We start from the raw sequence: 55,471 nt of genomic DNA on the forward strand, positions 1-55,471 counted from the left end.
TCCGCAGTGTCCGCCTGGGTGGTCTCGGCGTCGTGGTCCGCCGTGCGCGAGTGTGCGGTGTCGGCGTCGTGGTCCGCCGTGCCCGCCTGGGTCGTCTCGGCGTCGTAGTCGGCCGTGCGGGATTGGTCCGCGTCGTATTCCGTGGTGCGCACGTGCTCGGGTTCGACGTCGACGTCGGTCGTGCGCGCATGGTCGGCGTCATCGGCTGTCGTGCCCGCGCGTCCGGCGTCGGTGACATCCGTCGTGCCTTCGGCGAAACGGCTACCCGACTCGCCTGCGGCCCAGTCGTTTTCGCGGCCCTCCTGCCAGGACGAAGACCGCGCCTCCTGCTCGCTCATCGGGATATCCGCGCTCGGCGTCGCGGAACGGTCGGAATGCACGGTGCGTTCGTATTCGGTGCTCATGACAGCGCTTTCTTGTCGTGCTCGGACTTCTTGTCCTTGTCGTGCTCGGGCTTCTTGTCGTCGGTGGCGCCATTCAGCAAGTCCTGGAACAGGTCCCGGTAGTGCACGATGGCGGTACGACGGTCCTCGGTGGACACCTCGGAACCGGTGGCCCGGGTGGCGATCTCGTGCGCGGCGCGGTAGTGACCGAGCGCTTCCGCGTGCTCCACCGACAGGTCGGCGACCTGCTGGTCGAAATTCTCTGTGGGGTAACCGCGTTGGGCCATCACCGTGGTAAGCAACCGATCGGCGGATTGCAGCGCCTCGGCCGGGTCGTCGATGAACCGCTCCTGCACCTCGACCCACTGCGCGGTGTAGAGCTGTTTCTGCTCCGGGCTCAGCGCGCGCAATTCGAGCTCGGCGTGCCTGCGTTCGCGTTCGGCCAGTTCACGTTCGGCCGCGCGCCGGTCGTCGTGTTCCTCGACCGTCCGGTCGTACTCCGGGCCGAAGCGGCTGCGTAGCCGCTGCCTGCGCACCATCGGCCACACCACCAGGGCGATGACCACCGCCGCCAGTACCACCAGAACGATTACCGTGATCAATACTCCAGACGACACCTGGAACCTCCTCGCCGAGCCTGTCGTATTCGGACAGGTAATGCCTCGCCGCCGAGGTTCCAAACTCTTGATCACGCTTCGATGTCACCCACTGGGATCGCAGCAGGCCCAGCGGTTTCCGCACGGAAGACCCGCACCCTTACTCGGGATCCGCACCGGCTTCGGCAGCCCGCAATCAGTGCGGATCCCGAGAAAGAGTGCGGCGTGTGGTCAGGTACGGCGCAAGGCTTCGACGGGGCAGCTGTCGACGACCAGTTGGACGAGGTCGTGCGCGGTTTCGTCGATGGTGTCGGCAAGGGGGGTGACGATGCCGTCGTCGCCGACGCGGAACAGGGTGGGTGCCAGCGCCTCACACATGCCGTGCCCCTCGCAGCGGGCGCGGTCGGCGACGACACGCATCACCGCAGCCGTTCCAGCCGGATGGGCAGGCCGTCGGCGGGCATCGGTCCGGTGCCCGCGACGAGTGGCACCTGGTAGTCCGGGCGCACCGACCAGCGGTATTGCAGCAACATCTGGTGCAGCACGGCTTTGACGGTCATGCCGCCGAAGTACAGGCCGATGCATTTGTGCGCGCCGCCGCCGAACGGGGCCCAGGCGAGCCGGTGCGATTTGTCCTCGCGGCGGTCGGCGGCGAACCGCTCCGGGTCGAACACGTCGGGGTCGGCCCAGTAGTCGTCGGTGCGCATCATCGGGTAGGCGCCGACCATGACGAGCGTGCCCTGCGGCACGTAGTAGCCGAGAATGTCGGTGTCGGCGATGGTTTCGCGAATCTGCTGTGCCACCGGCGAATACATGCGCAGCGTTTCCTTGAACGCCAGGTCCAGACCGGGTAGTCGGTCGAGGTCGCCGTAGTCGAGGGCAGGCTTGCCGAGCGCTCGGGACTGCTCGCGCAACCGCTCCTGCCACTCCGGGTGGCGGGCGAGTTCGTAGGCGAGCATGGACGCGGCGATCGTGCTGGTGTCGTGCGCGGCCATCATCACGAAGATCATGTGCTCGATCACCTCCTCGTCCGAGAACGCGTGGCCCTCCTCGGTCTCGGCATGGCACAGCACGCTGAACAGATCGGTGCCCGCGCCCGCCCGCTTGGCGGGTAGCTCACGCCGGAAATAGTCGCCGAGAATGCGCCGCCCGCGCACCCCACGCGCCCACACCCCGCCGGGCACATTGGTGCGGATGAGCGCGGTCGCGCCGTGTACGGCGTCCTCGAAAGCCCGTTCCAGCACCACACTTTCGGGCCCGAGCTCGGCACCGGCGAAGACCTCGGTCGCCTGCGCGAGCAGGATCTGCTTGATCGCGTCGAAGACCGGGAAGTGCGGGCCGGGCCGCCACTCGGCGACGCCGCGGGTGATGCGCGGAGTGGTCAGGTCCAGGTAGCCGACCAGCCGGGGCCGGGTGAACGCCTGCTGCATGATCCGGCGATGGAACAGATGCTCGTCGAAGTCCCGCAGCAGCAGGCCACCGCGAAAGAACGGGCCGATCAAGAACTCCCAGCCGCGTTGCGCCGAGAAGACCTTGTTCCGTTCCATCAGCACCGCCTCGATGGCGGCCGGACTGCTCACACCGACCATCTTGCGGCCGAGCACGCCCATCCAGTTCACCGGACCGTACTGCTGAAATCGCTTGCGCGTCAATCCGATCGGGTCACTCAGCGCGTGCAGTGTGTACCCGATCCCCGGCGCGCCGAAATCGCCTGGCATCGGGCGCAATCCGCTCCCAGGTGGTGGTTCGGCCAGCGGCCGCTCGGCCGACGGGTACTGACCGGCGACGCGAGCGCCCCACATCTGCGCGTGTTTCGCAACGCGCGCCCGCAAGCGGCGGACATCCCCTTGCACCTCGGTGACCTTGGGGGAAACCAGAAGACTCATGACGGCCGTCCCTTCGCGACGCTGCGACCCCTCGACCATATCGGAAACACACGTTTCCGTACACAGTTGTTTCCTGACTTGTCTTGTGCAAGGCTGCTTCGGGTGAGCGAGCGAACCCTGCACGCAACGTCCAGGAACGCCGGTGCCGAGTGCCGGCGAGGCCCGGTCGTGAGCGGGCACAGCGAGCGAACCCTCGGTACCCGGGGCGCGACCAGGCCGCAAGTCAGCGAGGTGCAGTCGTGAACGAGCGAGCCATCGGCACAGCACCCCGGGGTGCTACGGAGCCGAGCGTCCGCGAGGCATGGTCGTGACCCGCGTATTCACCGGCACGTACCGCGGCACCTCGACCGCTGAGCGCCGAGAAGATCGGCGCAGGCGGCTACTCGACACCGCTCTCGACATCGTCGGCACCCAGGGCCTGTCCGCGCTGACCGTGCGCGGTCTCTGCGAACAGGCCCGGGTCGGACCGCGCTTCTTCTACGAGGCGTTCCCCGATCTGGATGCCCTCGCATCCGCGATGCTCTTGGAAATCCAAGACGCCGCTCTCGACATCGCCCGCGCAGCCGTCGCCACCACCGAGGGCTCACCTGCGGACAAGATCCGCGCCGGCGTCGCCGCCCTCATCATCGAACTCACCGACGACCCGCGCCGCGCCCAGGTCGTCTTCGCCCAGGCCTACGGCAACGAGGTCTTGATGCGCAGCCGCTTCGACGGCATGCGCCGCGTCGCCGACGTCATCATCGAACAAACCCGCCTGGTGCTCGACCTCCCCGCCGGCCACGACACCGCCGTCGCCGCGACCTCCCAGCTGATCACCGGCGGCGCCGCCGAACTCGTCCTGGTCTGGCTCGACGGCGGTCTCGACGTCGACCGCGCGGGCCTGATCGACCTACTCGCCGATTTCACGATTTCGATGGTCGAGCGCCTGCCCGATGTCGCCCAGCGCTTGTCGACGGGCTCCGAACCCACCACATAACCGCACCGACTCGGCCAGCCGCACACCCTTTTCCTAAGCCGCACACCAGCTATGCCGGGTGTGCGGCTTACGAAAAGGGTGTGCGCCCTCGCCCCACCTTCCTGGGCGTGCCTCCGACGACCTCCGCCTGCTCTTGGCCGTGCCTCAGCTCTTATCGGGGCCGCCTTCGACGATCTCGAAAACGACATCACAGCCAGTCCTCCCGCCGGAACCTTCACCCCGTGGACTGCCATGAACCCTCCGGCCAGGTGGGTGTGGCGCGGGTGGGGATTTCGTACACTGAATCCATGAACGCGTGCAGGCGATTTCTGCGCCCCGGGCCGTCAGTCGGCCACGGGGTCTGCCGCGTGCGTTCGAGCACGTAGTTCCTGTGGCCGTCGTCGGTTCGGGGGTTTTACCGAATTCGACTGGCTACCAAAGGAATTACTCATGCCTGCTTATCTCTCTCCACTCGATCTGTCGCGCGCGCTGACCGTGCGCGACCTCAGCGACGCCACGCAGGGGCCGCACGCCATGCAGGCGCTGCTGGACGCGATGGTGCGCGCCCTGGCCGATGCGTGGGCGTCGCAGGTGCGCGTCGTGCGCAACTCGCCGCTCGTCGCCGTCGTCGACAACTACGACAAGCTCGGCTACGACCCGGCCGACGTCACCCGCGACGCGCGCTACACCCGATACGTCAGCCCGACCACCATGTTGCGGAGTCACACCACGGCCGATATCCCCGCGACCTTGCGGCGCTACGCCGAGGTGTCGGGTGACGTCGACGACCTCATCGTGGTGCCCGGCCTTGTCTACCGCAGGGACGTCGTCGACCGAATCCATGTGGGCGAACCCCATCAGGTCGATCTGTGGCGGCTCCGATCGAGCCCGGACACCGGCGACCACCACGTGCGCGAGATGGTCGCGCACCTGGTGGAGGCAGTACTACCGGGTGCCGAGTGGCGCACCACGCCGGCCCGGCACCCCTACACCGCCCTCGGCAGACAGGTGGACGTGCGCCTCGGCACGGAGTGGCTGGAACTCGCCGAATGCGGGCTCATCGCCGACCATGTGCTGGCCGGTGCCGGGCTCGATCCCGCCCGCTGGTCCGGTACTGCGCTCGGCCTGGGATTGGACCGAGCCCTCATGCTGCGCAAGGGAATTCCCGATATCCGCTACCTCCGATCCGACAACCCGCGCATCGCCGACCAGCTGCAAGACCTGTCCCCATGGCGGCCGGTCTCCACGCTGCCGCCGATCCGCCGCGACCTGTCGGTGGTGATCACCGACGACACCGACGACGAAACCCTCGGCGACACCGTGCGAAAAGTGCTGCACGATCGGGCCGACGACATCGAGTCGGTGCTCGTCACCGCCCGGACACCCTGGGCCGAGCTCTCCGAAAAGGCCAGGGACAGACTCGGCATCGAGCCCGGACAGACGAATGCCGTTGTGCGGCTGGTTCTCCGGCCGTTGGCACGCACGCTCACCGACGAGGAGGCCAACGCACTCCGCAACGAGGTGTACCTCGCCATCCATATCGGCCCCCAACTGGAGCTGGCATGAACGCGCAGCGCCTGACGAATTCCGGCCACATTTCGGGTCTGTCGGCCGACCCCAAGTGCTGCTAGCGTGGAGAAACTCAACGAAATGAAGTAATCGATGAGGCCGGAACCCCTTCTGGGGCATGGGGTTCCGGCCTCGGCAGCTATGCCCCTCTCGGGCGCACATGCCACTCGGCACCTCCCCCGCCCGCACCTCTGCAACCACCGCTGCCCCGCACCTCCCCTCGCGCATTCACCAGCCCCGCCTGCGCCTCTGCCACACCCGGCATTACCCCACGGCGCCGAACCACCGACCCAGCGCCGCTTCCAGCCCTTCCAAGCTGCCCCCATCGGCCGCCCACGCCACGAACCCATCCGGGCGAACCAGCATCCCCGTCAAATCCCCCGGCTCAACCGCCTTCGCCGTGACCACCCGCACCCGCGATGCCCAAGGCCCCACCGCCGCACGCAGTTCCGCAGAATCAGCCAGATCGAACAGAACCGCAGCACCATCGGCGAAGTGCCTGCCGAGCCGGGTCCCATCCGACAACTCGAAGTCCGGTACAGCCGCGCCGACGCGCTCGTGCCCGCCACCCAAGTCGTAACGATGCAGCACGCCGGAGATCTTCTTGAAGATGACAGTCGCCGCGTCCCGCGTGGCCAGCAGTTCCGTCATCACTTCCCGCAGTTTCCTGCTGCGCAGGTCGGTGCGCATCGACGCCACCTGAGCCCGGGTCCAGTCGAGCACCCACGCCCCGATCGGATGCCGTTCGGTGGTGTAGGTGTCGAGCAGGTCCGGCCGCGCCCAGCCGCGCACCACCGCGGCCAGTTTCCAGCCGAGGTTCACCGCGTCACCGATGCCGAGGTTGAGTCCCTGCCCGCCGAACGGTGAATGCACGTGTGCCGCATCGCCTGCCAGCAGCACCCGTCCCTTCCGGTATTCGGTGACCTGACGGGTGTTGTCGGTGAACCGGGTGGCCGAGTGCACGGCGGTGATCTCCACCGGAACACCGGACACGTTGCGCAGACTCGCCTGCAACTCCGCTGCGGTGATCGGTGCATCGCGGTCGGCGGGTGGCCCGTCGAGCTCCACGGTCAGGATCCGGCCCGGCATCGGACCGTGCACGTAGATCCCGGTGTCGGTCGTTGTCCAGCCCGGATTCAGCCCTTCGGCCCCGGTCATCTCGACGATGGCCTGATGCCCGGTCAGCTCCGGGTCGAGGCCGGGGAAGTCGAAACCGGCCAGCTTGCGCACGATGCTGCGCCCACCGTCACAACCGACCAGCCAGCCGGCGCGAACAGTGTTGTCGCCGAGGCGAATCGTGACCCCACTGCCGTCGTCCGCGAAATCGGTGAGCTCGACACCACGCCGCACGATGACACCCAACTCGGCAGCACGTCGCCCGAGGAGTGCCTCGATGCTCTGCTGCGTCACCAGATAGACCTCGGCGGCAGGCCCCAGATCCGCGAACGAGGAATGATCGAAGTCGACAAGGCCGGCCCCGATCATGATGCCCGCGAAATGCCCGAGAAACGGCGGCGCTATCGGCTCATCGGCCGACTCATTGCCTGCCGTGAGGAATTTCGCCATCTGGTCGCGCATCCGCGCACTCTCGGCAACGAGCTCCGGCAGCAACCCACGCCGGTACAACGCCTGCGCGGTAGGAACATTGATCCCACCCGCCTTCATCGTCGGATCGATCTCGTCCAGCCGCTCGACCACCAGCACGTCCACCCCGGCGAGCCGAAGTTCGCACGCCAGCATCAAGCCCACGGGCCCGGCGCCCGCGATCACCACGTCATATGTCTCGTCCATGGATCCGACAGTGCCGCGCGTCGATTGCGCCGCCCTTGCACGGCACTTGCACCGCGTCGAAGGACGGAATCACTTCACCTTGCGCAACAGCCGAATCACCGCCCGATCGACCAACTCCCGCCGCTCGTCGTCGGAATCGGCGCTCCGCGCACGACGCAACGCCGGGGCGATGGTCGATCCGTTCGCCCAGGCGGTCACCACCCGCGGGTCGACGTAGGAGTTACGCGCGACCGTCGGCGTGTTCCCGAGCGCCGCCGCGACGTCCTCCATCACCTTCTTCTCCACCGCTTTACGACCACGTTTCGACTCGGGCCGTTCGGCCGTGGCGAAGTCCGCGGCCGCCAATACCGTTGCCTGCCAGGTGCGTAAGTCCTTGGCACTGCATTCGCAGCACGCGAGTTCCTTGAACCGCAGATTGACGTCGTCGGCGTGCAGTTCGCGATAACCGGTCCCGTTCCGATAGACGAGCAACCGCGACGACTCGGCCGGGCAACGCCGCATGGCCCGAATGGCGTTGGCCACCAACGGTTCCCTGATCCGCACCCGCCGCCGGATGCCACCCTTGGCGGGGTAGTCGAACAGCATCTCGTCACCGGAGAGACGCACCTGCTCGCGTAGCAACGTGGCGACCCCGCGGGTGCCGTTCTCCTCCGCGTACTCCTCGCCACCCACCCGGAACACGCCGCGGTCCAGCAGATCGATCGCCACCGCCTCGGCGCGATGCTTGCTCAGCCCCCGCTCCCCCAGATCCGCCCTGACCTGCCGCCGCACCTCCGGCAGCCGGGCCGCGAGTTCGAGCACCCGGTCGAACTTCTCCTCGTCGCGTTCCCTGCGCCACTGCTCGTGGTACAGGTACTGCCGCCGGCCGGCCGCGTCGATGCCCACCGCCTGCACGTGACCGTTGGCGTGCGGGCAGATCCACACCTTGCGCCACGCGGGCGGGATCACCAGGGTTTTGATCCGGTCGAGGGTTTCCGCGTCGGTCACCGCTTCGCCGTCGGTCGTGGCATAGGAGAAGCCGCGGCCGCGTCCGACTCGGGTCAGGCCGGGGCCGTACACAGTGCTGCGGCGTAGGCGCATCGGAGAATCCTCGGCTGGGGACGGCCGATGGGCGAGGCAGTCGCCTCGCCCATCGGCTGCTGTCGTGCTATCGGTTCAGGTGGCTGCGTTCGCCGCCGAGACGTTTGGCCGCGACCGGTTGGGCCGCCGCACCCTTCTTGCCCGCCTCGCTGGCGCGCTTGGGGTCGTTGTCGAAGCTGCCGCTACTCGCCTTGCCACCCTGGCTGGCGATCTTGCGCTGCTGCTCCGGATCCATGGCGGCGAAACCACGTTGGGCTGCCATGCAATCCCTCCTTGCCTCGAGTACTTGTCGGCGACGGCTGGTTTGCCGTCACTGACGGCCCTACCCGGGGATCTCGGCAGCAAACACTAGGGGGTCGGAATTTCAGTGTTGGGGCACCAGCGCGGGGGTCGGCGCCGGCGCCCGCGCGGCCCGGCGACCCGACACGAAGTACAACGCGACGAGCAGCACGCTGAACCACACATAGGTGTTGCCGATGATGTGTTGCCATGGCGTCCATTGCGTTTCACGATGTTCGCCGTCGGGCAGCCAGTTCTGCGGTCCGTACACGAAGACCGCGGTGATGACGGCGATGGTCACCGACCAGCCGATCGCCTGACGACGCGGCAGCCGGGTGGCGTAACCGATGGTGGCCAGCAATGCCGGGGCGATCCACACCCAGTGGTGCGACCAGGAGATCGGCGAGAGCAGCAGGGTGAACACCGCGTTGATGGCCAGCGCGAGCGGCGGGAAGTCGACCGCGCGCCGCATGGCCGCGACCACGAGCACGAGCAGCGCGGCGCCGAGGATCAGCCACAGCGCGGTGAACGCGGGCTCGGGTACTTGCAACCGGGCCAGCACCGCTTGAATCGACTGATTGGTATGGAATGCCGATCCGCTCAACCCGGACACGTTGCCCATACCGCCGAACCAGTACTTCACCGAGTCGCGCGGCAGCACGGCGAAGCCGATCAGCGTCGCGGCCGCGCCGGTCGCCGCGGCCGTCGCCGCCGACTTGTAGTCCTTGCGCACCAGGAAATACAGCACGAACGCCGCCGGGGTCAGCTTGATGGCCGCGGCGATGCCGATCAGCATGCCGCGCCGCCAGCGCGGTTTGATCGCGAGGCAGTCGGCCGCGACCAACGCCATCAGCAGCAGATTGACCTGACCGAAGCCCAGCGTCGAGTGCACCGGCTCCAGCAGCAGGGCCAGCGGCGTCGCGCACCCGGTCACCATCAGCACCAGCTTGCGCTGATCCGCGCCGGGCCATACCCGCCGCGCGACCAGGTACAGGGTCACCCCGAGCGCGGCCACCGAGGAGACGAAGAAGGTGAACGCGGCCGCGGTCCACGGCAGCAGCGCGAACGGGCTCAGTGCCAGCGCGGCGAACGGCGGATAGATGAACGGCAGTCCGGCGCCGATGGTGGTCTGCGGCAGCTGTCCGTACATGTCGTTGCCGTGCCGTAGCGCGTCCACTCCGAGGCGATAGACCTGCAGGTCGATGAACCCGCCGGTGATCTTGTCGAACGGCCAGGTCGGCAGCAGCAGACAGAACGCGGAGAACGCGATACAGAGCACCGGTGCCAGCCACATCGCGACGCCGAGTCGACGATTCTTGGCTTCCGGCTCAACGTGGGTGGCGACACTACTCATCCGCGGCGACTATACCGACCTATCGCCTCCGGTACACCAGGTGGGAGGGCCTTCGGCGGCCGATGGAGTGAGCTCGACCGAAACGGGTACGTCGACAGCAGTCCCCCAACCGAAGGAGGTCGACCCGATGACCGCGTTGACGGCCGTAGCGCTGGTGTGCAGTTTGAAGAAATCACCCGAATCGTCGAGCACGGAACTGCTGGCCGGGCAGGTGATGGACGAGCTGGAGCGACACGGAGTGGGGGGCCGCGTAGTGCGGGTGGTCGACTACGACGTGCGGCCGGGTGTCACCGCCGACGAGGGCGACGGCGACGTGTGGCCGACGTTGCGCGAGATGATCGCCGCCGCCGACATCCTGCTGATGGCGACGCCGACCTGGGTCGGGCACATGTCCTCGGTGGCGCAGCGCGTGCTGGAGCGATTGGACGCGGAGCTGTCGGAGACCGACGACGCGGGCAGGCCGAGCATGGTCGGCAAGGTCGGCATCGCCGCCGTGGTCGGCAACGAGGACGGCGCGCACAAGATCATCGCGGATCTGTTCCAGGCGCTGAACGACATCGGCTTCACCATTCCCGCACAGGGCGGCACCTATTGGAACGGGCAGGCGATGGGCACGGTCGATTACAAAGACCTGTACCAGGTCCCGGAGTCCGTCGAAAGCACGACCGCCGCGGTCGCCCGCAATGCCGCGCATCTGGCCGGGCTGCTGCGCGCCGAGGCGTATCCGCCCTACGCGCGCGAGTCTCAGGAGGCGTGATGGAGGCCCCGGGTGCCGCCGAGTTCGTTCCCGACACCGCGGACCTGTCGACCCTGCAAGAAGCGTCCTGCCGCTGCCGGGGGTGCGATCTCTACCAGAACGCGACGCAGACCGTCTTCGGCGAAGGCCCCCCGGACGCATCCGTGGTGGTGGTCGGCGAGCAACCGGGCGATCAAGAGGATCGGCAGGGCCATCCGTTCGTCGGCCCCGCCGGACACCTGCTCGACAAAGCGCTCGACGAGGCAGGCATCGACCGGGACACCGTTTATCTCACCAACGCCGTCAAACACTTCAAGTTCGTCGAGCGCGGCAAGCGGCGGATCCATAAAACGCCCGGCCGTACCGAGATCGTCGCCTGCTCGGCCTGGATCAACGCCGAACTGGCGCTCATCCGCCCGCGACTGGTGGTGTGTCTCGGTGCGGTCGCCGCGCAGGCGGTGATCGATCCGGCGTTCAAGGTGAGTCAGCAACGCGGCGAGGTTGTTTCGCGGCCCGAGTATCGGGCGATCGCGACCGTGCACCCCTCGGCGGTGCTGCGTGCGCCGGATCGGGCCGAGGCCTATGCGGCGTTCGTCGATGATCTGAAGAAGGTGCGAGCCGAGATGGGGAAGCGCGCGACCTCGAAATGAGTCGCCGGGGCCTGGTAGGAATGGCGGATGGACGCTGACATGGACCCCAAACTCCTCGAGCTGGCCACCAAGGTGTTCGACTTCGCGCGCCAGGGTGACGCCGCCGCGCTGGCCACGTACGTGGACGCGGGCGTGCCCGCGGACCTGACCAACGAGGCGGGCGACACCCTGCTCATGCTCGCCACCTACCACGGCCATCGCGATGCGGTCGCCGCGCTGCTCGACCGCGACGCCGACCCGACCAAAGCCAACGACAAGGGGCAGACCCCGTTGGCCGGCGCGGTCTTCAAGGGCGAGAACGAGATCGCGCGCTTGCTCCTCGAATCCGGCGCCGACCCGGACCAGGGCTCCCCGTCCGCCCGCGACGCCGCGTTGATGTTCGGCAAGCCCGAACTGCTGGAGCTGTTCGCCGACTACTGACCGTCGGCGGAATTTCGCCGCCCACTTCATGGTTGCTGCCCGTGAAAACGTAACCACTGGAGGCAATGACGTGTCCGATCCCCACAGCCCCGACTCCGAACCGAAGAGCTTCAACCAGCAGGTGATCGATGAGTTCCGCGCCAACGCGGGCAAGGTCGGCGGCATGTTCGAGGGCGCGGCGATGGTGCTGATCACCACCACCGGCGCCAAGTCCGGACGGCGCATCACCACCCCGCTGGTCTACCTGCCCGACGGCGACCGGGTCGTGCTGATCGCCTCCAACGGCGGCAACGACAAGCACCCGGCCTGGTACCACAACCTGCGCGCCGATCCCGACCTCACCGTCGAGATCGGCACCGAACAGTACGCGGCCAAGGCCGAGGTCGTCTCGGGTGCCGAGCGCGACGAGCTCTACGCCAGGATGGTGGAGATCATGCCGGGCTTCGCCGAATACCAGGCCAAGACGTCGCGGGTGATCCCGGTGTTCGCGGTGTACCGCAGCGCGGCTTGAGCGCTACCCGCGCTCGCGCACCGCGCTGACCGCCTTGCGGGCGGCCACCAGCACGGGGTCCCACACCGGGGAGAACGGCGGCGCGTAGCCGAGATCGAGGGCGGTCATCTGTTCGACCGTCATCCGCGCGGTGAGCGCGACGGCAGCGATGTCGACGCGCTTGCCCGCACCCTCGCGGCCGACGATCTGCACGCCGAGCAGGCGGCCGGTGCGCCGCTCGGCCAGCATCTTCACGGTCATCGGCGCGGCATCCGGGTAATAGCCCGCGCGGCTGGTCGATTCGACGGTGACCGTGACGAATTGCAGGCCCGCGGCCCGAGCGTCCTTCTCCCGCAGGCCGGTTCGCGCGACCTCCAGGTCGCAGACCTTGCTGACCGCGGTGCCGACGACGCCGGGGAAGGTCGCGTAGCTCCCGCCCACACCGGCGCCGATGATCTGGCCGTGCTTGTTGGCGTGCGTGCCGAGCGCGATATGGCGTTCGCGACCCGACACCAGATCGAGCACCTCGACGCAATCGCCACCGGCCCAGATGTTTTCGTGACCGCGCACCCGCATGGCCAAGTCGGTGAGCAATCCGCCGTATTCACCCAGTGGCAGACCGGCCGCACGGGCCAGCTCGGTATTCGGCTGCACGCCGATGCCGAGCACCACCACAGCCGCGGGGTATTCGACGCCGTCGGCGACCACCGCGCCGACCCGGCCCTGCTCGTCGGTCCGGATCTCGGTCACCTCGGCATTACTGACCACCTCGATACCCATGCCGCACATGGCATCTCGGACCAGCGCACCCATGTCCGGGTCCATCGTCGACATCGGCTCGGGGCCGCGCTGGACCATCGTGACGTCGTAGCCGCGTTTGATCAGCGCCTCCGCCATCTCCACACCGATATACCCGGCACCGACGACCACCGCGCGCTTGCCCTCGGTGCGTTCGAGCGTGTCGATCAGCGCCTGCCCGTCGTCGAGGGTCTGCACGCCGTGCACGCCGGTCGCGTCTATGCCAGGCAGCGGCGGCCGGCTCGGGCGGGCGCCGGTGGCGATGACGAGTTTGCCGTAGTCCGTCCAGGATTCGGTGCCTGCGTCGATGTCGCGGGCACGCACCCGGCCGCCCGCGACATCGATCGCGGTGACCTCGGTGCGCATCCGCAGATCGATGTCGCGGGCGCGATGCTCCTCGGGGGTGCGGGCGATCAGCGCGTCCCGCTCGCGCACGTCGCCGCCGACCCAGTACGGGATGCCGCACGCGGAGTACGAGGCGAACCGGCCGCGCTCGAATACCACGATCTCCAGTTCGCTCGCGCCCTTCAGCCTGCGTGCCTGCGAGGCCGCCGACATCCCGGCCGCGTCACCACCGATGACCACCAGTCGCTCCATACGGCTCACGCTACGGCCGACCGCCGGTCGCCGAACGCAGGGGTCGCCGCGATTTGCGCGCGGTATTCCGGTTGCCATGCGGTTGACTCGGGTTTACTCCACACTGATCTTCTGGCAAACGCTGTGTGAGGGCAGTGTTTACATCCGGGAGCTGTATATGAGCGAACAACCGTCTCCGTCCGATGATGAACGTCGGCTCGCCGAACTCGGCTACAAACAGGAATTGGCCCGATCCTGGTCCGGATTCTCGAACTTCGCCATCAGTTTCACCATCGTCTCCATCCTGACCGGCGGATTGGCCAGTTACGGAATCGGTTTGGCCAACGGCGGCCCGATCACTATGGCCTGGGGCTGGCCGCTGGTCTCGATCATGGTGCTGTTCGTCGGCATGGCGATGGCGGAATTGGCCTCCGCCTACCCCACCTCCGGCGGCCTGTACTGGTGGGCGTCGCAGCTCGGCGGGCCGGTCTGGGGCTGGTTCACCGGGTGGTTCAACCTGATCGGCCAGATCGCGGTGACCGCGGCCATCGATTACGGCGCGGCGATCTTCACGACCGCGGTGCTCAATGTGATCGGGATCGAGATCGGCACCGACCGCACCGCGATCTTCCTGGTTTTCACGGTGATCCTGGTGCTGCACGCGGTGTTGAACGCGATCGGCCCGCATCTGTCCGCGGTGATCAACAATATCTCCGCCTGGTGGCACGTCGGCGGTGTGGCGATCTTCGTGCTGGTGCTCGCCTTCGGCGCCGAAAACCATCAGAGCGTCGATTTCGTGTTCACCGAGACCATCGACAACAGCGGTGTCGGGTTCGGCGGGGTGGCCTTCAGCTTCCTGCTCGGCCTGTTGCACGCGCAGTACACGTTCACCGGTTACGACGCCTCGGCGCACATGTCCGAGGAGACCCACGACGCCTCCCGGATGGCGGCCAAGGGCATCATCAACACCATCGTGGTGTCCGCGATCGCCGGCTATCTGCTCATCATGGCGGTGACCTTCGCGATCCCGAACCTCGACGACGCGCTGGATCCGACCAAGAACAGCGGCTACCCGGTGATCTACATCCTGGAGACCTCGCTCAGCTCGTTCTGGTCGGGGCTGCTGCTGATCATCGCCGCGATCGCGCAGTTGTTCTGCGGATACGCGTCGGTCACCTCGGCCTCCCGCATGCTGTTCGCGTTCGCCCGTGACGGCGCGGTGCCGGGATCGGCGCTCTGGTCGAAACTTTCGGCCAGGAAGGTGCCGGTCAACGCGGTGCTGTTCATCTCGGTCTTCGCATTCGTACTGCTGATTCCCTCGATGCTGGTGCCCGCCGAGAACGCGCCGACCGCCTACGCGGCCGCCACCTCGGTAGCCACCATCGGCCTCTACATCGCCTACGGCATACCGATTCTGCTGCGCCAGGTGCACGGGGCCCGATTCCGCACCGGCCCTTGGCAACTCGGCCGCTGGTACCGCCCGATCGGTATCGTCGCGCTGGCCTGGATCGCCCTGATCAGTCTCCTGTTCATCCTGCCGATGGACGACCGAGGCTACCCCTGGCACAGCGACTTCACCTGGAACACGGTCAATTACGCCCCGATCGCGTTGCTCGGCGTCGTCGGCGCCATCGGCATCTGGTGGGTGCTTTCGGCGCGCACCTGGTTCACCGGACCTCGGCGCACGGTCGAGGACGCGCCGGAGGCCGGCGACGAAACGGCGGTCAACGCCTGAATGAACGGCTCGGAGCGACTACTGATTCGCGGCTTGTCGGTACCGGTCGCTAGGTTCGACAGTATGGAAAGGATCGACCCGGAGGACAATGCGACCGTAGGTCGGATTGTGTTTCCGGGAAACCCGTGGCCCGCCGGACACGCGATCGACGAGTTCGCGTGGTCCGGGCGGATCGACGAGAACGGCAATTTATGGTTCGACCTGCACCTGCGGTCGGCCGAGTACGGTGCCGACGGGGTACCGGAAAGTGCTGCGGACGGCGCGGATTGGTCGTCGCCGCAAGTGTGGCGCAACTACGGGAGTTGCACGCTGTCGTCCACCTACTGGGGGGAGGACGACGGCACCGGATTTCTCGCCGCCACGCCGGGTAGTCCATTCCATTTGAAATCGTTGACGCCGCAACGTTTAACGGCCGATCCGCTACCTCTCGTCGATATCGATCAGCTCGAATTTCTCGCATTCAATATCTACCTGCTCGGCCACGATTCGGTGGCCGACCAGGAGGTGTCTTTCACCCGGCGCCAGGACGGCAGCCACCACATCGACTGGCACGGACGTATAGCGCTGACCTATGCCGGTGACGTCGAGTTCCGGCACCGATTCGAAGCCGAGATCGCGGCGACCCTCGAATACATCCGCTACCCCGCGACGCTGTCGCGCGAGGAGGCCCACGATCACCTGCAGGCCGTCGTCGACGCGCCGGAATTGTTCGAGGCGGGACTCGTCGACGGTCAACCTGCCTGGGTGCCGAAACCGTAGGTTGCCTGACAGCCCGGGTGCGGGGGTCGGCTACGCGGCCGAATGTCCCGGCAGCACACAGGCGGTGTCGAGTCCGAGCACGCGATTCAAGCGACCGAAAGCCAGCCAGGAACCGATGCTCATGCTGAGTTCCACGACTTCGACCTGGGTGTACTCGGCGAGCATGCGGGTCCAGAACTTGTCATCGATACCGTGGTGGTCCAGGGCGTAGCGCTCGGCGTATTCGGCGGCCAGCCGGGTGCGTTCGTCGAAAGCCGCGGTGGTGCGCCACTCGGTGACGGCGTCGGCGAATTCCGGCTCCACCTTGGCGCCGTCGCGTTCGGTGCGCCAGTCCTGGCAGAAGATACAGCCGTTGATTTGCGCGATCCGCAGCCGGGCGGCCTCGAATTCGCGCAGACCGAGCGTGCTGTGCGAATACACCGCCATCGAGAACTGGGCGGCGGCGACCCCGATACCGGGCACCATTTCGCCCCAGACGTAACCGATCGGGTCCTTGCCCTCGGGGATATCGATGATCATGGATTTTTCCTTCCGAGTTTGCCGACTGCCGGACGCAGTGGAATATCGAGCGCGTCATAGAGCCCGGGTTCGGCCGCGGCGAGCCAATCGATGGCGCTCACCAAACGACCTACGGCAGTGGCATTTCCACCCGCGGAACGGTTGCCGTTCTCGTCGGTCGCCTCGATGATGACCTCGATGCGCGGGCGACCCTCGACGATCACCCGGTGCGCACCGTCGCCGTCGGCGGGCGCGGGCCAGTCCGGCGCGCAGGACGGGTGAATCCGCGTGACGTGTTCGATGACGATCCGCGGCTCGCCCGCCACGATGCCCTGCACCTCGAAGCGCACCGCGCCCTGCGTGCCCGCCGCGAACTCCCCCATCGACACGGTGGTGATCGTGGCTTCGAGCGGCCGCCGATCCAGCGTCTCGCGGATCTCGTCGAGTTCGACGCCGAGCGCCCGCGCCATCAGCCGAATCTGGCCGCCCCACACCATGGTCGGCACCGTCGGCGCGAGCATGGGCGGCTGGTAGTCCATCGGCTGACCCATGCCGACGAGGTAGCGCACCGAGTCCGGCTGGTCGTAGGTCGAGTAGTCGAAGATCTCCTGGCAGCGGAGCACGTCGATGGTGCCGCCGAGGCCGCTGAGCAACAAGGGCAGTACATCGTTGCCCCAACCGGGGTCCACACCCGAGACGAACAGCGAGCCGCCGCCCTCGGCGATCGCGGCGAGCACCGGGTCGCGGATCTCCGCCGGTGCGTTGCGTGGGTCGTAGAGGGCGTACAGCGCGGGCGTCACGACTATCGCACCCGCGCGGATCGCCCGCACGATGTCGGCGAGTGCGTCGTCAGGGCGGATGTCGCCGGATGCCGCGTATACGACTGCGCGCGGTTTTGTCGCCAGCACCGCGTCGATGTCATCGGTGGCTGCGACGCCCAGCTGATGGTCGAGATCGCTCAGCTCCCCGGCGTCGCGACCAACCTTGTCCGGATTGTGGACGAGGACATTCGTGAGTGTCAGCGCCGGATGGGCCTCGACGGCTCGAATGGCCGCCCGGCCGACATTGCCGGTGCCCCACACCGCCGTGGAGATCATACCGGGAGCGTAGCAAGCGCTTGGTCGGTTTTACGGCGTAATCGCGAACCTACCCTGGCTCGTTGTACCGGGCCAGGTACTCGGCCAGCCGGGCCACGTCGGCGTCGTCCCACGCGGCGAGCCGTTCGGCGAACGCGGCCTCGCGCCTGCGCTCGGCCTCCTCGGCCACCCGTCTGCCAGCCGCCGTCGGACGTAGCAGGTGATTGCGCCGATTGTTCGGATCGACCTCTTTGACGAGATAGCCGTCGCGTTCCAGCGTCGCGAGTTGCCTACTGACCGTTGACTTGTCGAGCAGGTAGTAGTCCGCCACATCGGCGGCCTGGCAGCCGTCGCGTTCGATGACCAGATCGAGGATGCTCGACGCGACCAGCGTCAGGTTCGGGTGCAACTCCGCCGCCCGCCCGCGGGCCCGCCGCGCGAAGGCGGTGATCTCGCGCTGAATGGTCCGGATGGCCTCCGTGCGGGAGGACTCTCGTTGCATGGTTGTAGAGTACAACCATTGCATAGTTGTATTTACCAACCATTGGGAGTCGATTCGTGAAGTCACAGCAACTCCGGCACCTCGCCGTCCATCTGCTCACCCCGCTGCTGATGTGCTTCGGCATGGCGCTGGCCTACCTGGGCGCGTTCCACCAGCCCGAGCCGAATCATCTGGAGGTGGCCGTTGTCGGCACGTCGCCGGAGGTGAAGGTGCTCGCGCAGACCCTGAAGGACAAGGCGGGCGACAAGCTCGAGGTCGTCACCCTGCCCAGCCGTGAGGAGGCGAATTCTCGGCTGCTCGACCGCTCGCTGGCCGGCGCTTATCTTCCGGATGCCCAGCATCCCGAATTGATGGTGGCCACGGCCGGTTCCGACACCACCGCGATGGCCGTGGAGAAGGTGTTCCAGCAGGTCGCCGCACAGCAGGGCGTGCCGCTGAAGATCACCGACGTCGCGCCGACCGCCGAGGGCGACCCGACCGGTCAGGGCATCTTCTTCCTGCTCGTGGCCTTGAGCGTGGGCGCCTACGGCTGCGTCGCGGTGCTCGGCGCCGCGGGCGGAGCGCTGCCGATCAGGGCTCGTGCGGCGATCGCACTGCTCACCTCGCTGCTCGTCAGCCTTATCGGCATCGCCGTCGCCGCACCCATCTTCCATGTCGTGGACCACGATTACGCGGCGATCTGGGCGATGTGCTGGTTGTATTCGGCGGGCGTCATCCTGGTCGGACTCGGTTTGCACACCTTCCTGAAGCACTGGACCACGCTCGTGCTGATGGTGCTGTTCGTGATGCTGAACTTCACCACCTCCGGCGGTATCTACAGCCCCGAGCTGCAGAACGGGTTCTTCGGCGCGCTGCATGCGTTCTGGAACGGTGCCGGTTTCGTCGAGGGTGCCCGCAATCTGTTGTATTTCGACGGCGGAGCCGGGTTCGGCGGCAACATCACCACACTGGTCCTGTGGCTCGTCGCCGGCGTGTTGCTGATGATCGTCGCGGGGAGTTATGAGAAGCGGCAGACCACGGCCGGGCCGAAACATGCTGCGCCGCATGATGATCGGGAAGCCGAGGAAGAGATGGAAGAACTGGTCGGCGTCTGATCCGATACCGCAACCAGGACACTGCGGATGAGCGCCTGCGCCGGTGATGCCGAGGTTCGCCCCTCGGCACCACCGGCCATATTTCACCAATTGGCCGGCGCTTGCCGGGGTCCCTGTAGCGCCAGATCACCGCAGCAGGTAGCATCATGTGCGGTCGGTCCGCGTGAACTCTCCGCCATACCCACCGAATCCCTCCTCAAAGTATCTGTAACCGTCGGTTACAGATAAATCGAGCTGGCTGATGCCGACGCCCTCTCGACACCGGCAGATCGACACTCCGGCGCAAATCCAGGAACTCTCCATGTTGCTCACGCCGGATTTGGATCTGCCTACCGATGTCATTTTCAGGTAGATATCGATGCTTGACGGTTGCTGAAACAACGACGAATCCTGCTCCCAGGCAATACATCATGGCGACCGACGGCATCATATGAATGTTCCCGCCTGGAACTTGGGCCACAAAGTTCCCCAATCGTTTGCCGAGCCCTACCGCCCCTACCGAACAGCGGTTAAGTTTGAGGAAGCTCGGGGCTTACAGATGAGGCCATCCACGGCGCCAGGGGTGGCATCCACGACAAGGAGGGTGGTGATGACGACACAACCAGCCGCAATCGGTTACGTGCGGCACGATATCTCGGGTGCGCAGCAAACCTGGGACGAGACTCAAATCCGAAGTCTCGCCAAAAGACTCGGATACGAACTCATCGAGAACGTGGTCTTCGGCGCGGACACCGCCGACCGCCTCGGTCAGCTCGGCGACATCGTTCGGCGCCACGATGCCGAAGCGCTGATAACACCGACCCTCGAGCACCTGGACGGCACCGCCGAACCACTGGTCGAGATCTGCGACGTTATCACCGTCCGACCCGAGAACACCTACGCCCGCTGGGCCTTCCCTCAGATCCAGGCCGACGGCTGACCACCGACCCGGCGAACATCCGGCTTCCGCGCGTCGACGGGGATACGATGCGCAGATGGCGCACCCCGCCCCGCCGATTCCGGGGGCGACGGTCGCATCGGACCGTTCGCCCGCGAACTCGCGCGGGAATGGTGTCGCGGAGGTGGTGGCGCAGTTCACCGAGGCGTGGCGAGCCGGCGACGAGCCGCCGGATCTGCGGGCCTACCTCCCCGACTCCCCCGGTATCCGGCGGGTGTCGTTGATCGAGTTGATCAAGGTCGATCTGGCCAATCGGTGGGGACGCGGCGCGGCGCCGAAACGCCTGGCCGACTACGTCGAGGATCTACCGGAACTGCGGACCTGGCCGCTGCCACCGGATCTCATCTACGAGGAGTTCCACGTCCGGCGGCGGGCAGGCACCGCGGTGCAGGTCGCGGAGTACACCGCGGCGTATCCCGAACAGGCCGAACAACTTTCGGAAATGCTGGCGACCGACGACTACCACAGCACGATGATGTCGGCCGCCGAGCCGGTGAACCTCGACGACCTCGACGCCGGTCAGCAGATCGACGACTTCGACCTGATGACCGGCCTCGGCCGCGGGGCCTTCGCGCGAGTATTCCTGGCGCGCCAGCGGTCGATGCAGCGGCTGGTCGCCGTGAAGATCTTCCGCGACAAGGGCACCGAGCCGCAGACGCTGGCGCAACTGGATTACGACTACATCGTCCGGGTCTTCGATCAGCGCGTGCTGGAGCACCGCAAGCTGCGGCTGCTGTACATGCAGTACGTGCCGGGCGGCACCCTGTTCACCGTGCTGGAGCGGGTTCGGGTGACGCCGCCGGAACACCGGGACGGGCGGCTGCTGCTCGACGTCATCGACTCGGTGCTGGCGGGCAAGGGCGAGATCAGGCCGAGCGAATCGCCGCTGCGGGCACGACTGGCCCAGCTGTCCTGGCCGGAAACCATTGCCTGGCTGGGGCGGCGGCTGGCCGAGGCGCTCGATTACGCGGGCAATGCCGGTGTGCTGCACCGCGATATCAAACCGGCGAACGTATTGCTCACCGCGGACGGCATTCCCAAGCTCGCCGACTTCAATATCAGCTTCAGCGGCAATGTTTCGGGTGACAGCCCGGTCGCCTACTTCGGTGGCTCGCTCGCCTATATGTCGCCCGAACAGCTTGCGGCGGTACACCCGGACCGCCCGGGCACAGCCGAGGATCTCGACACCCGCAGCGATCTGTACGCGCTCGCCGTGGTGCTGTGGGAATTGCTCACCGGCCGAAAGCCTTTCGACGACGACTCGGTGACCGGCGGCGATCGCACGGCGCTGGACGGCATGCTGGAGCGTCGCTCCGGCAGTCCGAAAGCGCTTCCCTACCAGGACCTTCCGCCGGATTGCCCGGCGGCGCTGGAGCGCGCGTTGGTACGCGCGCTCGATCCGGAGCCGGACAACCGGTGGCCGTGCGGGGCGGACATGGCCCAGCAGTTGGAGGTCTGCCTCGACGCCCGAGCCCGCGATCTCGTCGACCCGCCGCCCGCCAGTTGGCGATTGCGGGCACGCAAGCTGATGCACCCGATCATGGCGCTCGCCATCGCCGTGCCGAACGCGCTCGCGATCTGGTACAGCTACAACCACAACCGGACACTCATCATCAGCAAGCTGGACGAGCAAGCCCAGCATCGCTTCGACCAGATCGCGGTGACCACCTACGGACTGTGCTTCCTGATCGGCTTCGTGGTCACCAACGTGCTGCTCGCGAACCTGTGGTCGATTTCGCGCGGACTGCGCAAGGGAAAGTCCTACGACGCGCCGACCCTCGCCCGCGCACGCGGCGACACCTTGCAACTGGGCAAGCGAAACGTGCTGACCTGCTTCGCGCTGTGGGTCATCGCGGGCGTCGCGGTGCCGGTGTCCGTGCAGGTCTCCGGTAACCACATCACGCCCGAGTCGTACCTGCACTTCTTCATCACGCAGATCGTGTGCGGCGCCATCGCCATGGCGTATCCGTACTTCATGGTGAACTTCTACGCGGTGCGCTCGCTGTACCCGATGTTCCTGCGTCATGGCGGACTCGGCGCGCAGGACGCACGCGCGCTACGCCGACTCGACCGCCGCAGCACCTACTTCCTCGCCATCGCCGCCGCCGTTCCACTGCTCGGTGTCGCGGGCGCCACATTCATTCCGGCCGAGGACATTCCGGCGGTCATCGTGGCGCTGCGGGTGCTGTGCGTGGGCAGCGCCCTCGCCTTCATCGGCGTGTACTGGCTGTTCCGCATGCTGGAGCAGGACCTCGCCGCGCTGGAACGCATCGTCGCCCGCTCCGCCTGAGCACCGCCGCGGGCGCGTCAAGGGGCCGCATGATTGCTGCGCCATTCCCGGCTTCGGCGAGTACGGTATATCCCGCCGCACAGCGCAGGGACGGCACGACGCATTCGGCGGAAAGGCGGGCATCACGTGAACGAGCCGTATTCGTCATGGGCCGCTCGGAATTCGCCCGATGATCGGCCGCTCGCCGCCCGATACCAGAGCGCGGAACCGATCGTCTTGCGTGGCAGCAAGGTCTATCCGATGTACACCGAGCAGGTCGGGCCGGATCCGACGGCAGTCACCGTGACGCTGCTGTCCGCCGCGCCACCGGCCGGGCTGCGCGGCCTCGGCATGGGGCTGTCGGTCGTCGACGGCTATGTCGGCCTGAACGGGCGCCGCCTCAACGGGGTCGATGTCTGGTCCGATGCCCTCGTCGGCGGCATCAGCTTCGACATCATCGGCACCGCCCCCGGCACGCTGGTGACGCTGACACCCGTCTGGGTGGACGGATTCGGCGAACAGAAGTCCTGGGTCGGCAACTACGGCATCGTCGTGGAGAACACCCCGGACGGGCGCGTGGTGCTGTGGTGCAGCATCGGCGAGGGACCCGCCAATTTCGCCAACCTCGTCGTCGAGGTACAGACCGCCCCGGTCGAAGTGCAAACCGCCCCAGCTGGCCCAGAACCCGCAGTGGACGCCCAACCCACCCATCCGCTGCGCCCGCCGAACCTACCGCCGACTTCGACCGGCACGCACCCCTCGGCTGCACAGCAGAACATGCACTCGCCGCAGCACAACCCCGGTGGGGTTATCCCGGCGAACACCAACCCGCCGACCACACAGCCAGCCCCACACAGCCCCGGCAGCAGCTTCGCCGCGAACACCAATCCGCCGACTACGCAACCAGCCCAGCACAACCCGGGCAGCGACTTCGCGGCGAACAACCACCCGCCGGCCACGCAACCAGCCCCACACCACCCCGACGACGGCTTCGCGGCACACACCAACCCAACAGCCACACAGCCAGCCCCACACAACCCGGGCAGCGACTTCGCGGCGAACAACCACCCGCCGGCCACGCAACCAGCCCAACACAACCCCCGCGGCAGCTTCACCGCGAACACCAATCCGCCGGCTACGCAACCGGCCCAAGACAACCCGCGTAGCAGCTTCGCCCCGAACACCAATCCGCCTGCCACGCAACCGGCCCAGCACAACCCGGGCAGCAGCTTCGCCGCGAACAACCCCCCGCCAGCCACACAATGGGCCCCACACCACCCCGACGACGGCTTCGCGGCACACACCAACCCGCCGACCACGCAGCCAGCTCAACACAACCCCGGCAGCAGCTTCGCCCAGCCTGCGGCTACGCACCCGGCGAGCACAGCGCCGCCGACCACACAGTCGGCCCAATACAACGCGAGCGACGGATTCGCTGCGACCACCAACCCGCCTGCCGAGCACAACCTGGGCGGCGGTGTCGCACCGAACAGCCACCGGCCGACCACACAGCCGGCTCAACACAACCCTGGCAGCGACTTCGCCGCGGACACCAACTCGCCCGCCACACAACCGGCCCCAGACAACCCCGACAGCGGCTTCGCGACAAACAGCAACCCACCGACCACACAACCGGGCCCACACAACCCGGGCAGCGACTTCACCGCGAACGCTCACCCAGCGGCCACCCAGCCTGCGGCCATGCCCCCTGGGACCACAGCGCCGGCGGCCACGCAGCCAGCGACGGCGCACCCGCCGACCATGCCCGCGGCTCAGCACAACCCCGGCGGTGATTTCGCAACGAACAACCGCCCGCCGACCAACCAACCAGGCACGCACAACCCAGGCGACGGATTCGCAGCCAACAACCACCCGCCTGCCAAGCAATCAGCCACACACAACCCAGGCGGCGGATTCCCAGCCAGCAACCACCCACCGACCACGCACCCGGCGACCCACAACCCAGGCGGCGGATTCGCGGCGAACCCCTCGCGGCCGAGTCCCGCGTATTCCGGTGTGGCACAGCCGCCGCCGAACCCGCACGCCGATACTCAGCCCACTCCGACACCACCGCTCGGCTCGGACGCCCAGTACGGCCCCGGCGTCCAATCGGCCCCCACCCGCCCCATGCGGTCCAAACCACCGGCCGACGAGTCCCCGGCACCGGACACAGGCGCGGGCTACCGGACCGCCCTCTACGACCTCGGCGTCGCCATGTACAGCCGCGGTGAGGAAGACCAGGCCTGCGGGCTGTGGATGCAAGCCGCCGACGCCGGCCACGCGGGCGCCGCCTACGACCTGGGCGTGGTCCACTTCCGCCGCGGCGACTTGGACGACGCGCAACGCTGGTGGCACGCTGCCGCCGAACGTCGCGAACCGCGCGCCATGGCCGGCCTCGCCGAACTCCTGGACCGGCAAGGCGACTACGCCGAGGCCCGCGTCTGGCGGGCCCGCGCGGACGAGGAGCGCGTCGCCAACGCCGATCAGTCCGTCGGCTGACCGCCACGCAGTGCCGCGCGCGCGTCCATCAGCGCGAAGCCGAGCAGGTTCAACCCTGGCCACTGCGCGGGATCCTCGGCGCGGGGATCGTCGGCGGCGAGCCCGATCCCCCAGATCCGGTCCACCGGACTGGCTTCCACCAGTACCCGGTCCCCCGTCCCGAGCAGGTACTCCGCCAGTTCCGCGTGCTGCCCGAACTTCGCCACGTTCCCGCGCACCACGATCTCGTACCGGTGCGCGCTCCACACGCCCCCGTCGAAGCCGCGGACCTCCCGCCCGAGCGCTTTGGCCTCCTTCGGCGTCGGCGCCGCCAATACCCGCTCGGCGTTGTCCATATCGCCGAACAGCCGCGCCTTACCCCACATCATGTAGTGCTCCGCCGACCGGAACTCCGCCCCGTCCAGCACGAAAGACGCAGGCCACCACTGACTCAAACAGCTCGGCCCGATCCGGCCGCTGCGCTCCGGCTGATGCCCCCAGAACAGCAGATAGTCCACCTTCTCGCCCGCGGCTGTCGCCTCGACCAGGTCGCCTACCGAACGCAGGTTCATGATCATAGTGTGCCCTATGGTCCGCCCTTCCTGCCTACCGAATATCCGCGAAGGTCGTTGTGGGCGGCGAACATAGAGTTCCTCGAGTGAACAGACACATCGACTTCGAACGGCTACACAACTTCCGCGATCTGGGCGGCTACCCGACCGCGAACGGGCAGATCGTGCGCTGGGGACGGCTGTTTCGCGCCGACTCGCTGAGCAAGCTGCGCGACCAGGACTGGGAGCGCTTCCTCGAGCTGGGCATCACGACCGTCATCGACCTGCGTTACCCCTGGGAGATCGATGCGAAAGGCCGAGTCCCGCAGCATGAGTCGCTCGTCTACCACAATCTCAGCATTGAGCATCGCCCGTACAATCAGGCGGCGCTCGGTCCGGACATCGAGGTGGGACCGTACCTCGCCGAGCGGTTCCTGGAGGTCGCCGCGGACGGTGTCGAGGAACTGCACCAGGCCATCGAGGTGCTTGCGAACGCGGACGGCCCGGCGGTCTTCCACTGCGCGTCCGGCAAGGACCGCACCGGGTTGCTCGCGGCTCTTGTCCTGAATCTACTGGGCGTGTCCGATGAGCGGATCATCGAGGACTTCGCCCGGACCGAGCTGGCTACCGACCGTCTCATCGCGGACTGGCGGGCGGCGTATCCCGACAAGGAGCTGACCTGGCCGGGATACGGGCGGGCACCCGCCGAGGTGATGCGGTTGTTCCTGGCGGCATTGGTCGCCGAATACGGTTCGGTGCGCGGCTATACGACGGAGCGGCTCGGCGTCGACGACGACGTGATCGCGGCCCTGCGACGGAGCTTGCTCGAAACGGCGTAACCCGCGCGAACCCGCGGGCGAAAAATCGGTCGCGGGTCGGCGCGGGGGTGCGATATCTTGCGGCCATGAACGGTTCGGCGATGAACGGCGGGTACGCGATCAGCGCGTACTACATCCGGCTGCGCACGGAGGCCTGGGCTCTGCCAGTGCACCGTTGTGCTCCGTTGTCCCGGCTGTTCTGATCGGGATGTGCGCCGGCGGTCGATGACCGTCGGATTTTCTGTGCTCTGGCATGGGTCCAGGCGAATCACTTTTTCTGATTCGACCACTCCGTTCGGAGGATACCCATGTCCCGTCATCGTTCGCTGCCGCGCGCCCGCGATTCCCGGGCCGGCACCCGTAAACATTTGTCCCAGAACTTCCTCGTCGACGCCGGGGCCGCCCGGTTGATCGTGCGCTTGTCCGGCGTCACCGACACCGATCTCGTGCTGGAGATCGGTCCCGGCGACGGCATGCTGACCAGGCAGCTGCTCGGCACGGCAGGCCGGATTCGCGCCTACGAGAAGGACGCCTACTACGCTGAGCGGCTGCGCAGGCGCTACGCCGCCGACGATCGAATAAGGCTGTTCCACACCGATTTCCGTGCAGTGGACGCACCGGACGAGCCGTTCGCGGTGGTCGCCAATGTGCCCTTCGCGGTCACCACCGACGTGGTGCGCTGGTGCCTGGCCGCCCGGCGGCTCACCTCGGCCACCCTGCTCACCCAATGTGAGTTCGCCCGTAAGCATTCCGGCGACTACGGCCGATGGACCAAACTCACGGTCACCCATTGGCCCACCGTCGCAATGGAATTGGGCGCGCGCATCGGACGGCACAGCTTCCATCCGGTACCGAGCGTCGACACCGCGGTCCTGCACCTGCGTCGCAGACCGCGCCCGCTGCTGCCGAGCTCGGCGCGCGCCGAGTACCGGCGGATGGTCGAACTGGGTTTCTCGGGGGTGGGCGGCTCGCTGGCGACCTCGTTGCGCACGCAGTTCCCGACGCGGGCGGTCCGGTCGGCCTGCGCCGCGGCGGACCTGCCGCAGGACACACCGGTCGGGCTGGTCGATCCCGACCGCTGGCTGATTCTCTTCCGGACATTGACCGGATAAGCGTTCCGCTACACAAATGTATCGGATACATTTATGTATCAAACGAGGAAGGGAGTGCCGTGACCGGCAACTTCGGTGACTACCAGTACGAGATCTACTTCCAGGGCCTCGGCGGTGTCCTGCCCGACCTGCCGATGACCTACGCGGACCTCGAAGCGCGGGCACAGGCCGCGCTGCCGCCGGGAATCTGGTCCTACGTGGCCGGCGGCGCGGGCGACGAGCTCACCCAGCGCACCAATGCGACCGCCTTCGAGAAACTCGGCCTGATCCCCCGCATGCTCCGCGCGACCAGGGACCGCGACCTCTCGGTCGACCTGTTCGGGATGAAGCTGCCGTCCCCGATCTTCATGGCCCCGGTCGGCGTGATCGGCCTCTGCGCGCAGGACGGCCACGGCGACCTGGCGACCGCCAAGGCCGCGGCGCGCACCGGCGTCCCGATGGTGGCCTCCACCCTGACGGTCGATCCACTCGAAGACGTGGCCGCCGAATTCGGCGACACCCCCGGCATGTTCCAGCTCTATACCCCGAACGACCGCGACCTGGCGCAGAGCCTGGTGAGCCGCGCGGAAGCCGCGGGCTTCAAAGCCATTGTGGTGACCCTGGATACGTGGGTGCCCGGCTGGCGGCCCCGCGACCTGAGCACCTCGAACTTCCCGCAGCTGCGCAGCCACTGCCTGGCGAACTACTTCAGCGACCCGGTGTTTCGCGGCATGCTCGCGAAAACTCCCGAGGAAGACCCGAAAACCGCGACGCTGACCTGGGTTTCGCAGTTCGGCAATCCGATCACCTGGGGCGACCTGGCCTGGCTGCGTTCGCTGACCGATCTTCCGTTGGTGCTCAAGGGAATCTGCCACCCCGACGATGCCCGCCGCGCCAAAGACGCGGGCGTGGACGGCCTCTACTGCTCCAATCACGGTGGCAGGCAGGCGAACGGCGGCATCCCGGCGATCGAGCACCTGCCCGAGGTGGTGGCCGCCGCCGACGGCCTGCCCGTGCTGTTCGACTCCGGAATCCGTTCCGGCAGCGACATTGTCAAGGCGCTGGCGCTCGGTGCGACCGCAGTCGGCATCGGCCGCCCGTACTGCTACGGGCTGGCACTGGGTGGAGTCCAGGGCATCGTGCACGTGCTGCGCGCCCTGCTCGCCGAGGCGGACCTGCTGATGGCGGTCGACGGGTATCCGGCGATCGCCGAGCTCACCCCCGACGTGATTCGCCGGTTGAGCTGACGCCGTCAGCCGGGCTGGGCACACGCTCAGCTCGGCTGAATCAGCGTGCGCTTCAGGATCTTTCCGGTCGCGTTGCGCGGCAGCGCCTCCAGGAAGGTCACGTCGCGCGGCACGGAGAATCGGCTGAGCCGATGACGTATGTAGTTGCGGACCATGTCGCGGTCCAGCCCGAAACCCTCCCGCGTCACCACGAACGCGGCGAGCCGCTGGCCGTACTCCTTGTCCGGCACGCCGACCACCGCCACCTCGCTCACCTGCGGCAGATGCGACAGCGCCTCCTCGACCGGCCGCGGGAAGACGTTCTCGCCACCGGAGATGATCATCTCGTCGTCCCGGCCCGCCACGAACAACAGCCCGTCGGCGTCGAGGTAACCGAGGTCGCCGGTGTCGAGCAGGCCGCCCCACTCGGTGGGCGGTGTGGCATCGGTGTAGCCGTCGAACAGCATGTGGTTGAGCACGAAGATGCGGCCGGTCACGCCGCGCGGCACCGGACGCAGATCCTTGTCCAGCACAGCGAGTTTCGTGCCGAGCGGCGGGCGCCCCGCGGTGGTCGGCGCCGCGCGCAGATCCGCCGGATCGGCGATGGTCGCCCAGGACACCTCGGTCGAGCCGTAGACGTTGTAGAGCACGTCGCCGAAGGTGTCCATGAACTTCAGCACGGTCGGACCGGCAAGGGGCGCACCACAACTCGCGACGACCCGCAGGCTGGAGGTGTCGTATCGATCCCGAATGTGCGCGGGCAGATCCAGGATTCGGTTCACCATCACCGGCACCACGATGAGCGCGGTGACCCGGTGCTCCTGGATCAGTCGCAGGCAGTCCTCGGCGTCGAACCGCTCCGGCAGCACCACGGTCGCGCGGATCGGGGTACTGATCTGCAAGGCCGCCAACCCCCAGGTGTGGAACAGCGGCGCGGGGATGAGCATGGTCTCGTCCATCCGCATCGGAATCCGCGACAGCAGCGCCGCAACGGTGCCGAAACCCTTGGGCTGCGGGCGTTGTGCGCTCTTGGGTGTGCCGCTGGTGCCGGAGGTGAGCACGATCAGCCGGCCGGGATGCGGCGGCCGCGCGAAGGTCGGTGCGTCGAGGGCGATCAGATCGTCGACCGTGTAGCGCTCGAACGCGCTGCGCTGGCCGGTGGCGAACCGCGGCACGCCGGCCGCCACGTACCTGGTGAGCGCGTCGTACTCGTCGTCCAGGAAGATCGCGGACAGCCCGTGCCGGTCGGCGACATCCTCGATCTGCCGGGCCGACAGTCCGGTGTTCAGCAGCACCGTGTCCACACCGAGTTTGCCGGTGGCGACCATGCATTCGACCATTGCCACGCGATTGCGGGACAGTAGCCCTACTTTGTCGCGCGCGCCGATGCCGAGCATGGTCAGCGCCGAGGCGAGTTTGTGCGTGCGCGCGTGCATTTGACCGAACGTGTAAGCGGACACATCATCCACGACGGCAAGGCGATGCGGCGAGTGCCCGGCGGCGGCCGCGTAACCGCCCGCCAGGGTGAATCCCCATTTGGCCAGCCCGCCCACCTGCTTGAGCGCGCGGTCGGGCCGATAGGTGCGCACGACACCGGTCGACACCATCTGCTTCAGCGTGCCGACCTGCTGTTTCGCCGCCGACTCCTCACCGTTGACCAGCACCGACGTCGGCGTGCCGAGGATGGCGTCGGTGATCCGGTCGAGCCCGGCCATGGTCCAGGCGATCACGTCGGCGTTGTCCTGCGCGGCGATCCACGGATGGATCCGGCCGGCGCCGAAGTAGGTGATGGTGACCCTGGTCTGCTCCTGCTCGCCGCGTAGTCGGATCGCGGCGAAACTGCCCAGGCCGGGGCACTGTAGCTCGAAGGTTTCCAGCTCTTTGCCGATCACCATCCGTACGGCGGGCACGGCGAGTTCGGTGCCGTCGTGCCAGGCCCGGATCAGCAGAACGGGGTGCGAGTCCGAGGTTTCCGCGCGATCGCAATCTCCGATTCCCAGGAACATCCGGGTGTAGGTCTGCGGGTCCATGAAAAAGTCCCACATGGCTTTGCGTGCGGCCGAGAACTCCGCATCGATAGTGATGACGTCCGTTACCAACTGCGTTGCATTTCTTCATGGGCCGACCGAGCGGTATGCGTCGGCATGGTCACGTAGTTGTACCCAGCGGTAACAATTAGGTCAAGTGCTTCGTCGATTGCTTCGGATTTGCCACAAAACTGGTCGAGCGCCCATTTTTGTGTGAGATGCCAATAGGTGACGGCACTCTGCACAAAGAGCGCGAAAACGCTTCCGGACCAGCCACGATCGGGCATCGCACCGAGAAGGCCACGCGCGCAAAGGCGCACGGCGATATGCGCGGACCGCTGCCCCGCTGACGCGGCTTCGGGGCGCTGAGTGATCTTGTGGCGAACGCCAACACTGTCGTGTTGTCCAGGACATTGCACACGCCAGAAGAACAGTTGGCGGGGCTCGCCGGGGATAGGGTCCGAATCCGGCTGCGTAGACGGCAGCAGCGGATGGCCGACAGGATCGTACCGCCGATAGGTGCGGGGCGCGCGGCGAGCGCCGGCCTCGGCCGAAGGTGCACTTCGGCGAAGCCCACCACCGACGCGAAAGCGCCCTCCGGTCCGGCAAGGAGGACCGAAGGGCGCCTTCCGGCGACGAATCAGGCGGGCAACGGCGTGAAGTCGCGACTGCCGATGTAGCCCGGCCGGGGCGCCGGTGCCGCGAACGGTTCTACCAGCGTGTTCTCCACGCTGTTGAACACCAGGAAGATGTTCGACCGCGGGAACGGCGTGATGTTGTTCGACGAGCCGTGCATCAGGTTCGAGTCGAACAGCAGCGCGGACCCGGCCCGGCCGGTGAACTGGCTGATGCCGTAGGTGTTCGCCAGCGTGGTGATGTCGGACTGCGCGGGCACCCCGATCTCCTGCTCCTGCAACGACTCCCGGTAGTGCTCGGCGGGCGTGCTGCCCAGACAGGGCACGAACGTCCGGTGCGAACCGGGCATCACCATCAGGCTGCCGTTGATCGGATAGTTGTCGGTCAGCGCGATGGACAGGCTCACCGCCCGCGGCACGGGCATGCCGTCCTCCGCGTGCCAGGTCTCGAAGTCCGAGTGCCAGTAGAAGCCCGCACCGCGGAAACCGGGCATGTAGTTGACCCGGCTTTGGTGGATGTAGACCTCGGAACCGAGGATCTGCCTGGCCAATCCGGCGACCCGGGACTCGCGCGCCAGGTCGGCGATCGCCGCACTGAGGCGGTGCACCTCGAAGACCGACCGAACCCGGTTCGACGACTTCTCCACGATCACCCGCTCGTCGCCGCGCAACGCCGGATCGCCTGCGAGACGGCCGATCTCGGCGCTGAAGTCGGCCACCTCGGTGGGCGTGAGCAGTTCGTCGATGCTGGCGAAACCGTCGGCGTCGAAGTTCGCCAGCTCCGGGCTCTCGACCCGGCCCCACACGGTCGGATCCTTGCGATCCAGATGGGTGGCGGGCGTGCTCAGCCGAGTCGGGTACCGATCGACTCGGTCGATCACGGGCCGAGTTTCAGTGTGCTGCAATACCATTACTGCCTATCCCCCGATCGTCGCGGCCACCAGCGGGTAAGCGCCGGTACTGTCGTGGACCTCCTGCCCGGTGACCGGAGGATTGAACACGCACATCATGCGCATCTTCGTCGTCGCCTCGAGCCGGTGCCGTTCGTGCTCGTCGAGCAGGTACATCGAGCCGGGCTCGAGCACATACGTCACGTTGTTGTCGAGGTCGGTGAGCGTGCCGGTGCCCTCGATCAGCCACACCGCTTCCACGTGGTAGCGGTAGTGGAACTCGTGCGTGGTGCCCGCGTCGATGGTGGTCTCGTGGAAGGAGAACCCGACGCCGTCGCCGCCGAGGATGATGCGCTTGCTGCGCCAGCCCTCCCCCGCCACGTCGCGATCGGTGCCGGTGATCTCCGCGGTGCTGCGCACGATCATGCGATCGCCCCCATGCCACTGCAGACGGTGTCCACGGCGCCGGTCAGGATGCCGAGGCCGTGGTCGAGCTCCTGGTCGGTAATCGTCAACGGCGGCAACAACTTCACCACCTCGTCGGTGGAACCCGAGGTCTCCACCAGCAGGCCGCGCTCGAAGGCGACCTGGCAGACCTTGCTCGCCTGCGAGGCGTCGTCGAACACCACGCCGTGCACCAGGCCGCGACCGCGCGTCGACAGGCCGGGCACATTGTCGGCCAGCTCGGTCAGCGCCCGGGCCACCCGCTCGCCCTTGGCCAGCGTCGAGGCCTGCAGCGTGCCGTCGGACCAGTAGTGCCGCAACGCGACTCCCGCCGTGACGAACGCCGGGTTGTTGCCGCGGAAGGTGCCGTTGTGCTCGCCCGGCGACCACTGGTCGAGCTCGGACTTGAACAGCACCAGCGCCATCGGCAGGCCGTAGCCGCCGATCGACTTGGACAGCGTGACGATGTCCGGGGTGATCCCGGCCAGCTCGAAGGAGAAGAACGGGCCGGTGCGGCCGCAGCCCATCTGCACGTCGTCGACGATCAGCAGGATCTCGCGGGCCGCGCACAGCCCGGCCAGGTGCCGAAGCCATTCGGCGCGTGCGACATTGACGCCGCCCTCGCCCTGCACGGTCTCGACGATCACCGCGGCGGGACGGTCGAAGCCGGACGAGGTATCGTCCAGAACCTTTTCCATCCACTGGAAGTCGGCGGTGGTGCCGTCGAAGTAGCCGTCGTAGGGCATGTGCGCCGCGTGCACCAGCGGCACACCGGCACCCGCGCGCTTGGCGGCGTTGCCGGTGACCGACAGCGCGCCCAAGGTCATGCCGTGGAAGGCGTTGGTGAAGCTGACGATCGTCTCGCGGCCGGTGATCTTGCGCGCGAGCTTGAGCGCGGCCTCGACGGCGTTGGCGCCCGTCGGGCCGGGGAACTGCACCTTGTAGTCCAGGCCACGGGGCGCGAAGACGGTGTCGCGCAGGGTGACCAGCAGGTCCCGCTTGGCCGAGGTGGACATGTCGAGGCCGTGCGTGATGCCGTCGCCGGCGATGTAGTCCAGCAGCGGCTGCTTGAGCACGTCGTTGTTGTGGCCGTAGTTCAGCGCGCCCGCGCCCGCGAAGAAGTCGAGATAGTCGTTGCCGTCTTCGTCGCGTAACCAGCTGCCCTTGGCCTTGGTGAACACGGTCGGCCAGTTGCGGCAGTAGCCGCGGACATTGGATTCCAGACTTTCGAAAATGCTCGTGTCAGCGTTGATCATCGGTGGTCCTCCTGCGTTGTGCGAGCGGTCGGTGCGATGAGATAGAGATCCTCGGGCGCGTGGCTGTCCGGGAAGACACCCGCGTCGAACAAGGGGCGCTTGGTGATTCGGGCGTCGCGGCGCCGTGCCACCGAGGTGAACAGGGCGATCGATGCGGCGTTGTCCGGTGAGATGGTGGTTTCCAGCTTCGAAACTCCCTGGACGGCAACATTGTTGAGCAAGGCATGCAGGAGTTGCGCGCCGGTCCCCTTGCCCTGCTGGGCGCGGTCGACGGCCACCTGCCAGACGAACACCGTGTCCGGCGCCTGCGGCCGGACGTAGCCGATCACGAAGCCGACGACGCGGCCGTTCACCTCGGCGACGACCGAGGTGGTCGCGAAGTCGCGACACCACAGCACGTAGGCGTAGCTCGAATTGGTGTCGAGCACTTCCGAATCCTTCGCGATCCGCCACAGCTGGGCGCCGTCGGCGACGCGCGGCGCGCGCAGCACCACGGCGGGCCCGGTCTGCTTGCGCGCCGGTGCGGAGCCGAGCGCGGCCGCAGCCTGTTCGACACGGATGCGTTCGAGCTCCGCGGTGTTCAACGTTGGCAGTGTCATACAACTCCCTGGTCGGGTCCGCAGTACTTATCCAGGCTTACGAACCAACTTTGAGGTGGCCTGGTCGACTTCATTACGGTTGTGTTACGACTCGATTGCGTCGATCCCCGGCACGGTGACGACGAACCGGGCGCCGCCGCCCGGCCGATCGGTGCATTCGACCTGGCCACCGTGCTTGGTGACGGTCTCGGACACCAGCGCGAGCCCGATGCCGGTACCGGTCGCCGAGCGGCGTCCGCTGCGCGCGGTCGCGAAACGTTCGAAGATGCGCACCCGGTCCGGCGACGGCACCCCGGGCCCCGCGTCGTCCACCACGATCACCGCGTCCCGGCCCGTGCGATCGGCGCGGACCGCGACGACGCCACCGCCGTGCAGATCCGCATTGCGCAGGAGATTGCCGACCGCCCGCTCCAGCTCGAGCTTGCGGCCGCGCACCACGACGTCCTCGTCGATCGTCAGCAGTTCCGGCGGATACCGCCGCTCGGCCAGCGTGTGCGTCAGCAGATCGCGCACCGACAGCGGCTCCATATCGCCGCGATGCATGCCCGCCTCGACCCGCGCCAAGGCCAGCAGATCGTCCAGCAGCCGCCGCAGATGATCGACCTCGTCGCTCACCAGGCCGAGCGCCCGCTGCGACCGTTCCGGCAGATCCGTGCGATGCCGGTTGAGCACGTCGACACTGGCCGTCAGGGTGGTCAGCGGCGTGCGCAGCTCGTGGCTGACATCGCCGAACAGCCGATGCTCGCGCTCGATCCGCCGCTGCAGCGAGTCGACCATGCTGTTGAACGACTCCACCGTGATGGCCAGATCCTGGTCGCGGGTGGTGGACAGGCGCAGATCCAGATCACCGGAGGCGATCCTGGCCGCCGTGCCCGCCAGCTCGTGCAGCGGCGTCAGCACCCGCCTGCTCGCCCACCAGCCGACGGCCGCGCCGATCAGTGTCACCACCACGGCACAGCCGATCAGCACATTGCGCAGCAGATCCAGATTCGACTCCAGGTCGGTGACGCCGGCCTGCGCGTGCTGCAGATAGCTGCGGCTGATGGTGAACACCGACACGACCAGCACCAGCGACATGAGCGCGGTGATCGCCGCGAACATGGCCGTCACCCGGCCGCGCAGACTCCAGCGTTTCGGATCGAACCAGCGCTCAGCGCTGGACATCGAGGCGGTAGCCGAGCCCGCGTACGGTCACCACGATGCGCGGATCGGACGGGTCCTTCTCGATCTTGGTGCGCAGCCTGCGCATGTGCACGTCGACGATCCGCTCGTCGCCGAAAAATCCTTGGTCCCAGACTCGTTCGAGCAATACGGTGCGGCTCAGCACCCGGCCCGGCGCCTCGGCCAGCTCGCACAGCAGCCGGAACTCGGTGAGCGTCAACCGGATCTCCTCGTCGCCGCGGCGGACCACGCCGCCGTCCTGCGCGAGCACCAGCGGGGCGTCGGGGTCGGCGTCGAGCACCATCTCCTGTGGTGCGTCGCGCTCGACGGTGGGCCGGGCCCGGCGGCGGACCGCACGCATGCGCGCGGTGATCTCTTTGATCTCAAAAGGTTTCGTGACGAAATCGTCGGCACCGGCCTCCAGTGCGGCCACCACATCGTGGGTATCGTCGCGGGCGCTGACCACGATGATCGGTACGTCGTGCTCGCGTCTGATCTCGCGGATGCAGTCGAAACCGTCCATGCCGCCGAGCATCAGGTCGACGATCATGACATCGGGCACACCGTTGCTGCGCAGATGGGTGAGCGCGTCCTCGGCCTCTTCGGCCTCTTCGACGTCGTAGCCCTCGTCCTCCATGGCGAGCCGAAGCGCCCCACGGACCCTATCGTCGTCTTCAACGATCATCAGGTTCGCGCTCACGACTGCGCCTCGCTGACGCTCGGCTCCGCCGTGACCGCGATGGCGGCTGCGCCTATTGTTCGCTCGCTACGCTCGCTCAAATACCTATCCCTTTGCAGACACGCGGACACGCGTCGGCCTGTGCGGAAATTCGCATCCCCAGACCAACGCGACATTCCGCTGTTCGAGCCACCTTGCCGACATTTCGAGTACCCGAACCGACCGTTCGGTAAACGTCGACTGGACGCTCGATCAGTAGCCATCGAGCCCCACCGGGGACGGCGCGACTCGCGCTGCCACGACCCCTTCGGGCCAGCTGATCAGCGTCTGACTAGTTATCCACCATGGTCGGAATCGCACCGTTACGCAACCGTTACGTGACTCCCGACACATTCCCGCCACCAGCTATTCACCCGTTCCACCGCGAGGGTGTATCAGGGGCGATTTCTGCTCGTCGGCCCGAACTCAGCGATCCTCGCGAGTCGGGCGCTCCAGGCGGTTGAAATTGCTGGGTGTCCCGTCCGCGCGCCGATCCTGATAGCGAAAATGCAGGTGTCGCTCGTCGAAGGTGGCGAACCATTCGTCCCAATTCACCGGCCGCAGCACCGCTCCGCCGTACCCGGGGAAATCGAAGCGCAGCACCCTGAGCTGACCGTTGTCCTCACTGCCCGGCATGGTGGCCGGGCGCGCACCGCGCCGCTCGGCCCACTGCCGGATGATGTCGTGATTTCTGGTGACGCGTGTGCGCTCCACATTTCCGAAGCGCACGCGATCCATCCGCTCGGGCGACTGGATTTCCTGCGAGTATTTCGGCGACCTCGAGCTCCCCGATCCGGCGTACGGAATCCGGGTGCCTAGTCGGTGTTCGTTCATAAACGAGCTCCCTGAGCCATCGGCATCGTATGTCCGGCTCCCTTTCACGTACCCGACCTCGGCTTCGGGCAAACCGGCTGTAGCGCACTCCACTGTCGAACCGGGCACATTCGGCCCGAAAAGCACTGACCGCCAGTGCGCCTGTGAGCCGAGCCACCCGCAACGAGGTGGCGATCGCAGTTGATTCAGCGGGACGCGACTGGGTAACGCCGAACGAAGGAGGCATACAGATGACGAGTCCCGTATCTCCCGAACCCAGTCCGGTACCCCCGGCCCCCAATCCCGATCCGGTTCCGCCGACGCCCAATCCTGATCCGGTGCCGCCGAGCCCGAACCCCAATCCCAATCCGGTCCCGCCGGTCCCCGGACCTGATCCGGCACCCGCCCCGCCGGACCCGGTACCACCGGTGCCCGGTCCCGACCCGGCGCCGTCTCCGCCGGATCCCGGCCGCCCCGACCCGCTCCCGCCGATCCCTGACCCCGGTTCGCCGTTCCCACCGACCGACCCGGTGCCGCCACCGATTGACCCGGTCCCGCCGAATCCCTTCTGAGCCGCGGTAATTCGGCGATCAGTCGCGTAATGCCTGATCGCGCAACTGATTCAGAGTTTTCGACAGAATCCGCGAGACGTGCATCTGGGAAACCCCCAGCACGTCCGCGATCTGCGACTGCGTCTTGGACTCGAAGAACCGCATGATCAGCACCTGACGCTCCCGCTCGGGCAGTTCTTCGATGAGTGGCCGGACGGCGAGGTAGTCCTCCACCAGATGGTAGGAGGGCTCTTCCGCGCCAAGGCTTTCCAGCAGCGGCAACGGCGCGTTCTCGATATCGTCGCCGGCCACCGCGTCGATGGACGAGGACTGGTAGGCGTTGCCCGCGATCAGCGCCTGGGTGACCTCGACGATGTCGACGTCCAGCTCGTCGGCGATCTCGCGGGCGCGCGGTATCCGGCCGAGCCGCTGCGACAACGCCTCCACGGTGGCCCCGATGCTGAGCTGAATCTCCTTGGTGCGCCGCGGTACTCGCACCGCCCAGGTGTTGTCCCGGAAGTGCCTGCGCACCTCACCCATGATGGTGGGCACCGCGAAGGCCAGAAATGATGAGCCGCGGGTGACGTCGAACCGGTCCGTCGCCTGCACCAGGCCGAGCCGGGCGACTTGCAGCAGATCATCGAAATTCTCACCGCGCCCGGCGAATTTACGCGCGATGTGCTCGGCGAGCGGCAGACAGCGGCCGATCAGTTCTTCGCGCATCGTCTCGCGACGCGGGTCCCCTTGGTCCAGTGCGGCGATCTTCTCGAACAGCGGCTCGATGTTGTCGTAGCTGTCGCCGCGTGATCTCGATTCACCCGCCATCCGATGCCCCTCGTATCCAACTGAAGTCGACCACAGTGGGATACCCGGATAGGACGCCGTCGAACGGCGCTTGTGCGGCGGCGATCGAATGGGTCAGCGTGCGCACGATGTGCCAGCCGAACCCCGCCTGCCCCACCACCGACTCCGAGGTGGCCACCGCGGCGACGTGGACGAACATTTGCCTGCTGTCGTAGGTGAAGTCGCAGTCCAGGGTGGATCCGGGCACCGCGTCCAAGATCAGCGAGGTGGCGACCTCGTCGAGTGCGAGGCGGATGTCGGTGACCTCGTCGAGGGCGAAGTCCGCGATGAGGGCGACGGTCTCGGCGAGCGCGCGCAACATCGTCAACTGTTCCAGCTGCGCGGGGATTCGAACGCCGACCGTTGTTGTTTCCGTTGAGGATCGGGAAGTCCATTCCCCCATGCCCATCACCACCTTGCTCTCGCAGCCGAACCCGGTGCCGTCGGTGACCGTCCATCCGAGTTATTCCGGGCCGCCCGCACCCAGCGCCGCGACAGGCAACCACTTCGAGGCCGCAGCGCTCCTCATCGCTTCGGTCGTACCCGCCGCAGCGGGTACGAAACGTGCGCGCGGGCTCAGTCGGCGTCGATGCGCTCGTGTGCGGTCAGCAGGAGATGGTCGAATCGGGTGCGCAGGCCGGCGGTCGCGGCGGTGAGTGTGGTGAGGTCGGCGACCAGGCGCGAAGCCAAGGTGCGCAGCTTGATGTTGGTCTCCTGCGAGCGCCAGCTGAGCACCCGGAACGCCTGCTCGGAGCTGACGCCGTAGACCAGCATCAGCGCGCCCTTGGCCTGTTCGATCACCGCACGGGAGGCCCACAGTTCGGGCAGCGCGTCGTCGAGAGCTTCTTGCCGGTGGTGCTCGAGGGTGTCGGTCACGTCGACGTAGTACCCGGCGGTGCCCGCGACCTGGTCGCCGTCGTCGAAGAGATGGTCGGCGACGACGATGATGTGGTGGATCTCGCCCGCCGTGTCGATGATCCGGTGCCTGCTGGAGAACGGCTCGCCGTGCTCGATGGATTTGGCCAGTGCGTTGGCTACCTGGGCGCGATCGTCGGGATGTTTATGGGTCAGCAGCAAATCGGTGGTCGGTACCACGGTGCCCGGAGAATAGCCGTGCATCACGGCTACCTCGTCCGACCATTCCCAGCGCTGATCGGCGAACCAGAAACGAAAACTACCGACACTCTGCGGTGTCCCCAAGCCGATCACCCGGTCCAGCGCCAGAGAATCCTCCGGCTGCACCGGCCCCATTTCAGTCACAGCGCAAGTATCCGTCGCCGGCGTACGCCACGCGAACAGATCCGGCGTCGCCACGCCGGAATCGGCGCTGCTCCTGCGTCGGTCGTTCCTCACGCGTCCAGTGCGGCGCGCATCGACGGATAATGACTGAACAGCGGCCGCACGCCGGAGACCTCGAGCGACCGCTCGATCGCGGGCCGACCGGCGACGATGCGGATATCGGTGCCGTCGCAGGCGGCGCGCTGCCGGACCGAGCCCAGGGTGCTCGCGGCCCGGAGACTGAGGAATCTGGCCGCGCGCAGATCGATCACCACGACGTGGCAGTTGAAACGAACGGCCTGTTCGACCGTGGCGAAGAACTGGGGGCAGGCCGCTGCGTCCAATTCGCCTTCGGCGCGGACCACCACGCATTCGTGGCGGCGGTCTACGCGCTGTGTCCAGGAGGGATTGTCGTGGGCGCTCGGGCCCGACCCATTCCGGTGGACGCCCTCTGCGTACGCATGCAGAGCGGAACTAACGGACATAACTGAACCTCCCGTATAAGGGGGGAAATTCCAGTTCCACGCGACACGTCCGGTCGACGAAGAGAGAAAGGGGCGAACAACTGTCGCAACGTTGCGAATAGGTCGTCACGACGATCCCATCGACCGGATTTCAGCGGGTGTGGTGCGCCAGGCGTCGAACCGGGGTCGGCTGTAGTCTCAACCTTCCTCTAGTGTCGCACGGTCCGTTGCCGATGTCACAAATTTAGGCACCACCGCAGGTCCACGGGGGCACTGTTGCGTGGCCGCCGCAGATCTCTTGGTGATCGTCTGCCCACAATCCGAACGGGCAAACTACCCGGATTGACGGTGTGGCGAGCGGGTAGGCCCCTGCATATGGAAATACTGGTGATCATCGGAATCGCGGTACTCGTCGGCGCCGTAGTCCTGTCGCGTAAATCGAAAGGCCGACGACCGAACGCCCCGGAATCGCCGGGAAACGACGGAAAGTAGGCGCGTGATGGCCGCCATGGACCCCGACCCGGCAACCACCCCCGATCTGGAGCGCGGCGGCGTATCGCCGGGCTCCACCCCGCCGGAGACCGCGCAGACCTCCGGCCTGTCCGCTCCCGAGCCGTCGACCAGCCATCACTTCCCCGGCACCGGCGTCGTCGCAATCATCGTGACGATCGTGCTGGTCGTCCTGTTCACCGCTGCGGCACTCGGCATCATCGTATCGATGATCTGACTCCGTCGCGTATCACCCAGCGGGGTCAGGGGTTTCGTTCGCGCGCCGACGGGCATATCTGTGACATAGCCGAATTCCACACATGTCACGCGATGCCTGGTCGCGGGCACCGCGCAGCGCCGCCTTGTGCCCGTCGTGGTGAGAACGGAGCACATCGTGAAAATTGCCATGGTTTCCGAGAACGCCAGCCCCCTCAGCGCAACCGCGGTGACCGGCCAGCATATCCATGTCGCGGAATTGGCGGCGGCCTACGTACGGCGCGGACACGAAGTCACCGTCTATACCCGCCGCGATGATCCGAATCTGTTGCCGGAGTTGGTCACCGACGCGGGTTACCGCGTCGTACACGTGAACGCAGGCCCGGCCGAACCGCTGCCGAGAGACCAAAGTCTGCCGCACCTAGGCGATTTCGGCACCTTCCTCCAGCGCCAATGGGGTCTGGACACCCCCGACATCGTGCACGCCCACTTCTGGATGTCCGGTCTCGCCGCGGAATTGGCCGCCCGCGCCCACGGGATCCCGGTGGTGGTCACCTTCCACGCGCTCGGCACCGTGCGGCGCCGCCATCAGGGACTGGCCGACACCAGCCCGCGCTCGCGCATCCGCTTCGAGCGCCTGATCGCCGGGCGCGCCGCCCATATCGTGGCGACCAGCTCCGACGAAGTGATGGAGCTGACCAGGATGGGCATCCCGCGGTTCCGCATCTCGGTCGTGCCGAGCGGCGTGGATCTGTCCGCCTTCACCCCGGAGGGGCCGGTCGCCGAACGCGGGCAGCGGCACCGCATGCATCGCGTGCTGTCGGTCGGCAGGTTGGTGCCGCGCAAGGGTTTCGACGTCGCGATCAAGGCGCTACAGGAGCTGCCGGACACCGAACTGGTGATCGCGGGCGGACCGGTCGGTGACGACATCGAGGACGACAGCGAGGGCAGGCGACTGCGCAGGCTGGCGATGGAATACGGTGTGCAGGACCGGCTTCGGATGCTCGGCCAACTGCGCCGCAGCGAGCTGCCCCGCTGGTATCGGTCCGCAGATGTGGTGCTGAGCACCCCGTGGTACGAACCGTTCGGCATGGTGGCGCTGGAGGCGATGGCCTGCCGGAAACCGGTGGTGGCCACCGCGGTCGGCGGTCAGCTCGACACCGTCGTCGACGGGGTCACCGGCAGGCTCGTCGCACCGCCGGATCCGCTCACCGTGGCGAGGGCGGTACGCCAGCTGCTCGAAGACCGGACCCTGCGCGACACCTGGGGTGCGGCCGGGTACCAGCGCGCCGCGAGTCGCTATGCCTGGGATCAGGTCGCCCTCGAAACGCTGACCGCCTATCACCGGGCTGCGCCCGCGCACGCGGGGGAGGTCGTCTCGGCCCGCTGACTGCCGCTCAGCCATCCTTGTCGGCGGGCCGGCTCGTCCTGCGCCAGAACAGTGGCGCGATCAACCACGCCACCAGGAACAGCGCCGCGAGGACCACACCCGCGACCACTGCGTCGATCGCCCCGGTGACCATGGTGACCACCAGCACCGTCGCCCCGATCAGCGCGACGCCGAGCAGGCCGATGCCCGCCATGGCGCAGCGATGCGCGGCGGCGACCACGTTGCCGAGCCGATGCCGCCGGAAAAGAATTCGATGCCACGAGACAGGCGCGACCAGGAATACATTCGCCCCGATCGCAGCGAACAAGGTCACCAGGTAAAGCACCCGAAGCCCGTGCGACAACGTCGCGAACGAGGGCTGGAACGGCACGATCAACAGGGCCGAGATCAGGAACTGGACGCCGGTCTGCACCACTCGCAGCTCCTGGACGAGATTGCTCCAATTGCGGTCCAGCCGTTCGATTTCGGTCTCGCCACGGACAGTGCGGTTCCAGTCGGCATCACTGCTGGGCACGGACGGCCCGCGCTTGCCAGGCCCCCGGGTAGAGTCCATCACGGGTCATCTCCTACTCACCCCGTCCCAGCTGGCCGCGGGATGTTTCCGCAGGTAGACGAGTACCCGGTCCAGCGAAGATCAACCAGCTACCACCGCTGGGCGCCACCGATGGGCAGGTGCGCAAGGCGGCCGAGCCGGTCATCCGAGTCCGACGAGACGCGGCCCCCGCTGTCAGCTGAACGGCAGTTGATGGAGAGCGGGCGTTTCGGAAACCCGCACGCGGGCAACCGAGCAATATGGAAGCTCCGACGACTGAAACGAACGGGGCGGCCGAACCGCTGAACGTTCTTGTCTGGCATGTGCACGGCCCCTGGCTGAACTCGTTTGTCCAGGGCAAGCATCGGTACCTGGTGCCGTACGACGGTCGCGACGGCGCGCCTGGAAGCGAATGGGCGCGCGGGCTGTGCGGTCGCCCCTGGCCCAGCGCCCACGAGATCACACCGGCCGATCTCGCTGGCGAGGACATCGATGTCGTTGTGCTGCAACGCCCCGGAGAACTGGACCTGGTATCGGAATGGCTGGGCAGATCGCCCGGCGCCGACCTGCCCGCGGTCTACGTCGAGCACGAAACTCCGCGCGAGCACGCGGCGCTCACCCGGCATCCGCTGGCCGACCGCACCGATATACCGTTGGTCCATGTCACCCCCTTCAACCGGCTGATGTGGGACAACGGCCGATGTCCCACCACCGTCATCCCGCACGGCGTACGCGACCCCGGTCTGCTCTACACGGGCGAACTACCCAGAGCCGCAACGATTATCAACGACCCGATCCCGCGCTGGCGGATCACCGGCACCGACCTGCTCGCCCCGCTCTCGCTGGCCGCGCCGATCGACGTGTTCGGCACCGGCACCGAAGACCTGCCCGACGCCCTCCAGGTACCGCCTGAACGGGTTTGCGGCGCAGGCGATTTCACCCAGGGCCGGCTACACGCCGAGCTGACGCGCCGCCGCGTGTTCGTGCACACGCCGCGCTGGACGTCGCTGGGCTTGTCGGTGATCGAGGCGATGTACCTCGGGATGCCGATCGTCGCGCTCGGCACGACCGAGGCCTCCGCGTCGATCCCCGCCGACGCGGGCGTGGTCTCCACCGAGCCGGACATTCTCGCCGAGGCGATCAGGCAGTTCCTGCACGAACCGGTGTTCGCCGAGCTGACCGGTAAGGCCGCACGGCATTGGGCGCAGGCCAATTTCGGTATCGAACAGTTCCTCGAACGCTGGGACACGGTGCTCGCCGAGAGCGCCACCGCGCACCAGACGTTGCGGATGCGATGAGCCGGCACGTCCTGGTGGCGCGGCTGGACAGCGCCGGTGATGTCCTGCTCGCCGGACCCGCCGTGCGCGCGGTCGCCCGGGTCGCCGACACCGTGACCTTTCTCGCGGGCCCGCGCGGCAGCTCGGCCGCCGCACTACTGCCGGGCATCGACCGGGTCCTGCAGTTCGAGGCCCCCTGGCTCGACGCCGATCCGCCGCCGCTGACCCACGCGTCCGTGCGCGCCCTGATCGAATGCCTGCGCATGCTCGCGCCGGACGAGGCGATCATCAGTACCTCCCAGCACCAGTCACCGCTGCCGCTGGCGCTGATCCTGCGGATGGCGGGCGTGCCGCGGATCAGCGCGATCACCACCGACGAGGCCGGTTCGCTGCTCGACGTCCGGCATCGGGTGAAAGACGATATGCCGGAACAGATTCGGGCTTTGTCGCTGGCTGTCGCGGCGGGCTACCCGCCCGCCGGTCACCGGCTGCGGGTCCGCGACGATCTGCCCGAGGTCGACGAATTGACCGGTGGCCCAGGCTATGTGGTGCTGCATCCGGGCGCCGCCGAACCCTCTCGCCGGATGTCGGCGACGCGCAGCAGGCAGGTGGCCGCGGCGCTGGTCGACGCGGGGCATCGCGTGGTGGTGACCGGCAGTCCGGCCGAGCGGGCACTCACCGGTGCCGTCGCCGACGGGCATGCCCGTGATCTCGGCGGCGCCACGGATCTAGCCGGTCTGGCCGCCGTGCTGCGCGATGCCGACGCGGTGGTCGCCCCGAACACCGGTGCCGCGCCGCTGGCCGCCGCCGTGGCCACGCCGGTCGTTTCCTTGTTCGCGCCGGTTGTCCCAGCGCGCCGCTGGGCTCCTTACGGCGTGCCGACCGTGGTGCTCGGCGATCAGTCCGCGCCGTGCGGCCGGTACGGGCTCGACGCCATTCCGGACTTCGCGATCGTCTCCGCGACCGAGCAGGTGCTTCGCGCCGCCGATTGAGCCCTGTTCGTCCGGGTATGCGTTCCAATGCCCCCTTTGATGGTGGTTGGACCAGAAAGGACCCCCCTATGCTTCCCGGACCGGACGAAACGACCACGGGTCACGGCGGTGCCGAGCACCACGGACGTCCCGACGACAATTTCCCGGATTACACCAGGACCTCACGCGCCCATGTCGGTGAATCCATCGAGGACGCCCGCAATTGGCCGGGGATCATCCTGGTCGCGCTCGGACTGGTCGGCCTCGGGTTGACGCTGACCGCCGCCGGATACGGCTTCGAGGGTTGGGCGATCATCGGTGCCATCGCCACGGTGGCCTGCATGGTGGTCGGCGTGCTCGTCATCGTGCTCGAGCACCGCCGCCTCAAGAACAAGGAGGGCCTCGGCCTCACCGACCAGGCCGGCCATTGATTGGGCAAATCGGGCCCGGGTATTGCGCACCGTGACGCCGCCGACCGCGGTGGCCATCGCCAGAGGAGAAAACATGACCCGACATCGCCATCGGCCGATGCTGCGCGCACTGCTGCTCTCCGGTGCGCTCGCCGCGGCCCCGTTGCTTGCCGCGTGTTCGGACGACAACAAGGATCCGGCGGCCCCCGCCACCCCCGACAACACCATCATGCTGACCATGCCGTCGACGACGGCACAGGTGCCCGACCCGGACGACCAAGTGTCCGACGCGGCGGCAAAACAGCTCTGCGACATGATGCGCCCGGACATCGACAAGTGGCGCACCGAGGGTGCGGCGCTGGGCCGGGTGGCCTTCAACGGCACCGTGCACAACTGGGCGGCCCGCAACGGCGGCCTCAACGACACCGTGCTGAAGGACCGCGGCGTCATCGACAAGATCACCACCCAGCACTGCCCCGACGTGCGCCAGCAGGCGCTCGAAGTACTCGATACGTCTGATCTCGCAGGCGCGCTCGCCGGATTCGGAGGCTGACGATGAGCAGAACCACCACCTCGCTCTGCGTGTTCGCGCTGGCCACCGCGTTTTTCGTGGGTGGCTGCGGTGACGAGCCGGAGAAACTCGTCAACAAGGGCGGTGATACGCCGTGCAACGAGTTCACCGCGCAGGATCCGGACAAGCAGCGGATCACCGTCACCAAGTTCCTCGAGCAGGAACGCGGCGGCGACGCGCCGTCCACGCAGGACCAGTCCGTCGACGCGTCGATCGCGGCGATCAAGTTGATGTGCACGGCTCAGGCGAATCCGGATACCCCGATCAAGAAGGCCGACCTGACCGGCATTCTGGTCCCGAAGTAAGCACGCAGGCACGAACGAGGCGAGGACATGACATCGCGTCATCATAGAAACGTTGTGGAACTGCTTGTTCTGCAACACAATCGGATGCGCGAGCTGTTAGAGGAGATGCTGTCCACGGCGGGCCCGGAGCGCAGGGAGTCGTTCGAGGAGTTCGTCCGCTGGCTCGCGGTGCACGAAGCCACCGAGGCAGAGTTGATGCAGGGCACCGCTATGTCGTGGTGAGCAACTTCAGCACCGTGTCCACCGGCAGCGCCGGCGAGCGATGGCCGTCCCGGCCGACCATCGTCTCGCCGGCGAACAGCACGTTCACCACGGCCTCCTCGACCACCTGGACGATCGCGTCGTAGAACGGGTTGAGCTGACCCCACGGGATGAATGTCAGCTGTTCGTAAGGGCTTTCGCCATTAGGGAAGGCACTGGTGAGCGCGCCCTCGTTGGCGGTGGAGAAGGTCAGGAAGATGTCGCCGGAGAAGTGCGAGCCGGTGGTGCCGGTGCGCGCGAGGCCGAGCGGCACCCGGCGCGACATCGCGGTCAGCTGGCCCGGCAGCAGCGGTGCGTCGGTCGCGACGACGACGATGACGGAGCCCGAACCCGCCGGGGCGGCCCACTCCCCCAGCGGATCGTCCTCGGCCAGCACCTCCCCGAGTGGCACGCCGCGGATCGTAAGTTCCTTGCGGGCACCGAAATTCGCTTGAACGAAGGCACCGACGGTGTAGGTGTCCTTGCCGTACCCGACGCGGCGCGACGCGGTGCCGCTGCCGCCTTTGAATCCGTAACAGTTCATTCCGGTGCCGCCGCCGACGCTGCCCTCGGCGATCGGCCCACCCGCAGCGGTCTCGATGGCCGCCATCGCGTCGGCCGACGTGACGTGCGCGCCGTTGATGTCATTGAGGTAGCCGTCCCACGTTTCGGCGACCACCGGCAGCGACCAGTCGTCGGGTAGCTCCGGAAACGCCTCGACCAGCCAGTCGATGATCCCCCGGTGACAGGTGCCGACCGCATGGGTGTTGGTGATCAGGATGGGCAAGGCCAGCGAGCCCGTCTCGGTGAGCCAGACGGTGCCGGTCATCTCGCCGTTGCCGTTGAGCGAATACCAGCCTGCGGCGCACGGCGTGAATACCCGCTCGCGGCCGCGCGGCAGGATCGCCGTGACGCCGGTGCGCACGTCCTCGCCGCGGATGAGGGTGGTGTAACCGACCTCGACGCCGGGCACGTCGGTGATAGCGTTCAATTCCCCAGTGGCTCCGGGGAATTGCAGCCCGAGCTCCCGCGCACGCACATTCATGGGATGATCCTAAAGAAAGAAACCGACCGCCGCGCGGTTATCTAGCCAGTTTTCAAACATCGAGCTCGGGTTTGCCCGGTCGCGGACCGGTTATGCCGGGACTATGACGCCACTATGGTTGAACGACGCCGAGGTTCCCGCCCGGTTGCGATTGACGCCGGGATCGCGCTTCGACACCGTCGTGATCGGCGGCGGTCTCACCGGGCTGGTGACCGCGTTGCTGCTCGCCGAGAGCGGCGTCCAGGTGGCGGTCGTCGAGGCCAAGCGGGTCGGCGCGGGCACCACCGGCGCCACCACCGGCAAGATCAGCCTGTTGCAGGGCACCAGGGCACAGCAGATCCGGAAACGCCATTCCGTGGGCACGCTGCGTGACTATGTGGCGGCGAATCGTGAAGGGCAGCAATGGTTGTTGCGGTTCTGCGCCGAGCACGGCGTCGCCGTCCAGCATCAGGCGGCCCTCACCTACGCGCAGTCCGAAGACGAAATCGGTAAGGTGCGTGCGGAATTCGACGCGACCCGGGCGGCGGGCTTACCCACCGAGCTCGTCGACGAACTCGACGCCCCCTTCCCGAACCACGGTGCGGTGCGGCTGGCCGACCAGGCCCAGGCCGACCCGATGGCCGTCCTCGCCGCGCTCGCGGCCCAGGTCGAGTCGCATGCGGCGCCGATCTACGAGTCGACCACTGTGCGCGGCGTGCACAGTGGCCACAACGGCGAGCTCACCGTGGAGACCGAACACGGTGACCTGGGCGCGCGCACCGTCGTCTTGGCAACGGGCACACCGATACTCGATCGCGGCGGGTTCTTCGCCAGGCTCACCGCACAGCGTTCCTACCTGGCCGCGTTCCGGTTGGACGAGCCGATCCCGCGCGACATGTACATCAGCGCGGGGCCACCCACCCGCTCGATGCGGTACGCACCGACGCCGGACGGGGACGTGCTGCTGGTCGGCGGCAACGGTCACCCCGTCGGACGCACGAAGTCCGAGCGCGCGAAGGTAGACGATCTGCTCAGCTGGACGCGGACCTGGTTCCCCACCGCGCAACCCATGCAGGAATGGTCGGCGCAGGACTACTCACCGGTCGGCGAACTGCCCTATGTCGGGCCGCTGCTGCCGGGCCGGGAGAACATCCTGCTCGGGACCGGATACGCGAAGTGGGGCCTCACAAATGGCGTCGCCGCCGCCTTGGCGCTGGCCGGTCGGATCACCGGCAAGTCACCGCACTGGGCGGATGCGCTCGCCAGCTGGCGGCCGAACGAAATCAAGGCGCTGCCATCCGCCGCCCTCGCCAACGGTGCTGTCGCGCAACAACTCACGACCGGCTGGCTGCGGGTGACCACCCACTCGTCCGATCAGGTTCCGGCGGAGGGTTGCGGCACCGTCGAACGACACGGCCTGCGCCCCACCGCGACCTGCACGGTCGACGGCACCACCACCGAGCTGTCCGCCGTCTGCCCGCACCTCTACGGAATCGTGCGCTGGAACGACGCCGAGCGCTCCTGGGACTGCCCGCTGCACGGTTCCCGCTTCGCCCCCGACGGCACCCTGCTGGAAGGGCCCGCCACCAATCCGCTCACTCCGCTGAGCCCGCCACGGCCGTCGTGACAGCCGGACCGGACGTAGCAAATTCTTGCCTATCGGGCTAACTACGAGGCCCGAGCCGCCCCGCGGCGGTTAGCGTGGGAGACGTGGTCACGCTGACACGGTCGGCTCAGGGCGCTGCGGCAGATCCACCAGCTGCATTCCCTCGACCGATCGCCCAGTGGCACAGCACCACTGAACGGCGGGGAGGCCCGCGCGGGTTACTGCGGCAGCGGTTCCGCGCGGGTCAAAATCTGGTCGACGGTCTGCTCGACGGTGAGATCGGAAGTGTCCAGCCATAATCCGATGCGTGGAGTGGTCTGCCGCAAGGCCGCGTCCAGGTCGGCCACGCTGAACGTGCCATACGCGTCCTTGCCCCGCGCGGCTTCACGGGCGGCGACGGCATACGGTCGCGGCGCGAGCACCACCACATACAACGGCCGCGTCTCGATCTGATCGATGGTGTACTGCAACAACTCTCCGAGCACGGTGTCCTGCAACACCGCGGTGAAGCCGGCCTCCGCGTAGGCGTCGGCGGCGTTCGCCGCGAGCCGATGCCGCAGACAGAGCTGCCGCAGCGCCTCCTGCGAAGGCTCCCTGCTCATTTCGTCCCGGCCGCCGACGATGAACCTTCGAAAAGTGTCACCCCGTACATGCGCCGACCGCGGTAGTCGCTCGGCTAACGCCTGCGCCACAGTCGACTTCCCCGCCGCCTGAATGCCAGTAATGAGGAAGACCGAAGGTGTCATGCTGATCATAATTGCACTGGATGCAAGTGAGTATCGGGTGAGATGGCGGATAGTACGCTTGCCCGAACTCGACCAGGAGGCCAGTTGACGATCTTCCGCAGTGTCATCGGAGTGCAGTTGTTGCTGACCAAGGGTGACCGTGTGCTGCTCGCGCGGCGGCGCAACACCGAGTTCGGCGACGGGGAATGGAACGCTCCCGGCGGGCGGCTCGATGCCGGGGAGGACGTGCTCACTGCGGTCATCCGGGAGGCCGAGGAGGAGATCGGGGTGCAGGTGGCGCGCGAGCACGTCCGGATGGTCGCCTCGATGCACATCCAGTCCCCGCCTGGTCAGGCCTTGATCGTGTTCATCTTCCAGGCCGATACCTGGTCCGGCGAACCCTGGAACCGCGAACCCGAGCGCTGCTCGGAACTGCGCTGGTTCGACGTCGACGACATCCCGGACGACACCATCCTCAGCACCCGCGCCGGGCTGGACATGTTCCGCAACAACGAACACTTCGGCCTGTACGGCTGGCCCGAACACGCCGCCCTGCGGTAGGGCGGTCAGAGCAGGGTGCCGCCGGAGGCGTCGATGTAGGAACCGGTGATCCAGCGGGCGTCCTCGGACGCGACGAAGGCCACCACATCTGCGACATCGGATACCTCGCCGACCCGGTTGAAGGCCGACCAGGCGGACATCTCGGCGACGGTGTCCGGGTCGTCGAAGACCGGATCACCGTTGTTGGTGACGCCCGGGGCGACCGTGTTGATGGTGATGCCGCGGGGCGCGATGTGCAGGGCCAGTTGCAAGGTGATCTGCTCCATGGCGCCCTTGCTCATCGCGTAGCAGATCTGCGACGGCAGCGAGGTCCTGGTCATGCCGGAGGAGATGTTGATGATCCGGCCACCGGAGGTCATCGAGCTCAGTGCGCGCAAGGTGAGATAGAACGGCGCCTTGGTGTTGACCGCGATGTGCCGATCGAACATCTCCGGCGTGACGTCCTCGGGCATCGTGCCGGTGAATCCGGCGTGCGCAGCGTTGTTCACCAGGATGTCCAGCCGCACGGTGCCGGTGCGGGTGAGCAGTTCCGGTTCCAGCTGCGCGAACAACTCCGAGATCGCCTCCGGCGCACCGAGTTCGGCGCGCACCAGAAAGGCATGGCCGCCTGCCGCCTCGATCAGCCGGACGGTCTCTTTACCCGCCCCCTCGTTGGTCGAATAGTGCACCGCGACCAGCGCACCGTCCCGCGCCAGACGACAGGCGATGCCGCGTCCGATACCACGGCTGGAACCGGTGACCAGGGCCACTTTGCCCTGCAACTTGCCCATGACTTCCCCTCCGCTACTACGGTTTGTAGTACATAGTAGCGAAGTACGCCAACGGGACAATCCCGGCGAACCGTGCCGAATGCCACAGGCGAAAGTTGTTGCAGGGAGGCCGATCGTCTGCGTGTCAGCCGACAGGAGCCGCGCGGAACGTGAGGTAGCTCGGCTGCTCGGGGTCGAGCACGATGGCCTGCCCGGTGATCGTGCGTCGCAGCCACGGCGGGATCAGGTGTCGGGGAAAGCTGCTGCGGCTCACCGCAACCCGTAGTCGATGGCCGGCCCGCACCAGCGCTTCGGTCGGGTTGATCTCGATGTCGACCACGAACGGCACGCCGGGCACCACCGGCAGGGCGGACTCGGCGGTGAGCGTATGCAGCGGGAACAACAGCTCGCCGTCGACATACTCACTGCCCCCAGCATCGATCGCTCGCAAACTCGACAGCAACGCGCCACGGGTGAGCGGCACCGAGGCGCCGGCGGGCTCGACGTCGCACACGGTCACCGACCAAAAGGCGTCCGTCCCTTCGGCTTCCACGTTCAGGTGTAGGTTCATCGGGCCGGACAGGACGGTGTCCGCAGTGAACGGTGCACTGGTGAACGTGACGGCGCCCGCCTCGGCGTGCCGGTCGTCGGTGCCGAACCGGCGTCCGAACAGCAGTGTCACGCCCATGCTCATGACGCCGGTGTTGTTGGACGCCATCCGAATTCGCCCGGTGGGCAGCGGTAGTCGCGATCCGGTCTCGGTGGGCGCCGAGGACAGGCCCGAGTCGGTACCGGCATGCGCTGCCGCACCGGTGATCTCGGCGTTCAAGTAGAGGCGTTGCCGCGTGGCCGCAGGATCCGGGAACACCGGGTGCCGCAGCCACCGACCGTCGCCCTGCCTGCGCACCGTGACCGGGCCGTAGCGATCGATGCCGTTGTCGATGTCCTTGACCCACCTGTCGAACCAGGCGCATTGCAGTTCATCGATCGCCTGCGGACTGTCGGGCGCGCCCAGCCCCGAGCCGACGGTGAGATGGTAGGAGTCGTCGACCACGACCTGTTTTGCCCCGCCGGACAACGGGATTCGATCGAACATCCGGAAGTTCGAGCGGTTGTAGACATCGTGCCACCCGCCGTGGATCCAGGTCGGTGCCGTGATGTCCTCGAAGCGCGCCAGCTTGCCCGCCCACATCGGATTGAGGAAGCTGTCGGGATGTCGCTCGGTGAGCCCGATCTCGATCGCGTGCCGCACCCAGCCCGCTGGGTCGGCGATCCGGTCGCGCAGGAACTGGCCGGTCATCCCCGCCCGCAGCAGGCCGGGCACCGACGGTAGCCATTTCGAACCGGTGACGGCGAGGATCCACAGCAGCATTCCCGGCGTCGGCACGCCACCGGTCAGGCCGAGCTCGCGCATCGGGTCCTCCCCCGCCTCGATGGCGAACACGGCGCGCAGGCCCTCCGGTCGCAGGCCCGCGGTGATCAGTGCGGCGATGGCACCGTACGAAATACCGGTCACCGCGAATTCGCCGTTGCACCAGGGCTGTTCGCGCACCCACGCGATCGCCTCCAGGTAGTCCTGCTGCTCCCGCGGCTGGAAGAAATCCCAGCTTCCCGTCGAGGTGCCGGTGCCGCGCACGTCGATCATCAGCCCGACATAGCCGCGGCGGACCGCCGTTCGGTTGATCACGAACGGTTCCAGGATGCCGCCCGCGGGCGTGTGCAGTACGTCGCGCGCGGTGAACCGCCGGCGATCCGAAGAACCCACCCGCCGGCCGAAAGCGCGCAACGTGTCGTTCCAGCGCATGCCGTGCCGGTTGAGCATCTTGTTGTACGGGGTGAAGTTGATGATGGCGGGCAGCGGCTCCTTGGCGGGCCCGACGCCGTCACCGGGCCGCAGGATATCGGCCGTGAGGATGGCCCCGTCCGACATCGGAATGGGAACGGTGTTGGCGCCGAACAACTTCGGATATCGGACGGGCCCGATATCGAACCGATGATTCGGCGGCACCGTCGCCGCGGGGGTGGTCAGCGGCTGGGCCATGCTGGGGTCCTCTCGGAATCAGCGCACGATGGTCTTCGTGGCCGGTTGATCGATATAGCGGCTCATCGCCCAGTTCAGCCCGCGCATGGCGAGGTTGTAGGCGGGCGGGAAATACCGCTGCGCCCAGTGCCCGAGGCGAATGTCGTTCGAGGTGTAGACCAGGTAGGTATTGCGCTCGACCCCGCGCACGATCGAGCGCGCGGCGGCCTCCGGCGTCACCGCGTGCCGCAGGAACAGGCCCATCGCCCGCTGCACCGCCTCGCCGGTCCGGTCCACGCCCGCGATATCCACGCGGTCGGCCATCGGCGTCGCCATCGCCCCGGGACAGACCAGGCTCACTCCGATGGCGTGCTGACGCAGATCGAACCGCAGCACCTCCGAGACGCCGCGCAGCCCGAATTTGCCCGCGCTGTACGGCGCGTGCCACGGCAGTCCGAACAGGCGGGCGGCCGAGGACACGTTCACCAGATGGCCGCCGCGGCCCGCCGCGATCATCGGCGGCAAGAACTCCTCGATGATGTGGATCGGGCCCATGAGATCGATATCGATGGTCCGTCGCCATTGCGCGTGGGTCAGCCGGTCCACGGTCCCCCAGGTCGCGATCCCCGCCACGTTCATGACGATGTCGACGCTGGCCACCTCGTCGTGCACCCTGGCCGCGAGGGCAACCACCTCGTCGTGCACGCTGACGTCGGCGGTGGCCGCGAGGTGCACCGTCGCGCCCGCAGCCCGCGCCAGCGTCGCGGTCTGTTGCAGACCTTCGGCATCGATGTCGGTCAGGATCAGCGAGGCGCCCTTGGCCGCGACGGCGAGGGCGGTGCTGCGGCCCAGACCGCTTGCCGCCCCGGTGATCAGGCAGCTCTTGCCGCCGAACTTCGTCATAACTCACGACGATAGGCGCAAATGAACAACGTTGTCCACAAATCCGGCCATGCTGTCCCAGACGCAAAGAGCCTGTCGGTCAAGCGGGTTCAGATCTGCTCGCGGGTGAACACGATGGTTGTCCAGCCGCCCAGATGAATACGGTCGCCACTGCGCAGCGTCACCGGCACCTTCGCGGGAATGAGGTCGTCACTGCCGTTGACGCTGGTGCCGTTGGTCGAACCGAGATCGGTGACGGTGAGGGTGTCGCCGTCGATGTGGAGCACCGCGTGCGTCCGGGAAACGCCCACATCGGCGGGTGCGATACCGAGGTCGATATCGGGAGTGAGTCCCTGCGAGACGCTACGCTTGCCGACCGAGATGTCATTGCCGCGCAAAATGATTCGGCGTTCCGGATAGAACGGCGGAAAACCGACCTGGTCGGCATCCGGCCCCTTGCGCGCGATCACCCGATCGTAGAACTCGCGGTCCGCCGAAACAGTGGCCACCCAGGTGGCCGACGAGCCAGCAGGTGCGGGGTCCAGCACAACACTCGCGACGTCCGGTACGACCGATTCGGCCTGGGTCGGTTCACTCTCGATTACCGGCTCGGGCCTGGCCGTAGGTCCGGGCAAGGCCGAATCATGCCCGCACACTTCACAGAACCGCCCGGCGCTCGGCGCCCCGCAGGACGGGCACAGCGCGACCGGCTCCACTGCGGCAGTCGGCGCGGCCGCTCCCATCGGCGCGCCGCACACATCGCAGTAGTCCGTCGCGACCGACTGGTGGCCGTCGGGACAGCTGGCAACCACTATCCCTCCTTCCGTACCCTGGCCGTCTTCGTCGAGCGCGCGTCCAGCGCCATCTCGTCGGCGGCCTCGACGCTGGCCCGCAATCGTACGGTCCCGCTGCGCTCGTCGACCTCGACCACACCGCGCAACAGCTTCGCCGTGCTCTCGTTGCCCGACTCGGCCGCGAGTTCGACCGCGCGCCGCAGTTTGGCCGTGGCGGTATCGGCGTCGCCGCTCTTGCGCGCGGCCAAGCCCTCCTGCACCACCTGCGCCAACTCGGCCTGTCCGGTGTAATGCGCCACTCTCCTGCTGATTCGGGTCGACAGCTCGGTGTCGGTGGTCCACACCGCCTTCACCAGCCCCTGCCCTAGCACCTCGTCGCCGCTGACCACGCTGACCCGCGCGGCGAGCTTCTCCCGGCCGGGCGCGGCGGGCT

59 protein-coding genes (2 of these 59 only partly in view) are annotated in these 55,471 nt (G+C 67.3%); 26 read left to right on the top strand and 33 right to left on the bottom strand.

What is annotated here, in order from left to right; translation table 11 throughout:
* The 4 genes from IBX18_RS22410 to IBX18_RS22425 form a co-directional block, all read right to left on the bottom strand.
* Positions 1-404: the start of a hypothetical protein gene (locus IBX18_RS22410; protein WP_194835551.1), read on the bottom strand. It extends 454 nt beyond the left edge of the window; 404 of the gene's 858 nt are visible here — the first part of the coding sequence; its start codon is at positions 402-404; the stop codon falls past the left edge of the window.
* A complete protein-coding gene (locus IBX18_RS22415) occupies positions 401-1,000 on the bottom strand; it encodes a hypothetical protein (protein WP_306796360.1) in 600 nt (199 codons plus the stop codon). Before IBX18_RS22415 ends, IBX18_RS22410 begins: the two co-directional genes overlap by 4 nt.
* 210 nt (positions 1,001-1,210) lie before the next feature.
* Positions 1,211-1,399, bottom strand: coding sequence for a ferredoxin (locus IBX18_RS22420; RefSeq protein WP_194835965.1), 189 nt, complete (start codon positions 1,397-1,399; stop codon positions 1,211-1,213).
* On the bottom strand, positions 1,399-2,865 hold the full coding sequence (locus IBX18_RS22425; protein WP_194835552.1) for a cytochrome P450: 1,467 nt from the start codon (positions 2,863-2,865) through the stop codon (positions 1,399-1,401). The genes IBX18_RS22420 and IBX18_RS22425 overlap by 1 nt, the downstream gene beginning before the upstream one ends.
* Positions 2,866-3,172: 307 nt before the next feature.
* Here IBX18_RS22425 and IBX18_RS22430 point away from each other — a divergent pair, with 307 nt between their 5' ends.
* Together IBX18_RS22430 and IBX18_RS22435 are read left to right on the top strand one after the other, a co-directional pair.
* Positions 3,173-3,841 carry a TetR/AcrR family transcriptional regulator gene (locus IBX18_RS22430; protein ID WP_194835553.1) on the top strand — a complete coding sequence of 223 codons (669 nt, stop codon included), beginning with the start codon at positions 3,173-3,175 and terminating at the stop codon, positions 3,839-3,841.
* Positions 3,842-4,270: 429 nt separating this feature from the next.
* Entirely contained in the window at positions 4,271-5,386 is a 1,116-nt protein-coding gene (locus IBX18_RS22435; RefSeq protein ID WP_194835554.1) for a hypothetical protein, read from the top strand.
* 267 nt (positions 5,387-5,653) lie between these two features.
* Here IBX18_RS22435 and IBX18_RS22440 read toward each other — a convergent pair whose 3' ends face one another.
* The 4 genes from IBX18_RS22440 to IBX18_RS22455 form a co-directional block, all read right to left on the bottom strand.
* Positions 5,654-7,180: an FAD-dependent monooxygenase gene (locus tag IBX18_RS22440; RefSeq protein ID WP_194835555.1), complete on the bottom strand. Its 1,527-nt coding sequence runs from the start codon at positions 7,178-7,180 to the stop codon at positions 5,654-5,656.
* A gap of 69 nt (positions 7,181-7,249) precedes the next feature.
* Positions 7,250-8,260 (bottom strand): DNA topoisomerase IB, encoded by a 1,011-nt coding sequence (locus IBX18_RS22445; protein WP_194835556.1) that lies wholly within the window; start codon positions 8,258-8,260, stop codon positions 7,250-7,252.
* A 67-nt stretch (positions 8,261-8,327) separates the two neighbouring features.
* The gene (locus tag IBX18_RS22450; RefSeq protein ID WP_107657574.1) at positions 8,328-8,522 is read right to left on the bottom strand and encodes a general stress protein; all 195 of its coding nucleotides are present in this window, start codon (positions 8,520-8,522) and stop codon (positions 8,328-8,330) included.
* A gap of 102 nt (positions 8,523-8,624) precedes the next feature.
* Complete coding sequence (locus IBX18_RS22455; RefSeq protein WP_194835557.1) at positions 8,625-9,893, bottom strand: glycosyltransferase 87 family protein; 1,269 nt, start codon at positions 9,891-9,893, stop codon at positions 8,625-8,627.
* A 127-nt stretch (positions 9,894-10,020) separates the two neighbouring features.
* Here IBX18_RS22455 and IBX18_RS22460 point away from each other — a divergent pair, with 127 nt between their 5' ends.
* From IBX18_RS22460 to IBX18_RS22475, 4 genes are all read left to right on the top strand, one after another.
* Entirely contained in the window at positions 10,021-10,650 is a 630-nt protein-coding gene (locus IBX18_RS22460; RefSeq protein ID WP_194835558.1) for a flavodoxin family protein, read from the top strand.
* A complete protein-coding gene (locus IBX18_RS22465) occupies positions 10,650-11,279 on the top strand; it encodes a UdgX family uracil-DNA binding protein (protein WP_194835559.1) in 630 nt (209 codons plus the stop codon). Before IBX18_RS22460 ends, IBX18_RS22465 begins: the two co-directional genes overlap by 1 nt.
* 27 nt (positions 11,280-11,306) lie before the next feature.
* Positions 11,307-11,699 (top strand): ankyrin repeat domain-containing protein, encoded by a 393-nt coding sequence (locus IBX18_RS22470; protein ID WP_194835560.1) that lies wholly within the window; start codon positions 11,307-11,309, stop codon positions 11,697-11,699.
* Between the two features lie 70 nt (positions 11,700-11,769).
* Complete coding sequence (locus tag IBX18_RS22475; RefSeq protein WP_306796361.1) at positions 11,770-12,210, top strand: nitroreductase family deazaflavin-dependent oxidoreductase; 441 nt, start codon at positions 11,770-11,772, stop codon at positions 12,208-12,210.
* Positions 12,211-12,213: 3 nt separating this feature from the next.
* On the opposite strand, the gene IBX18_RS22480 is transcribed toward IBX18_RS22475, so the two are convergent.
* Positions 12,214-13,584, bottom strand: coding sequence for an FAD-dependent oxidoreductase (locus IBX18_RS22480; RefSeq protein WP_194835562.1), 1,371 nt, complete (start codon positions 13,582-13,584; stop codon positions 12,214-12,216).
* A 157-nt stretch (positions 13,585-13,741) separates the two neighbouring features.
* On the opposite strand from IBX18_RS22480, the gene IBX18_RS22485 reads away from it, so the two are divergent.
* Both IBX18_RS22485 and IBX18_RS22490 read left to right on the top strand, forming a co-directional pair.
* Positions 13,742-15,298 carry an amino acid permease gene (locus IBX18_RS22485; protein ID WP_194835563.1) on the top strand — a complete coding sequence of 519 codons (1,557 nt, stop codon included), beginning with the start codon at positions 13,742-13,744 and terminating at the stop codon, positions 15,296-15,298.
* Positions 15,299-15,361: 63 nt separating this feature from the next.
* A complete protein-coding gene (locus IBX18_RS22490; protein ID WP_194835564.1) occupies positions 15,362-16,057 on the top strand; it encodes a hypothetical protein in 696 nt (231 codons plus the stop codon).
* Positions 16,058-16,087: 30 nt separating this feature from the next.
* Here IBX18_RS22490 and IBX18_RS22495 read toward each other — a convergent pair whose 3' ends face one another.
* The 3 genes from IBX18_RS22495 to IBX18_RS22505 are packed head-to-tail and all read right to left on the bottom strand — an operon-like array spanning position 16,088 to position 18,133.
* Positions 16,088-16,576 (bottom strand): carboxymuconolactone decarboxylase family protein, encoded by a 489-nt coding sequence (locus IBX18_RS22495; protein WP_194835565.1) that lies wholly within the window; start codon positions 16,574-16,576, stop codon positions 16,088-16,090.
* Positions 16,573-17,652, bottom strand: a complete 1,080-nt coding sequence (locus tag IBX18_RS22500; protein WP_194835566.1) for a dihydrodipicolinate reductase — start codon at positions 17,650-17,652, stop codon at positions 16,573-16,575. Before IBX18_RS22500 ends, IBX18_RS22495 begins: the two co-directional genes overlap by 4 nt.
* 49 nt (positions 17,653-17,701) lie before the next feature.
* Positions 17,702-18,133: a MarR family winged helix-turn-helix transcriptional regulator gene (locus tag IBX18_RS22505; RefSeq protein WP_194835567.1), complete on the bottom strand. Its 432-nt coding sequence runs from the start codon at positions 18,131-18,133 to the stop codon at positions 17,702-17,704.
* 56 nt (positions 18,134-18,189) lie between these two features.
* Here IBX18_RS22505 and IBX18_RS22510 point away from each other — a divergent pair, with 56 nt between their 5' ends.
* The 4 genes from IBX18_RS22510 to IBX18_RS43140 all read left to right on the top strand — a co-directional run bounded on the left by IBX18_RS22510 (position 18,190) and on the right by IBX18_RS43140 (position 24,932).
* Positions 18,190-19,227, top strand: coding sequence for a hypothetical protein (locus tag IBX18_RS22510; protein WP_306796362.1), 1,038 nt, complete (start codon positions 18,190-18,192; stop codon positions 19,225-19,227).
* Between the two features lie 589 nt (positions 19,228-19,816).
* Positions 19,817-20,146, top strand: coding sequence for a hypothetical protein (locus tag IBX18_RS22515; protein ID WP_194835568.1), 330 nt, complete (start codon positions 19,817-19,819; stop codon positions 20,144-20,146).
* Between the two features lie 55 nt (positions 20,147-20,201).
* Complete coding sequence (locus IBX18_RS22520) at positions 20,202-22,454, top strand: serine/threonine-protein kinase (RefSeq protein WP_194835569.1); 2,253 nt, start codon at positions 20,202-20,204, stop codon at positions 22,452-22,454.
* 126 nt (positions 22,455-22,580) lie between these two features.
* Positions 22,581-24,932, top strand: coding sequence for a tetratricopeptide repeat protein (locus IBX18_RS43140; protein ID WP_194835570.1), 2,352 nt, complete (start codon positions 22,581-22,583; stop codon positions 24,930-24,932).
* Here IBX18_RS43140 and IBX18_RS22530 read toward each other — a convergent pair.
* Positions 24,917-25,483 carry an NADAR family protein gene (locus tag IBX18_RS22530; RefSeq protein ID WP_194835571.1) on the bottom strand — a complete coding sequence of 189 codons (567 nt, stop codon included), beginning with the start codon at positions 25,481-25,483 and terminating at the stop codon, positions 24,917-24,919. The two genes, IBX18_RS43140 and IBX18_RS22530, sit on opposite strands and share 16 nt — an antisense overlap.
* 86 nt (positions 25,484-25,569) lie before the next feature.
* Here IBX18_RS22530 and IBX18_RS22535 point away from each other — a divergent pair, with 86 nt between their 5' ends.
* From IBX18_RS22535 to IBX18_RS22545, 3 genes are all read left to right on the top strand, one after another.
* Positions 25,570-26,301, top strand: a complete 732-nt coding sequence (locus tag IBX18_RS22535) for a tyrosine-protein phosphatase (RefSeq protein WP_194835572.1) — start codon at positions 25,570-25,572, stop codon at positions 26,299-26,301.
* A 287-nt stretch (positions 26,302-26,588) separates the two neighbouring features.
* Positions 26,589-27,392 carry a 23S ribosomal RNA methyltransferase Erm gene (erm, locus tag IBX18_RS22540; protein ID WP_194835573.1) on the top strand — a complete coding sequence of 268 codons (804 nt, stop codon included), beginning with the start codon at positions 26,589-26,591 and terminating at the stop codon, positions 27,390-27,392.
* Between the two features lie 59 nt (positions 27,393-27,451).
* Entirely contained in the window at positions 27,452-28,618 is a 1,167-nt protein-coding gene (locus tag IBX18_RS22545; protein WP_194835574.1) for a lactate 2-monooxygenase, read from the top strand.
* Between the two features lie 26 nt (positions 28,619-28,644).
* Here IBX18_RS22545 and IBX18_RS22550 read toward each other — a convergent pair whose 3' ends face one another.
* The 8 genes from IBX18_RS22550 to IBX18_RS22585 form a co-directional block, all read right to left on the bottom strand.
* Positions 28,645-30,696: an AMP-binding protein gene (locus IBX18_RS22550; RefSeq protein WP_373889218.1), complete on the bottom strand. Its 2,052-nt coding sequence runs from the start codon at positions 30,694-30,696 to the stop codon at positions 28,645-28,647.
* 568 nt (positions 30,697-31,264) lie between these two features.
* Positions 31,265-32,170, bottom strand: a complete 906-nt coding sequence (gene thpD, locus IBX18_RS22555; protein ID WP_107657591.1) for an ectoine hydroxylase — start codon at positions 32,168-32,170, stop codon at positions 31,265-31,267.
* A 6-nt stretch (positions 32,171-32,176) separates the two neighbouring features.
* Entirely contained in the window at positions 32,177-32,575 is a 399-nt protein-coding gene (locus tag IBX18_RS22560) for an ectoine synthase (RefSeq protein WP_107657592.1), read from the bottom strand.
* A complete protein-coding gene (gene ectB / locus IBX18_RS22565; protein ID WP_194835575.1) occupies positions 32,572-33,849 on the bottom strand; it encodes a diaminobutyrate--2-oxoglutarate transaminase in 1,278 nt (425 codons plus the stop codon). Before ectB ends, IBX18_RS22560 begins: the two co-directional genes overlap by 4 nt.
* Positions 33,846-34,448, bottom strand: coding sequence for a diaminobutyrate acetyltransferase (ectA, locus tag IBX18_RS22570; RefSeq protein ID WP_194835576.1), 603 nt, complete (start codon positions 34,446-34,448; stop codon positions 33,846-33,848). Before ectA ends, ectB begins: the two co-directional genes overlap by 4 nt.
* Positions 34,449-34,532: 84 nt before the next feature.
* Positions 34,533-35,612 carry a HAMP domain-containing sensor histidine kinase gene (locus IBX18_RS22575; protein ID WP_194835577.1) on the bottom strand — a complete coding sequence of 360 codons (1,080 nt, stop codon included), beginning with the start codon at positions 35,610-35,612 and terminating at the stop codon, positions 34,533-34,535.
* Positions 35,599-36,309 (bottom strand): response regulator transcription factor, encoded by a 711-nt coding sequence (locus IBX18_RS22580; protein WP_194835578.1) that lies wholly within the window; start codon positions 36,307-36,309, stop codon positions 35,599-35,601. The genes IBX18_RS22575 and IBX18_RS22580 overlap by 14 nt, the downstream gene beginning before the upstream one ends.
* A gap of 444 nt (positions 36,310-36,753) precedes the next feature.
* Positions 36,754-37,161, bottom strand: coding sequence for a hypothetical protein (locus IBX18_RS22585; protein WP_228541602.1), 408 nt, complete (start codon positions 37,159-37,161; stop codon positions 36,754-36,756).
* 230 nt (positions 37,162-37,391) lie between these two features.
* On the opposite strand from IBX18_RS22585, the gene IBX18_RS22590 reads away from it, so the two are divergent.
* The gene (locus tag IBX18_RS22590; RefSeq protein WP_194835579.1) at positions 37,392-37,712 is read left to right on the top strand and encodes a hypothetical protein; all 321 of its coding nucleotides are present in this window, start codon (positions 37,392-37,394) and stop codon (positions 37,710-37,712) included.
* A gap of 18 nt (positions 37,713-37,730) precedes the next feature.
* Here IBX18_RS22590 and IBX18_RS22595 read toward each other — a convergent pair whose 3' ends face one another.
* The 4 genes from IBX18_RS22595 to IBX18_RS22610 form a co-directional block, all read right to left on the bottom strand.
* A complete protein-coding gene (locus tag IBX18_RS22595) occupies positions 37,731-38,516 on the bottom strand; it encodes an RNA polymerase sigma factor SigF (protein ID WP_147128672.1) in 786 nt (261 codons plus the stop codon).
* Positions 38,506-38,937, bottom strand: a complete 432-nt coding sequence (locus tag IBX18_RS22600; RefSeq protein WP_194835580.1) for an anti-sigma factor — start codon at positions 38,935-38,937, stop codon at positions 38,506-38,508. Before IBX18_RS22600 ends, IBX18_RS22595 begins: the two co-directional genes overlap by 11 nt.
* A gap of 173 nt (positions 38,938-39,110) precedes the next feature.
* Complete coding sequence (locus tag IBX18_RS22605) at positions 39,111-39,785, bottom strand: PAS and ANTAR domain-containing protein (RefSeq protein ID WP_194835969.1); 675 nt, start codon at positions 39,783-39,785, stop codon at positions 39,111-39,113.
* 98 nt (positions 39,786-39,883) lie between these two features.
* Entirely contained in the window at positions 39,884-40,297 is a 414-nt protein-coding gene (locus tag IBX18_RS22610) for an STAS domain-containing protein (protein WP_194835581.1), read from the bottom strand.
* Between the two features lie 478 nt (positions 40,298-40,775).
* On the opposite strand from IBX18_RS22610, the gene IBX18_RS22615 reads away from it, so the two are divergent.
* A complete protein-coding gene (locus IBX18_RS22615) occupies positions 40,776-41,003 on the top strand; it encodes a DUF6480 family protein (protein WP_194835582.1) in 228 nt (75 codons plus the stop codon).
* 156 nt (positions 41,004-41,159) lie between these two features.
* Entirely contained in the window at positions 41,160-42,371 is a 1,212-nt protein-coding gene (locus IBX18_RS22620) for a glycosyltransferase (protein WP_194835583.1), read from the top strand.
* A 7-nt stretch (positions 42,372-42,378) separates the two neighbouring features.
* On the opposite strand, the gene IBX18_RS22625 is transcribed toward IBX18_RS22620, so the two are convergent.
* Positions 42,379-42,924 (bottom strand): DUF6328 family protein, encoded by a 546-nt coding sequence (locus IBX18_RS22625; RefSeq protein WP_194835970.1) that lies wholly within the window; start codon positions 42,922-42,924, stop codon positions 42,379-42,381.
* Between the two features lie 239 nt (positions 42,925-43,163).
* On the opposite strand from IBX18_RS22625, the gene IBX18_RS22630 reads away from it, so the two are divergent.
* The 6 genes from IBX18_RS22630 (at position 43,164) to IBX18_RS22655 (ending at position 46,659) form a co-directional block, all read left to right on the top strand.
* Entirely contained in the window at positions 43,164-44,201 is a 1,038-nt protein-coding gene (locus tag IBX18_RS22630) for a glycosyltransferase (protein WP_194835584.1), read from the top strand.
* Positions 44,198-45,172 (top strand): glycosyltransferase family 9 protein, encoded by a 975-nt coding sequence (locus tag IBX18_RS22635; protein ID WP_194835585.1) that lies wholly within the window; start codon positions 44,198-44,200, stop codon positions 45,170-45,172. The genes IBX18_RS22630 and IBX18_RS22635 overlap by 4 nt, the downstream gene beginning before the upstream one ends.
* A 68-nt stretch (positions 45,173-45,240) precedes the next feature.
* On the top strand, positions 45,241-45,582 hold the full coding sequence (locus tag IBX18_RS22640; protein ID WP_194835586.1) for a hypothetical protein: 342 nt from the start codon (positions 45,241-45,243) through the stop codon (positions 45,580-45,582).
* Between the two features lie 73 nt (positions 45,583-45,655).
* Complete coding sequence (locus IBX18_RS22645; RefSeq protein WP_194835587.1) at positions 45,656-46,114, top strand: hypothetical protein; 459 nt, start codon at positions 45,656-45,658, stop codon at positions 46,112-46,114.
* Positions 46,115-46,116: 2 nt separating this feature from the next.
* The gene (locus IBX18_RS22650; RefSeq protein WP_194835588.1) at positions 46,117-46,437 is read left to right on the top strand and encodes a hypothetical protein; all 321 of its coding nucleotides are present in this window, start codon (positions 46,117-46,119) and stop codon (positions 46,435-46,437) included.
* An 84-nt stretch (positions 46,438-46,521) separates the two neighbouring features.
* Positions 46,522-46,659, top strand: a complete 138-nt coding sequence (locus IBX18_RS22655) for a hypothetical protein (RefSeq protein WP_194835589.1) — start codon at positions 46,522-46,524, stop codon at positions 46,657-46,659.
* On the opposite strand, the gene IBX18_RS22660 is transcribed toward IBX18_RS22655, so the two are convergent.
* Positions 46,646-47,722 carry a P1 family peptidase gene (locus IBX18_RS22660; RefSeq protein WP_194835590.1) on the bottom strand — a complete coding sequence of 359 codons (1,077 nt, stop codon included), beginning with the start codon at positions 47,720-47,722 and terminating at the stop codon, positions 46,646-46,648. The genes IBX18_RS22655 and IBX18_RS22660 overlap by 14 nt on opposite strands.
* Before the next feature lie 103 nt (positions 47,723-47,825).
* On the opposite strand from IBX18_RS22660, the gene IBX18_RS22665 reads away from it, so the two are divergent.
* Positions 47,826-49,328 (top strand): FAD-dependent oxidoreductase, encoded by a 1,503-nt coding sequence (locus tag IBX18_RS22665; RefSeq protein ID WP_194835591.1) that lies wholly within the window; start codon positions 47,826-47,828, stop codon positions 49,326-49,328.
* Between the two features lie 197 nt (positions 49,329-49,525).
* Here the strand turns inward: IBX18_RS22665 and IBX18_RS22670 are convergent, their stop codons facing one another.
* Positions 49,526-50,053, bottom strand: a complete 528-nt coding sequence (locus IBX18_RS22670; RefSeq protein ID WP_228541603.1) for an AAA family ATPase — start codon at positions 50,051-50,053, stop codon at positions 49,526-49,528.
* Between the two features lie 84 nt (positions 50,054-50,137).
* Between IBX18_RS22670 and IBX18_RS22675 the strand changes: the two genes are divergently transcribed.
* Entirely contained in the window at positions 50,138-50,593 is a 456-nt protein-coding gene (locus tag IBX18_RS22675; protein ID WP_194835593.1) for an NUDIX domain-containing protein, read from the top strand.
* Between the two features lie 5 nt (positions 50,594-50,598).
* Here IBX18_RS22675 and IBX18_RS22680 read toward each other — a convergent pair whose 3' ends face one another.
* The 5 genes from IBX18_RS22680 to IBX18_RS22700 all read right to left on the bottom strand — a co-directional run.
* Positions 50,599-51,363, bottom strand: a complete 765-nt coding sequence (locus tag IBX18_RS22680; protein ID WP_194835594.1) for an SDR family NAD(P)-dependent oxidoreductase — start codon at positions 51,361-51,363, stop codon at positions 50,599-50,601.
* Positions 51,364-51,487: 124 nt separating this feature from the next.
* Complete coding sequence (locus tag IBX18_RS22685) at positions 51,488-53,383, bottom strand: CocE/NonD family hydrolase (RefSeq protein WP_194835595.1); 1,896 nt, start codon at positions 53,381-53,383, stop codon at positions 51,488-51,490.
* Positions 53,384-53,401: 18 nt separating this feature from the next.
* Positions 53,402-54,265 (bottom strand): SDR family oxidoreductase, encoded by an 864-nt coding sequence (locus tag IBX18_RS22690; RefSeq protein ID WP_194835596.1) that lies wholly within the window; start codon positions 54,263-54,265, stop codon positions 53,402-53,404.
* Between the two features lie 89 nt (positions 54,266-54,354).
* The gene (locus tag IBX18_RS22695; RefSeq protein WP_306796363.1) at positions 54,355-55,056 is read right to left on the bottom strand and encodes an FHA domain-containing protein; all 702 of its coding nucleotides are present in this window, start codon (positions 55,054-55,056) and stop codon (positions 54,355-54,357) included.
* Positions 55,056-55,471, bottom strand: the 3' end of a protein-coding gene (locus IBX18_RS22700; RefSeq protein ID WP_194835597.1) for a VWA domain-containing protein. Its footprint extends 871 nt past the window's final position; only the last 416 of its 1,287 coding nucleotides appear in the window; the start codon falls outside the window, past its right edge — the gene reads right to left on this strand; it ends in the stop codon at positions 55,056-55,058. Before IBX18_RS22700 ends, IBX18_RS22695 begins: the two co-directional genes overlap by 1 nt.

Source organism: Nocardia sp. XZ_19_369 (assembly GCF_015355715.1).
In the GTDB taxonomy this organism is placed as follows: Bacteria; Actinomycetota; Actinomycetes; order Mycobacteriales; family Mycobacteriaceae; genus Nocardia.

What these genes read in the sequence shown, in the direction of transcription:
- IBX18_RS22460 (WP_194835558.1), top strand. Translation starts at nt 10,021, where the DNA reads ATGACCGCGTTGACGGCCGTAGCGCTGGTGTGCAGTTTGAAGAAATCA.
- IBX18_RS22520 (WP_194835569.1), top strand. Translation starts at nt 20,202, where the DNA reads ATGGCGCACCCCGCCCCGCCGATTCCGGGGGCGACGGTCGCATCGGAC.
- IBX18_RS22515 (WP_194835568.1), top strand. Translation starts at nt 19,817, where the DNA reads ATGACGACACAACCAGCCGCAATCGGTTACGTGCGGCACGATATCTCG.
- IBX18_RS22655 (WP_194835589.1), top strand. Translation starts at nt 46,522, where the DNA reads ATGCGCGAGCTGTTAGAGGAGATGCTGTCCACGGCGGGCCCGGAGCGC.
- IBX18_RS22490 (WP_194835564.1), top strand. Translation starts at nt 15,362, where the DNA reads ATGGAAAGGATCGACCCGGAGGACAATGCGACCGTAGGTCGGATTGTG.
- ectA (WP_194835576.1), bottom strand. Translation starts at nt 34,448, where the DNA reads ATGACACTGCCAACGTTGAACACCGCGGAGCTCGAACGCATCCGTGTC.
- IBX18_RS22530 (WP_194835571.1), bottom strand. Translation starts at nt 25,483, where the DNA reads ATGAACCTGCGTTCGGTAGGCGACCTGGTCGAGGCGACAGCCGCGGGC.
- IBX18_RS22670 (WP_228541603.1), bottom strand. Translation starts at nt 50,053, where the DNA reads ATGACACCTTCGGTCTTCCTCATTACTGGCATTCAGGCGGCGGGGAAG.
- IBX18_RS22615 (WP_194835582.1), top strand. Translation starts at nt 40,776, where the DNA reads ATGGCCGCCATGGACCCCGACCCGGCAACCACCCCCGATCTGGAGCGC.
- IBX18_RS22560 (WP_107657592.1), bottom strand. Translation starts at nt 32,575, where the DNA reads ATGATCGTGCGCAGCACCGCGGAGATCACCGGCACCGATCGCGACGTG.
- IBX18_RS22680 (WP_194835594.1), bottom strand. Translation starts at nt 51,363, where the DNA reads ATGGGCAAGTTGCAGGGCAAAGTGGCCCTGGTCACCGGTTCCAGCCGT.
- IBX18_RS22445 (WP_194835556.1), bottom strand. Translation starts at nt 8,260, where the DNA reads ATGCGCCTACGCCGCAGCACTGTGTACGGCCCCGGCCTGACCCGAGTC.
- IBX18_RS22505 (WP_194835567.1), bottom strand. Translation starts at nt 18,133, where the DNA reads ATGCAACGAGAGTCCTCCCGCACGGAGGCCATCCGGACCATTCAGCGC.
- IBX18_RS22420 (WP_194835965.1), bottom strand. Translation starts at nt 1,399, where the DNA reads ATGCGTGTCGTCGCCGACCGCGCCCGCTGCGAGGGGCACGGCATGTGT.
- IBX18_RS22690 (WP_194835596.1), bottom strand. Translation starts at nt 54,265, where the DNA reads ATGACGAAGTTCGGCGGCAAGAGCTGCCTGATCACCGGGGCGGCAAGC.
- IBX18_RS22455 (WP_194835557.1), bottom strand. Translation starts at nt 9,893, where the DNA reads ATGAGTAGTGTCGCCACCCACGTTGAGCCGGAAGCCAAGAATCGTCGA.
- thpD (WP_107657591.1), bottom strand. Translation starts at nt 32,170, where the DNA reads ATGGTATTGCAGCACACTGAAACTCGGCCCGTGATCGACCGAGTCGAT.
- IBX18_RS22495 (WP_194835565.1), bottom strand. Translation starts at nt 16,576, where the DNA reads ATGATCATCGATATCCCCGAGGGCAAGGACCCGATCGGTTACGTCTGG.
- IBX18_RS22470 (WP_194835560.1), top strand. Translation starts at nt 11,307, where the DNA reads ATGGACGCTGACATGGACCCCAAACTCCTCGAGCTGGCCACCAAGGTG.
- IBX18_RS22595 (WP_147128672.1), bottom strand. Translation starts at nt 38,516, where the DNA reads ATGGCGGGTGAATCGAGATCACGCGGCGACAGCTACGACAACATCGAG.
- IBX18_RS22660 (WP_194835590.1), bottom strand. Translation starts at nt 47,722, where the DNA reads ATGAATGTGCGTGCGCGGGAGCTCGGGCTGCAATTCCCCGGAGCCACT.
- IBX18_RS22465 (WP_194835559.1), top strand. Translation starts at nt 10,650, where the DNA reads ATGGAGGCCCCGGGTGCCGCCGAGTTCGTTCCCGACACCGCGGACCTG.
- IBX18_RS22635 (WP_194835585.1), top strand. Translation starts at nt 44,198, where the DNA reads ATGAGCCGGCACGTCCTGGTGGCGCGGCTGGACAGCGCCGGTGATGTC.
- IBX18_RS22575 (WP_194835577.1), bottom strand. Translation starts at nt 35,612, where the DNA reads ATGTCCAGCGCTGAGCGCTGGTTCGATCCGAAACGCTGGAGTCTGCGC.
- IBX18_RS22665 (WP_194835591.1), top strand. Translation starts at nt 47,826, where the DNA reads ATGACGCCACTATGGTTGAACGACGCCGAGGTTCCCGCCCGGTTGCGA.
- IBX18_RS22440 (WP_194835555.1), bottom strand. Translation starts at nt 7,180, where the DNA reads ATGGACGAGACATATGACGTGGTGATCGCGGGCGCCGGGCCCGTGGGC.
- IBX18_RS22645 (WP_194835587.1), top strand. Translation starts at nt 45,656, where the DNA reads ATGACCCGACATCGCCATCGGCCGATGCTGCGCGCACTGCTGCTCTCC.
- IBX18_RS22625 (WP_194835970.1), bottom strand. Translation starts at nt 42,924, where the DNA reads ATGGACTCTACCCGGGGGCCTGGCAAGCGCGGGCCGTCCGTGCCCAGC.
- IBX18_RS22585 (WP_228541602.1), bottom strand. Translation starts at nt 37,161, where the DNA reads ATGAACGAACACCGACTAGGCACCCGGATTCCGTACGCCGGATCGGGG.
- IBX18_RS22480 (WP_194835562.1), bottom strand. Translation starts at nt 13,584, where the DNA reads ATGGAGCGACTGGTGGTCATCGGTGGTGACGCGGCCGGGATGTCGGCG.
- IBX18_RS22425 (WP_194835552.1), bottom strand. Translation starts at nt 2,865, where the DNA reads ATGAGTCTTCTGGTTTCCCCCAAGGTCACCGAGGTGCAAGGGGATGTC.
- IBX18_RS22685 (WP_194835595.1), bottom strand. Translation starts at nt 53,383, where the DNA reads ATGGCCCAGCCGCTGACCACCCCCGCGGCGACGGTGCCGCCGAATCAT.
- IBX18_RS22500 (WP_194835566.1), bottom strand. Translation starts at nt 17,652, where the DNA reads ATGATCTCCACGGCGGTGTGGGGCACCGGCAATGTCGGCCGGGCGGCC.
- IBX18_RS22630 (WP_194835584.1), top strand. Translation starts at nt 43,164, where the DNA reads ATGGAAGCTCCGACGACTGAAACGAACGGGGCGGCCGAACCGCTGAAC.
- IBX18_RS22605 (WP_194835969.1), bottom strand. Translation starts at nt 39,785, where the DNA reads ATGGGGCCGGTGCAGCCGGAGGATTCTCTGGCGCTGGACCGGGTGATC.
- IBX18_RS22590 (WP_194835579.1), top strand. Translation starts at nt 37,392, where the DNA reads ATGACGAGTCCCGTATCTCCCGAACCCAGTCCGGTACCCCCGGCCCCC.
- IBX18_RS22640 (WP_194835586.1), top strand. Translation starts at nt 45,241, where the DNA reads ATGCTTCCCGGACCGGACGAAACGACCACGGGTCACGGCGGTGCCGAG.
- IBX18_RS22650 (WP_194835588.1), top strand. Translation starts at nt 46,117, where the DNA reads ATGAGCAGAACCACCACCTCGCTCTGCGTGTTCGCGCTGGCCACCGCG.
- ectB (WP_194835575.1), bottom strand. Translation starts at nt 33,849, where the DNA reads ATGATCAACGCTGACACGAGCATTTTCGAAAGTCTGGAATCCAATGTC.
- IBX18_RS22435 (WP_194835554.1), top strand. Translation starts at nt 4,271, where the DNA reads ATGCCTGCTTATCTCTCTCCACTCGATCTGTCGCGCGCGCTGACCGTG.
- IBX18_RS22450 (WP_107657574.1), bottom strand. Translation starts at nt 8,522, where the DNA reads ATGGCAGCCCAACGTGGTTTCGCCGCCATGGATCCGGAGCAGCAGCGC.
- IBX18_RS22485 (WP_194835563.1), top strand. Translation starts at nt 13,742, where the DNA reads ATGAGCGAACAACCGTCTCCGTCCGATGATGAACGTCGGCTCGCCGAA.
- erm (WP_194835573.1), top strand. Translation starts at nt 26,589, where the DNA reads ATGTCCCGTCATCGTTCGCTGCCGCGCGCCCGCGATTCCCGGGCCGGC.
- IBX18_RS22610 (WP_194835581.1), bottom strand. Translation starts at nt 40,297, where the DNA reads ATGTCCGTTAGTTCCGCTCTGCATGCGTACGCAGAGGGCGTCCACCGG.
- IBX18_RS22600 (WP_194835580.1), bottom strand. Translation starts at nt 38,937, where the DNA reads ATGGGGGAATGGACTTCCCGATCCTCAACGGAAACAACAACGGTCGGC.